The sequence below is a fragment of the Candidatus Macondimonas diazotrophica genome (assembly GCF_004684205.1).
Lineage (GTDB): Bacteria > Pseudomonadota > Gammaproteobacteria > UBA5335 > UBA5335 > Macondimonas > Macondimonas diazotrophica.
The window spans coordinates 1-56735 of the sequence record NZ_SRIO01000009.1; the positions used below are offsets into that span (position 1 = coordinate 1).

56 protein-coding genes and 1 tRNA gene (1 of these 57 running past the window's edge) are annotated in these 56735 nt (G+C 64.4%); 21 read left to right on the forward strand and 36 right to left on the reverse strand.

Translation table 11 applies throughout. The features are described from left to right. On the forward strand, positions 1-388 hold a 388-nt coding region (locus E4680_RS07885), incomplete at its 5' end, for a hypothetical protein (protein WP_205688822.1). Further along, entirely contained in the window at positions 385-807 is a 423-nt protein-coding gene (locus E4680_RS07890) for an Imm39 family immunity protein (RefSeq protein WP_135281869.1), read from the forward strand. The genes E4680_RS07885 and E4680_RS07890, both read left to right, overlap by 4 nt. Positions 808-1015: 208 nt before the next feature. Here the strand turns inward: E4680_RS07890 and E4680_RS07895 are convergent. From E4680_RS07895 to E4680_RS07945, 11 genes are all read right to left on the reverse strand, one after another. After that, positions 1016-2112 (reverse strand): IS3 family transposase gene (locus E4680_RS07895; protein ID WP_135281870.1). Its coding sequence is split into 2 segments (ribosomal slippage): positions 1016-1851 and positions 1851-2112, totalling 1098 coding nucleotides; the frame shifts between segments, so codons are not numbered across the junction. A gap of 131 nt (positions 2113-2243) precedes the next feature. Next, on the reverse strand, positions 2244-2621 hold the full coding sequence (locus E4680_RS07900) for a hypothetical protein (protein ID WP_135281871.1): 378 nt from the start codon (positions 2619-2621) through the stop codon (positions 2244-2246). Positions 2622-2691: 70 nt separating this feature from the next. Continuing rightward, positions 2692-3204 carry a HEPN domain-containing protein gene (locus E4680_RS07905; protein WP_135281872.1) on the reverse strand — a complete coding sequence of 171 codons (513 nt, stop codon included), beginning with the start codon at positions 3202-3204 and terminating at the stop codon, positions 2692-2694. Between the two features lie 552 nt (positions 3205-3756). Beyond that, positions 3757-5262: a glycerol kinase GlpK gene (gene glpK / locus E4680_RS07910; protein WP_135281873.1), complete on the reverse strand. Its 1506-nt coding sequence runs from the start codon at positions 5260-5262 to the stop codon at positions 3757-3759. Between the two features lie 24 nt (positions 5263-5286). Next, a complete protein-coding gene (glpD, locus tag E4680_RS07915; protein ID WP_135281874.1) occupies positions 5287-6792 on the reverse strand; it encodes a glycerol-3-phosphate dehydrogenase in 1506 nt (501 codons plus the stop codon). Between the two features lie 49 nt (positions 6793-6841). Next, positions 6842-7693: a symmetrical bis(5'-nucleosyl)-tetraphosphatase gene (locus E4680_RS07920; RefSeq protein ID WP_135281875.1), complete on the reverse strand. Its 852-nt coding sequence runs from the start codon at positions 7691-7693 to the stop codon at positions 6842-6844. A 7-nt stretch (positions 7694-7700) separates the two neighbouring features. Continuing rightward, positions 7701-8087, reverse strand: coding sequence for a Co2+/Mg2+ efflux protein ApaG (gene apaG / locus E4680_RS07925; RefSeq protein WP_135281876.1), 387 nt, complete (start codon positions 8085-8087; stop codon positions 7701-7703). Between the two features lie 79 nt (positions 8088-8166). Then, positions 8167-8964 carry a 16S rRNA (adenine(1518)-N(6)/adenine(1519)-N(6))-dimethyltransferase RsmA gene (gene rsmA / locus E4680_RS07930; RefSeq protein ID WP_135281877.1) on the reverse strand — a complete coding sequence of 266 codons (798 nt, stop codon included), beginning with the start codon at positions 8962-8964 and terminating at the stop codon, positions 8167-8169. Continuing rightward, on the reverse strand, positions 8961-9944 hold the full coding sequence (pdxA, locus tag E4680_RS07935; protein WP_135281878.1) for a 4-hydroxythreonine-4-phosphate dehydrogenase PdxA: 984 nt from the start codon (positions 9942-9944) through the stop codon (positions 8961-8963). The genes rsmA and pdxA overlap by 4 nt, the downstream gene beginning before the upstream one ends. Positions 9945-9950: 6 nt before the next feature. Then, the gene (locus tag E4680_RS07940) at positions 9951-10967 is read right to left on the reverse strand and encodes a peptidylprolyl isomerase (RefSeq protein ID WP_135281879.1); all 1017 of its coding nucleotides are present in this window, start codon (positions 10965-10967) and stop codon (positions 9951-9953) included. Next, entirely contained in the window at positions 10951-13203 is a 2253-nt protein-coding gene (locus tag E4680_RS07945; protein ID WP_135281880.1) for an LPS-assembly protein LptD, read from the reverse strand. The genes E4680_RS07940 and E4680_RS07945 overlap by 17 nt, the downstream gene beginning before the upstream one ends. Positions 13204-13305: 102 nt before the next feature. On the opposite strand from E4680_RS07945, the gene E4680_RS07950 reads away from it, so the two are divergent. Together E4680_RS07950 and murU are read left to right on the forward strand one after the other, a co-directional pair. Further along, positions 13306-14301, forward strand: coding sequence for an aminoglycoside phosphotransferase family protein (locus E4680_RS07950; RefSeq protein ID WP_135281881.1), 996 nt, complete (start codon positions 13306-13308; stop codon positions 14299-14301). Beyond that, the gene (murU, locus tag E4680_RS07955; protein WP_135281882.1) at positions 14298-14975 is read left to right on the forward strand and encodes an N-acetylmuramate alpha-1-phosphate uridylyltransferase MurU; all 678 of its coding nucleotides are present in this window, start codon (positions 14298-14300) and stop codon (positions 14973-14975) included. Before E4680_RS07950 ends, murU begins: the two co-directional genes overlap by 4 nt. On the opposite strand, the gene E4680_RS07960 is transcribed toward murU, so the two are convergent. Further along, positions 14953-15798 (reverse strand): S1/P1 nuclease, encoded by an 846-nt coding sequence (locus tag E4680_RS07960; protein WP_167792442.1) that lies wholly within the window; start codon positions 15796-15798, stop codon positions 14953-14955. The genes murU and E4680_RS07960 overlap by 23 nt on opposite strands. A gap of 46 nt (positions 15799-15844) precedes the next feature. Between E4680_RS07960 and E4680_RS07965 the strand changes: the two genes are divergently transcribed. From E4680_RS07965 to chrA, 5 genes are all read left to right on the forward strand, one after another. After that, entirely contained in the window at positions 15845-17371 is a 1527-nt protein-coding gene (locus tag E4680_RS07965; RefSeq protein WP_135281884.1) for a PepSY-associated TM helix domain-containing protein, read from the forward strand. Positions 17372-17421: 50 nt separating this feature from the next. Then, the gene (locus E4680_RS07970; protein ID WP_205688823.1) at positions 17422-18177 is read left to right on the forward strand and encodes an energy transducer TonB; all 756 of its coding nucleotides are present in this window, start codon (positions 17422-17424) and stop codon (positions 18175-18177) included. A gap of 66 nt (positions 18178-18243) precedes the next feature. Beyond that, on the forward strand, positions 18244-18885 hold the full coding sequence (locus E4680_RS07975) for a MotA/TolQ/ExbB proton channel family protein (protein WP_135281886.1): 642 nt from the start codon (positions 18244-18246) through the stop codon (positions 18883-18885). Positions 18886-19044: 159 nt separating this feature from the next. After that, entirely contained in the window at positions 19045-20850 is a 1806-nt protein-coding gene (locus E4680_RS07980; protein WP_135281887.1) for a DEAD/DEAH box helicase, read from the forward strand. A gap of 151 nt (positions 20851-21001) precedes the next feature. Next, positions 21002-22237 (forward strand): chromate efflux transporter, encoded by a 1236-nt coding sequence (gene chrA, locus E4680_RS07985; protein ID WP_135281888.1) that lies wholly within the window; start codon positions 21002-21004, stop codon positions 22235-22237. Positions 22238-22293: 56 nt separating this feature from the next. Here chrA and E4680_RS07990 read toward each other — a convergent pair whose 3' ends face one another. The 14 genes from E4680_RS07990 to E4680_RS08055 all read right to left on the reverse strand — a co-directional run bounded on the left by E4680_RS07990 (position 22294) and on the right by E4680_RS08055 (position 39072). Then, a complete protein-coding gene (locus tag E4680_RS07990) occupies positions 22294-23199 on the reverse strand; it encodes an alpha/beta hydrolase (RefSeq protein WP_135281889.1) in 906 nt (301 codons plus the stop codon). Between the two features lie 250 nt (positions 23200-23449). Beyond that, positions 23450-24502 (reverse strand): DMT family transporter, encoded by a 1053-nt coding sequence (locus E4680_RS07995; protein ID WP_135281890.1) that lies wholly within the window; start codon positions 24500-24502, stop codon positions 23450-23452. Continuing rightward, positions 24499-27663 (reverse strand): efflux RND transporter permease subunit, encoded by a 3165-nt coding sequence (locus E4680_RS08000; protein WP_135281891.1) that lies wholly within the window; start codon positions 27661-27663, stop codon positions 24499-24501. The genes E4680_RS07995 and E4680_RS08000 overlap by 4 nt, the downstream gene beginning before the upstream one ends. Positions 27664-27673: 10 nt before the next feature. Further along, positions 27674-29188, reverse strand: coding sequence for an efflux RND transporter periplasmic adaptor subunit (locus E4680_RS08005; RefSeq protein ID WP_135281892.1), 1515 nt, complete (start codon positions 29186-29188; stop codon positions 27674-27676). 10 nt (positions 29189-29198) lie between these two features. Further along, complete coding sequence (locus E4680_RS08010; protein WP_135281893.1) at positions 29199-30515, reverse strand: TolC family protein; 1317 nt, start codon at positions 30513-30515, stop codon at positions 29199-29201. Between the two features lie 93 nt (positions 30516-30608). After that, on the reverse strand, positions 30609-30953 hold the full coding sequence (locus E4680_RS08015; RefSeq protein WP_135281894.1) for a hypothetical protein: 345 nt from the start codon (positions 30951-30953) through the stop codon (positions 30609-30611). A gap of 34 nt (positions 30954-30987) precedes the next feature. After that, positions 30988-31647 (reverse strand): cation efflux transmembrane domain-containing protein, encoded by a 660-nt coding sequence (locus tag E4680_RS08020; RefSeq protein ID WP_135281895.1) that lies wholly within the window; start codon positions 31645-31647, stop codon positions 30988-30990. A 161-nt stretch (positions 31648-31808) separates the two neighbouring features. Next, positions 31809-31884, reverse strand: a tRNA-Phe gene (locus tag E4680_RS08025). A 97-nt stretch (positions 31885-31981) separates the two neighbouring features. Continuing rightward, the gene (locus tag E4680_RS08030) at positions 31982-32260 is read right to left on the reverse strand and encodes an oxidative damage protection protein (RefSeq protein WP_135281896.1); all 279 of its coding nucleotides are present in this window, start codon (positions 32258-32260) and stop codon (positions 31982-31984) included. Between the two features lie 190 nt (positions 32261-32450). Then, positions 32451-33212 (reverse strand): ABC transporter permease, encoded by a 762-nt coding sequence (locus E4680_RS08035; protein WP_135281897.1) that lies wholly within the window; start codon positions 33210-33212, stop codon positions 32451-32453. Then, positions 33209-34135, reverse strand: coding sequence for an ABC transporter ATP-binding protein (locus E4680_RS08040; RefSeq protein WP_135281898.1), 927 nt, complete (start codon positions 34133-34135; stop codon positions 33209-33211). Before E4680_RS08040 ends, E4680_RS08035 begins: the two co-directional genes overlap by 4 nt. A gap of 50 nt (positions 34136-34185) precedes the next feature. Next, positions 34186-35262 carry an A/G-specific adenine glycosylase gene (gene mutY, locus E4680_RS08045; protein WP_240696153.1) on the reverse strand — a complete coding sequence of 359 codons (1077 nt, stop codon included), beginning with the start codon at positions 35260-35262 and terminating at the stop codon, positions 34186-34188. After that, entirely contained in the window at positions 35259-37982 is a 2724-nt protein-coding gene (locus E4680_RS08050; RefSeq protein WP_167792443.1) for an AsmA family protein, read from the reverse strand. The genes mutY and E4680_RS08050 overlap by 4 nt, the downstream gene beginning before the upstream one ends. A gap of 139 nt (positions 37983-38121) precedes the next feature. Continuing rightward, positions 38122-39072: a homoserine kinase gene (locus E4680_RS08055; RefSeq protein WP_135281900.1), complete on the reverse strand. Its 951-nt coding sequence runs from the start codon at positions 39070-39072 to the stop codon at positions 38122-38124. Between the two features lie 140 nt (positions 39073-39212). On the opposite strand from E4680_RS08055, the gene E4680_RS08060 reads away from it, so the two are divergent. Both E4680_RS08060 and E4680_RS08065 read left to right on the forward strand, forming a co-directional pair. Next, positions 39213-39998, forward strand: a complete 786-nt coding sequence (locus E4680_RS08060) for a dienelactone hydrolase family protein (protein ID WP_135281901.1) — start codon at positions 39213-39215, stop codon at positions 39996-39998. Continuing rightward, on the forward strand, positions 39995-40390 hold the full coding sequence (locus tag E4680_RS08065; protein ID WP_135281902.1) for a cupin domain-containing protein: 396 nt from the start codon (positions 39995-39997) through the stop codon (positions 40388-40390). The genes E4680_RS08060 and E4680_RS08065 overlap by 4 nt, the downstream gene beginning before the upstream one ends. A gap of 21 nt (positions 40391-40411) precedes the next feature. On the opposite strand, the gene ettA is transcribed toward E4680_RS08065, so the two are convergent. Beyond that, complete coding sequence (gene ettA, locus E4680_RS08070; RefSeq protein WP_135281903.1) at positions 40412-42079, reverse strand: energy-dependent translational throttle protein EttA; 1668 nt, start codon at positions 42077-42079, stop codon at positions 40412-40414. A gap of 124 nt (positions 42080-42203) precedes the next feature. On the opposite strand from ettA, the gene glyA reads away from it, so the two are divergent. The 9 genes from glyA to E4680_RS08115 are packed head-to-tail and all read left to right on the forward strand — an operon-like array spanning position 42204 to position 49367. Beyond that, a complete protein-coding gene (glyA, locus tag E4680_RS08075; RefSeq protein WP_135281904.1) occupies positions 42204-43460 on the forward strand; it encodes a serine hydroxymethyltransferase in 1257 nt (418 codons plus the stop codon). Between the two features lie 18 nt (positions 43461-43478). Further along, positions 43479-44006, forward strand: coding sequence for a transcriptional regulator NrdR (nrdR, locus tag E4680_RS08080; RefSeq protein ID WP_135281905.1), 528 nt, complete (start codon positions 43479-43481; stop codon positions 44004-44006). Next, positions 44006-45139, forward strand: coding sequence for a bifunctional diaminohydroxyphosphoribosylaminopyrimidine deaminase/5-amino-6-(5-phosphoribosylamino)uracil reductase RibD (ribD, locus tag E4680_RS08085; protein WP_240696154.1), 1134 nt, complete (start codon positions 44006-44008; stop codon positions 45137-45139). The genes nrdR and ribD overlap by 1 nt, the downstream gene beginning before the upstream one ends. Position 45140: 1 nt before the next feature. Next, positions 45141-45803, forward strand: a complete 663-nt coding sequence (locus E4680_RS08090) for a riboflavin synthase (RefSeq protein WP_135281906.1) — start codon at positions 45141-45143, stop codon at positions 45801-45803. A gap of 4 nt (positions 45804-45807) precedes the next feature. Further along, complete coding sequence (gene ribBA / locus E4680_RS08095) at positions 45808-46917, forward strand: bifunctional 3,4-dihydroxy-2-butanone-4-phosphate synthase/GTP cyclohydrolase II (protein WP_135281907.1); 1110 nt, start codon at positions 45808-45810, stop codon at positions 46915-46917. Positions 46918-46964: 47 nt separating this feature from the next. Beyond that, positions 46965-47441: a 6,7-dimethyl-8-ribityllumazine synthase gene (ribH, locus tag E4680_RS08100; protein WP_135281908.1), complete on the forward strand. Its 477-nt coding sequence runs from the start codon at positions 46965-46967 to the stop codon at positions 47439-47441. Between the two features lie 2 nt (positions 47442-47443). After that, positions 47444-47899 (forward strand): transcription antitermination factor NusB, encoded by a 456-nt coding sequence (gene nusB, locus E4680_RS08105; protein WP_167792444.1) that lies wholly within the window; start codon positions 47444-47446, stop codon positions 47897-47899. Beyond that, positions 47896-48867, forward strand: coding sequence for a thiamine-phosphate kinase (gene thiL, locus E4680_RS08110; RefSeq protein ID WP_135281910.1), 972 nt, complete (start codon positions 47896-47898; stop codon positions 48865-48867). Before nusB ends, thiL begins: the two co-directional genes overlap by 4 nt. Continuing rightward, entirely contained in the window at positions 48864-49367 is a 504-nt protein-coding gene (locus E4680_RS08115; protein ID WP_135281911.1) for a phosphatidylglycerophosphatase A family protein, read from the forward strand. The genes thiL and E4680_RS08115 overlap by 4 nt, the downstream gene beginning before the upstream one ends. A 15-nt stretch (positions 49368-49382) precedes the next feature. Here the strand turns inward: E4680_RS08115 and folE2 are convergent, their stop codons facing one another. From folE2 to groES, 9 genes are all read right to left on the reverse strand, one after another. Beyond that, positions 49383-50213 carry a GTP cyclohydrolase FolE2 gene (folE2, locus tag E4680_RS08120; RefSeq protein ID WP_135281912.1) on the reverse strand — a complete coding sequence of 277 codons (831 nt, stop codon included), beginning with the start codon at positions 50211-50213 and terminating at the stop codon, positions 49383-49385. A gap of 157 nt (positions 50214-50370) precedes the next feature. Beyond that, positions 50371-50751, reverse strand: coding sequence for a 6-carboxytetrahydropterin synthase QueD (queD, locus tag E4680_RS08125; protein WP_135281913.1), 381 nt, complete (start codon positions 50749-50751; stop codon positions 50371-50373). Between the two features lie 180 nt (positions 50752-50931). Then, positions 50932-51327 (reverse strand): hypothetical protein, encoded by a 396-nt coding sequence (locus E4680_RS08130; RefSeq protein WP_135281914.1) that lies wholly within the window; start codon positions 51325-51327, stop codon positions 50932-50934. Positions 51328-51614: 287 nt separating this feature from the next. Next, on the reverse strand, positions 51615-51869 hold the full coding sequence (locus tag E4680_RS08135; RefSeq protein ID WP_135281915.1) for a hypothetical protein: 255 nt from the start codon (positions 51867-51869) through the stop codon (positions 51615-51617). A 180-nt stretch (positions 51870-52049) separates the two neighbouring features. After that, positions 52050-52445 carry a hypothetical protein gene (locus E4680_RS08140; protein WP_135281916.1) on the reverse strand — a complete coding sequence of 132 codons (396 nt, stop codon included), beginning with the start codon at positions 52443-52445 and terminating at the stop codon, positions 52050-52052. Positions 52446-52798: 353 nt separating this feature from the next. Then, the gene (locus E4680_RS08145; protein ID WP_135281917.1) at positions 52799-53152 is read right to left on the reverse strand and encodes a DUF6160 family protein; all 354 of its coding nucleotides are present in this window, start codon (positions 53150-53152) and stop codon (positions 52799-52801) included. A gap of 174 nt (positions 53153-53326) precedes the next feature. Further along, the gene (locus E4680_RS08150; RefSeq protein WP_135281918.1) at positions 53327-53662 is read right to left on the reverse strand and encodes a DUF6160 family protein; all 336 of its coding nucleotides are present in this window, start codon (positions 53660-53662) and stop codon (positions 53327-53329) included. 212 nt (positions 53663-53874) lie between these two features. Beyond that, on the reverse strand, positions 53875-55536 hold the full coding sequence (groL, locus tag E4680_RS08155; RefSeq protein WP_135281919.1) for a chaperonin GroEL: 1662 nt from the start codon (positions 55534-55536) through the stop codon (positions 53875-53877). A 44-nt stretch (positions 55537-55580) separates the two neighbouring features. After that, the gene (gene groES, locus E4680_RS08160) at positions 55581-55868 is read right to left on the reverse strand and encodes a co-chaperone GroES (protein WP_135281920.1); all 288 of its coding nucleotides are present in this window, start codon (positions 55866-55868) and stop codon (positions 55581-55583) included. 277 nt (positions 55869-56145) lie between these two features. Here groES and E4680_RS08165 point away from each other — a divergent pair, with 277 nt between their 5' ends. Continuing rightward, positions 56146-56735, forward strand: partial view of a cation-translocating P-type ATPase gene (locus E4680_RS08165; protein WP_135281921.1) — the start only. It continues 2161 nt past the right edge of the window; 590 of the gene's 2751 nt are visible here — the first part of the coding sequence; it begins with the start codon at positions 56146-56148; its stop codon lies off the right edge, out of view.

Here is a 56735-nt window from a genome sequence, read left to right on the forward strand (position 1 = left end):
GGCAACACGGGCCGTCGAGCGAGGGGTGGAGGCGGCCAGAGCCGCCGAGCGCGCGGCAGATGGGGCGAGAGGTGCAAAGAGTGGAGTACATAAAAACTCTTTGGATTATGTCGGCGATACACACGTCTACCGGGTTAAAGGTCCTGATGGTTCGACGTACAAAATCGGCGAAAGCGCACAAGGGACTCGTGTCGGTGATGGGACATCGATCAGAGCAGAACAGCAAGTTAGAAGGTTAACCAGAGAAACTGGCGATACCTATACATCAGAAATTCGAAGGACGCTCCCTGATAAGGTGTCTGCACGTGATTACGAAACAAGGGTAATAGAACGTTTCCGTCGGATGTATGGGGATGATGCGTTACCAGGGAACAAAACAAACCGATGATTGCAAAACCTCCACACAATCGAAGGTTAGGGCTCGTTGGCGTTTCGCTTACTAAGACAAGACTTCACAAGCAAAGCGGGCTGGCATTAGATTGGGTTCGAGATGCCGTTGAAAAGGTAATGATCGAATCCGGTTACCTTGAAGGCGCGCCGTTTTTCTGGGTGACTATTGCTGTTCGCTACGGGCTGAAAAATGACGACAAGCCTAGCTACCAAGCGATCAACAAAAAGTACGGAGACCTCCCTCTTGCTATTGAGGTTGACACGCATGAGTTGATAGGTGCTTCGCTTGACGATCTGAAATCAATTTTCGGGAAAGCAGTGCTGAAGGCTTTGATTCATGCCGGCGGAAAATTTAAAAGACCCGTCGGATCACTGGAAAGAACGCTGTCTTCACTCCCTGGTTCGCTCAGTGCTTGAGATACGAAATTAGGGATTAGCTTTTTAGCTGAGAACACCCCACCCAAGCCCCGCACTGCGGGGCTTCTGGTCTCGGACTTTAGCCGCCGTATCTGCTTGAATCCTTACCGGGTGCCTGCCTGGGGCTCGACCCACCGGCGGGCCTGGTGCTTCAAAATCAGGCCATCCAATACCGACTGAAGTTTTGAAGCGTCCTCGTTTTTCCGAGTCAGCCGGAAGTAGAGTTGGTTGATGATGCCATGGCGTAGGCGACGGGCGGGAGCCCGCCGAGTGCGCGATGGGGTCGTTGGTGGTTGTAGCGGTGGCGCCAGTCCTCGGTCATGCGCCGGACCTCGTGCAGGCTGGTGAAGACGTAGCGGTCCAGGATCTCGGTGCGGTAGGTCCGGTTGAAGCGTTCGATGTAGGCGTTCTGGGTCGGCTTGCCCGGCTGGATGTGCAGCAGCTCGACATCGTGCCGCTGGGCCCATTGCCGCAGCGCAGCGCTGATGAACTCCGGACCGTTGTCCAGGCGCAGGCGTTGGGGCGCACCGCGCAGTTCCACCCGTTCGTCCAGCGCCCGGATCACCCGTTGCGACGGCAGACTGGTGTCGATCTCGATGCGCAGCGATTCGCGGTTGAAATCGTCGTTGACGTTGAAGGTGCGGAAACGCCGCCCGGACCACAGGGCATCGGCCATGAAGTCGGCCGACCAGGTGTGGTTGGCCTGGCCGGGAATCGCCAAGGGCTCGCGGATGCGATCCGGCAGGCGCCGCTTGCCACGGCGCGGCAGATTCAGCTTCATGGTCACGTAAACCCGCCAACTGCGGGTCTTGCCGAAGCCCTGCGGCCGCAGCGCCTGATCGAACAGCAGACCGAAACCATGGCCGGGGTTGTCCTTCAGGTGGGCCTCCATCGCCTCGATCAGCGCCGTGTCGTCCCGCAGGCGCGGGGCGTAGTGCCGCGCCGAACGCGACAGGCCCAGCGCGCGGTCGGCACGCCGGGCACTCAGACCGTGATGGGTTTGCATCGCCAGGCTCAGCTCCAGTCGCCGTGCCTGGCTCAGCCTTTTCGCGACAGGACGTCCTTCAGCGCGTGGTGCTCCAGCGCCAGGTCGGCATACATCCGCTTGAGCCGGGCCAGTTCGGCCTCGACGTCCTTCAGGTGCCGCAATTGCGACACCTCCATCCCGGCGTACCTGTTCTTCCACACGTAGTACGTCGGTTCGCTGATGCCGTGCTTGCGGCACGTCTCGGCCACCTTCGCGCCGGCCTCCATCTCCTTGAGGATCCGGACGATCTGTTCCTCACTGAACTTCGACTTCTTCATGCAGAGCTCCTTCGGTGCGGAAACTCTACTTCCGACTGGCTCGAATCAACGAGGACGCTTCAGAGTGCCGAGATGGATTGGTTTGAACGTAACATGTCCCCGACGGTCCGGTTGAGCACATAGTTGGCTGGCTACTCCTCATTAGAATAGCGATCATCGGAGTTCTTGAGGTGATAGCCTTGAGTGAATGCCTCCTTCATTCCGGCGAGGCGATTTTTTGACGGAAGCGTGAGACGCGCGCTGATATTGAAGTGAGGATACTTGCCGCATATTTCCGGGTGCATGTGCGCTGCCACCTCAACGTCAGACGTTGAAATGTATCGGCCACACCAGCGCTCTATCATATGCTTCAGAGCATATGTTCTCGCAGTCTTGCCCTTGGTTTTCGTTTGGGCGTCAAGCCATTCATAGGCCATTCGAATGCCGTCGTTGTGCTCATGCAGAATGTCATTGTCGTAAGTGTACGGCGTCGTCTTCTTTGCTTCTTCGATTTGCTTGTTAGTAAGCATAGAACTCTCCATGGCCAGCTAACGCTGGAGTTAAGCTGCCGCGCGTAGCGCGGTCAGCTTGAACGACTTGTTAGCCAAACACGCTGCTGGACACTTTTAAAAAATCTGATTGTATTTTTGTAAGAAACTGCAGAAAAGTACCGGGTTCTATAATCATAACTCCTGACCAAACACTCCCCGATTTATTTGTAGGATAACGAAGCACTTGGTCAATAGGATAATCTTTTAGGAAGCGATCCTGTGCTTTTTGCAAATCATAAAACCCTAGAAATTCGGTACAAAAAGGAATATCCCAAATATCGGTCAGTTCTGGATATAGGATAAGAACTCTATCACGAAGCTTTTCAATATGATGGCTTACATCTACAGATCCCTGTTGTTTGTGGATTAATGCCTTAAGAAATAGCTCTACTGATAACCTTGCATTGAAATAACAAGCAGAGCATCGTGAATATGTAACCTGCGATGGATCAGCAACAAGAATTTCGCATGCCTTAATCGCAACAAATAGATATCCATCCGCAAGTGATCTATATTGATCGACCACTTCGAGATTTCGAAGACCATCAGAATGATGATTCATTTTTTTTAGCTAACTAGAATTAGATGACTCTTGGCCGTATACCACTTATTCGCCCAAATTGACGGCACTTCACAAAAAAATAAATCTGTTATACAGTTCTGTCTAACTTAGATGACCTAAAATTTCCCGGGTGGCTGATCTTGCTTCTCCAGAGCTGCCAGCCCTTCGCGAACGCATGCGTGATGCGCTGCGAGCAGCGCGTACTCCAACTGAAGGTCAAAGTACATCCTTCACTGTTCACCGAAAATGTCGGTCCGCAGAGTTGTTTCGGCGGCTTTTGGTTATTCTTTAACCATTTCGACAGGCAGGCGGACGGAGAACCGGGCGGAGGCAGTACATCCGCTTCTGTATCAAGAAGCTGAACGCCGGATTCACTCAGACCGGAAATGGATTGGAAAACTCACAGCGGAAATTGGCGAGGAAACCGGCCGCGAGGAGTTCATACCCTTCTAGTGAAACGGTAAAACTGTAACACTTACCGCCTTCCGTTCAGCCACGAGTCGCGCGGAAACGACCCTTGGCCAGACCGGCCATTCGCACGACAACGATAGCTCAACTGTCCGGCGCCATCGCCGACACCCATCCGCGCGTGCGTGAGACCGCCTCGCGCCAGCGGGCCAGACGCACAGCCGCCTCATCGCGGGAGATTACGGGCTCGAAGGTGCGCGCGGACTGCCAATAGGCACCGACATCCGCCGCCGAGCGCCACACGCCGGCTTGGATGCCGGCTAGATAGGCGGCGCCCAAGGCGGTGGTTTCCTGCACCGCCGCGACGACCACCGGGATGCCGATCAGGTCGGCCTGAATCTGCATCAGCAGCGCATTGGCGGTGGCGCCGCCGTCCACACGCAGCATCTCGATGGGCTGGGCCGCGTCGGCCTGCATGGCCTGGAGCATCTCGGCGGACTGAAAGGCGATGGCCTCCAGCGCGGCGCGCGCGATGTGGGCGCGATTGGCGCCGCGCGTGAGGCCGAACAGGGCGCCGCGCGCATCGGCGTCCCAATACGGCGAGCCGAGCCCGGCGAAAGCCGGGACCAGGTACACCCCGGCGGTGTCCGGCACCGACGCGGCGAGCGCCTCGACCTCGTTCGCGCTGCGGATGAGGCCCAGTTCGTCGCGCAGCCACTGCACCACGGCGCCGGCGACGAAGATGCTGCCTTCCAGGGCGTAGCCCGGCTCCGGGCCGGCCTGGGCGACGGGCGTGGTGAGCAAGCCGTGGCGCGAGGCGACCGGCGTCGATCCCGTATGCAGCAGCATGAAGCAGCCGGTGCCGTAGGTGTTCTTGACCATGCCGGGCGCGGTGCAGGCCTGCCCGAACAGTGCCGCCTGCTGGTCCCCCGCCACGCCGCCGATGCGCACCGGCGCGCCCAGAAGATCGGCCTGCGTAGTGCCGAAATCGCCCGCCGAGGCTCGCACCTCAGGCAGCAGGGCGCGCGGCACGCCCAGATGGCCGAGCAACTCCTCGTCCCAGCTGCGGCGGTGAATGTCGAACAGCAGCGTACGCGCGGCGTTGGTCACATCCGTGACGTGCGCGCGCCCGCCGGTCAGGCGCCAGATGAGGTAGCTGTCCACGGTGCCGAAGGCCAGCTCGCCGCGCTCGGCTCGCGCCCGCACGCCGGGCACGTGGTCCAGCAGCCAGGCGAGCTTGGTGCCGGAAAAATAGGGATCGAGCATGAGACCCGTGCGCTCACGGAACAGCGACTCCAATCCCCGCGCCTTGAGCGCCGCGCAGGCGGCGGCCGTGCGCCGATCCTGCCAGACGATGGCGTTGGCGACCGGCCGACCGCTGGCGCGTTCCCACAGCAGCGTCGTCTCGCGCTGGTTGGTGATGCCCAACGCGAGCACCGCATCGGCGTGGATGCCGGCCTGGGCGAGCGCCGCGCGTGCGGTCGCGATCTGGGTCTGCCAGATCTCTTCGGGATCGTGTTCCACCCAGCCCGGCTGCGGATAGTGCTGGGTGAATTCGCGCTGCGCGACGGTGATCAGCCGACCGTCCGTATCGAACACCAGTGCCCGGGAGCTGGTCGTGCCCTGATCCAGCGCCAAGAGATAACCCATGATTTTGCCTCCTTGCCTCTCGCCTCAGACGGTCTTCTGCAGACCTTCGACTGATGATAGCCACGCCTCGAGCCGCGCTGCGGCATCCGGCGACGCGGTGAGACCCAGATGGGTGCGTCGCCACAGGATGTCTTGCGCCGTGTGGGCGAATTCGTGCTGCACGAGGTAGCACAGCTCGCACGGGTACAGATCCGCCACCACCGGCTCGCCCAGCGCCGCGGCGCTGTCGATGCCGTTCAGGAGTCGCAGCGCCCGGGTGCCATAGCTGGCGGCCAGGCGCCGCGCCAGCGCCGGCGCGAGAAACGGGTATTGCCGACGCAGCCGCGCCTCGAACGCCGGTAGATCGCCGCCCTCGATGTCGCCGCCCGGCAGCACCGCGCCGGCCGTCCATGCCGCCCCGCCGCCCAGCCGTGGCACGATGCGATCCACCGCCTGCTCGGCCAGCTTGCGGTAGGTGGTGAGCTTGCCGCCGAACACGGACAGCACCGGCGCGCCGGTCTCATCGAGTTCCAGCCGGTAATCGCGCGTCACGCGGGCGGCGTTGTTGGCGGCGTCGTCCAGCAGCGGGCGCACACCGGCAAAGGTCCAGACCACCTGCGCCGGCGTCACCGGGCGGGCCAGGTAGCGGTTCACCGCCGCGCACAGGTAATCGACTTCCTCGGCCGAGATGGCCGCCTGCGCCGGGTCACCGTCGTAGTCCACGTCCGTCGTGCCGATCAGGGTGAAGCGCTCCTCGAACGGCAGCGCGAACACCACCCGCCCGTCCGGGTTCTGGAACAGATAGCCGAAATCGTGATCGAACAGCCGCGGCACCACGATGTGGCTGCCCTTGACCAGGCGCAGCGCATGCCGGGTGGCAACACCCAGCGGACCGCCCAACAGCGTGCCGACCCACGGCCCGGCGGCATTGACCACCAGGCGCGCCTGCACGCTGTGCACGGCGCCATCCGCGGCGCGCAGGTCCAGCAACCAGGCGTCCGCCCGGCGCCGGGCGCTGACCAGTGCCGTGCGGGTGACGATGTCCGCCCCGCGCTCACATGCGTCGACGGCGTTCAGCACCACCAGCCGCGCATCCTGCACCCAGGCGTCGGAATAGACGAAACCGCGCGGAAAATCCGGCTTGAGTCCGGTGCCGGCCGGATGACGGTGAAAAGCCACGCCGCCCGAACCGGGCAGACGCTCGCGCCGCGCCAGGTGGTCGTACAGGAACAGCCCCAGGCGGATCATCCAGGCCGGCCGCTGACCGGCGTCGTGCGGCATGACCAGCCGCAGCGGGCGGATGATGTGCGGCGCTGACGCCAGCAGGACCTCGCGCTCCTGCAGGGCCTTGCGCACCAGGCCGAACTCGTAGTGTTCCAGGTAGCGCAGCCCGCCATGGATCATCTTGCTGCTGGCGCTCGAGGTATGCGCGGCCAGGTCATGCTGCTCCACCAGCAGCACCGACAGACCGCGCCCGGCGGCATCACGGGCAATGCCGGCGCCGTTCACGCCGCCGCCAATCACCGCCAGGTCGTAGTGCGATGCGAGCATCGACAACCTCCACGCGTACTGCGATCCGATGGGCCTTTGCGGCCGGTCCTCAGTCCCCACCCGGGGCGCGGAACATCGGACAGGGTTCACTGATCCAGGATTCGGGGTCTTCCGCAGCGGCATCGAGCCGCAGGGCGGTCAAGCTGCCGCCCCAGACGCAACCGGTGTCCAGACCGTAGGCGCCGCGCTGCGCCACCCGCCCCAGGGTGGACCAGTGCCCGAACACTACGTTCAGCCCCTGGTCGGCCGGCGGATGCACCTCGAACCAAGGCTTCAGCGGCGCGGCCACCTGGTCGGGCGTCCCCTTGGCGCGCAGATCGAGCCGCCCGTCCGGCGTACAGTACCGCATGCGGGTCAACGCATTGACGATGAACCGCGCGCGCGCCAGGCCGGTCAATCCAGACGACCAGCGATCAGGTTTGTCGCCGTACATGTGGCGCAGGAAGTCCGCGCCCCCGTCGCCAGCCAGCATGGCCTCGACTTCGGCGGCGCAGCGGCGCGCCGTGGCCAGATTCCAGCGCGGTGGCAGGCCGGCATGAACCAGGGTGTAGCCCAGGGATGCATCGTGGTGCAGCAGCGGGCGGCGCGTCAGCCAATCCAACAGCTCATCCCGGTCCGACGCGCGCAGCACGGGCACCAGGGTGGGATCGACCTTGTCGGTCCCGGCCACGCCGCGCGCATGGAGCGACAGCAAATGCAGATCGTGATTGCCCAGTACCGTCACCGCGGACGCGCCGAGATCCCGCACGAAACGCAGGCTTTCCAGGCTTTGCGGACCGCGATTGACCAGATCTCCGGTCAGCCACAGACAATCCGACGCCGGATCGAAGCGCAACCGGTCCAGCAGGCGTTGCAGTGGATCGAGACAGCCCTGTAGATCGCCGACCGCGTAACAGGCCATGGGACGCTCAATGCAGCTGGCTGGGGACGGCCAATGTGAACACCGGAATTTCGGCCTCGAAGTGGGTCCCGTCCTCGGCGACCATCTGGTAGCTGCCTCGCATCGAGCCGACCGGCGTCTCGAGCATCGCGCCGCTGCTGTAGGTATAGGTGGCGCCCGGCTCCAGAGTCGGCTGTTCGCCCACCACGCCTTCGCCGCGCACTTCCTGCACATGGCCTTCGCCATCGGTGATGACCCAATGCCGGGAGAGCAGGCGTGCGGTCACGGTGCCGAGATTGCGCAAGGTCACGGTGTAGGAGAACACGAAGCGGGCTGTCGCGGAATCCGATTCCAACGGCAAGTATTCGCTGAGGACCGAGACATCGATCCGATATGTGCTGGATTCTTCAGTCATGTGCGTCATCTGGGGAGAGAGGGAAGACGATTGGATTTCAATCCGGCCGGTGTCCGCGCAGCGGGGCGCCGCATCGGCATCATGGTATCACTGCCCCAAGCGACAACAGATGACTGGCGAGCGCGGCGTATTGAGGCGGCGCGATCTGTTCCGCCCGAGCCGTTGGATCGAGCCCGACCGCGCGGATGTCTGCTTCGCCGGCCAAACCCTTGAGTGCGTTGCGCAGCGTCTTGCGCCGCTGACCGAAGGCGGCGCTCACGAGCCGGGCGTAAAGCGCCTTGTCCGGCAGCGGAAACGGCGGCCGCGCATGCGGCACCAGACGCACGAAGGCCGATTCCACCTGGGGCGCCGGCGTGAAGCAGCCCGGCGCGATGTGAAACAGCGGGAACACCTCGACCTGCGCCGCCAGCATCACCGTCAGACGGCCGTAATCGCCGCCGCCGGGCGCCGCCGCCATGCGCTCGACCACCTCGCGCTGCAGCATGAAATGCATGTCCTGGATGACCTCGATCTGGTCCAGCAGATGGAAGATCAAGGGCGTCGAAATGTTGTAGGGCAGATTGCCGACCACCCGCAGGGATTGCTTCCGTTCGCGCGCCAGCGGGCGAAAATCGAAGCGCAGCACGTCGGCTTCGTGCACAGTGAGTCCGTCCAGACCGGTGTCCGGATCGCGCAGCAGCGCAATGAGATCGCGATCGATCTCGACCGCATCGAGTTGGCCGCACGCCGCCAGCAGGGGTCGGGTGATCGCAGCGCGGCCCGGGCCGATTTCCACCACCGCCTCGCCCGGCCGCGGCGCAACGGTCTGGACGATGCGGCGGATGATGCCCTGATCGTGCAGGAAATTCTGGCCGAAGCGCTTGCGGGCGACGATCACGAGGCGGCCACCAGGCGCAGCGCTTCATGCACTGCGGCGCGAAAGCTGCCGACATCGGCGCCGCCGCGACCGGCCAAATCGAAGGCCGTCCCATGATCCACCGAAGTACGCACGATGGGCAGGCCCAGGGTGACGTTCACGGCTTGTCCGAAGCCTTGCGCCTTGAGCACCGGCAGGCCTTGATCGTGATACATCGCCAGCACCACGTCGGCCTGCGCCAGTCGCTCCGGTGTGAAGGCCGTATCGGCCGGCAGCGGACCGATCACACAGAGCCCCTCGGCGTGCAGGGATGCCACCACCGGCTCGATGATGCGCTGTTCCTCGTCCCCCAGATGCCCGCCTTCGCCGGCATGGGGATTGAGTCCGCACACCAGAATGCGCGGCGTGGACAGGCCGTAGCGGCGGCGCAAATCCCGATCCAGCACGGTCATCACACGGCGCAGGTGCTCGGCGTTCAGCGCATCGGGAACGGCCCGCAACGGCAGATGGGTGGTTGCCAACGCGACGCGCAGCCCGGGCGCCACCAGCATCATCACCGGCAAGGCGCCGCCGGTGCGTTCGGAAAGCCACTCGGTGTGGCCGCTGAAGGCGATGCCGGCTTCGTTGATCAATCCCTTGTGAACCGGACCGGTGACCAAGGCCTGGAAACGGCCCGCCAGAGCGCCATCGGTGGCGCGTTCCAAGGTCGTGAGCACGTGGTGCGCCTGAGCCGGGTCGCCCTGGCCACAGCGGACTGGGGCGCTGAGGGGCACCGCATCGACCGTGACCCATCCCGCCACCTGAGGGGCGGGCGGCGCGTCGGCATCGAACCGGCGCACCGCCACGGGCAGGCCGAGCCGGCGCGCACGCGCCTCGAGCAGATCGGGATCGCTCACCACCACGAGCTCGGCCGGAAACGGCTCCTGAACCAGCTGCACCACGAGATCCGGGCCGATGCCGGCCGGTTCACCGGGCGTCAGGGCCAGACGGGGCACGGACATGACCGGTCAGCTCGCGGGATCGAGGCGAATCTCCACATAGGCTTCTTCGCGCAGCCGGCGCACCCAGGCGGCAGTCGCTTCCTCCAGCTTGCGCTGGAAGACCAGCTGCCGCGCCTGCTCACGCAGCGCCTCGTCGGTGGCGTCGCGCTGGCGTCGTTCCAGGACCTGCACCAGATGCCAGCCGAATCGCGAACGGAACGGTTCGCTGACCTGGCCCGGCTCCAATGCATCCATCACCTGCTGGAACTCCGGTACCGTCGCGCCACGTGGCAACCACCCCAGCTCGCCGCCCTGATCGGCGGTCGGATCTTCGGAATACTGCTTGGCGAGTTCGGCGAAATCAGCCCCGGCAACCAGCTGGCTCCGCACGTCCGCAAGCGTGGTTCGGATCTTGGCTTCGTCCATCACCACACTGGGTCGCATCAGGATGTGGCGCGCACGGGTCTCGCTCACCATCATCTTTTTGTCCTCGGCGCCATTCTCGGTGTCATCAAGACCCTCGAGCGTTTCGAGTTGGTTGGCGATTTCACGGTCGGTCACCACGATCTTGCGCGCGATCTCGCGTTGGCGTAGCTGATCGATGCTGATGTCGTCCCGAATGTCTTCGCGCAGCGCCTGATAGCTCAGCCCCTGGGCTTCGACGGCCGCGATGAAATCTTCCAGCCGCATGTTGTTGCGCCGCGCGATGCCGGCGATCGCCTGATTGACCGCATCATCCGAGACCTTGATGCCGGTGCGGGTGGCCAGCTGGATCTGGATTTCCTTCTGGATCATCTGCTCCAGAACCTGGCGCTCGAGTACATCGTCGGGCGGCAGTCGGCCGTTGGCCTGGCCAGCGGCACGGGCGCGGATTTCGCGAATCTGATTGTCGAGTTCGCTGCGCAGAACCACACCGTCGTTGACCACAGCCACCACACGGTCCAACTCAGCCGCCATCAGCGGCAGGGACCACGCCAGCAGCAGCATGCCGAATATCCAGATCGCCGACCCTTGGTTCCGGGTCCTGTCATGGCATTGTTTCATCACCCACCATCGCTCGGTTCAAAAAACTTTGGATCCCATCACCGAGCCGCCCCAATCCGGTCAGCTCCAGCTGCAAATAGATCCCCTGGTCAACTTCGTCGAGATTGCGCACATACCGCCGACCAGCGACCTGCACCGCCCAGCAACAGCTGCGATATTCGATTCCCAGCAGCGATTCCAGATCCTGATCGTCGCGCAGGGAATAATTCCAACGTCCGACGGCAGCCAGCTCGGGCGTCACCGGCCAGCTGCCCATCAGATCGACTTGTTCGAGTGGCTCCCCCAGATCACGGCGCAACCGATAGGCCACGCCAATCAGTTTGCGGGGTTCCGGCTGGTAACGCACTTCGGCAACTTGCTGAATCGCCGTCTGTTCATCGTCGTCCCATTCTATCTGAAAGCGGGCGCGGGTGTCGGCGCCCAAATAGGCCGCGGCCTCGGCCAGATTGGTGGAATCGCCGATTTCTGCGCCCTCCTCGTCGGGCAGGAGCGGGTCCGAAGGGGTGAAGCGGTTGATGCGCCCGAGCGTGGCCTCGACGACCGGAGCGCCGGTCTCGCCATCCCGCAAGGCGGAACTGACGGCCGTTGTCACCTGGTTGGCGCTCCCCTGACGATCGGCGCCGACATAGCGATTGGTGTCGAACAGGCGCAGGAAGTCGAATTCCGGCAGGCGCGTATCGAACACCGGGAGCTCGCTCTGATCCCGTTCGGGCACATAGAGATAGAACAGCCGCGGCTCCAGCGTCTGCAGGAACGGCCGAGTCGCCCAATCCACGTCCCGTTCGAAGCGAAGACCGGTGTCGAGCGACACGATCGGCTGGCCGCGTGAGGGGTTCTGCTCGCCATCGATGGCCACCGGGTCGATCAGGCTGTACTGGGTCTGGCGGTAAGCGAGGCGCGGCCTGGCAAAATATCCACCCCGATCCCAAGCGGCGCCCACGCCGAGCTCGGCATCCAGACGCTCACCCTGGCGATTGCCATCGCGGCCGAATCGCACCGCTTCGGCGCGCAGGTCGTAGACCAGCGGTCCGGCCAGGGCCTGCGGATTCCGGGTCCGGGCCATGACCTGCGGCAAGCGCTGGTAGGGTTCGGGTTCGCCGCGGCGACGCGGATCGACCAGCTGAAAATCCTGGGCGCGGAAAAACAGATCCCACTGCGGCCCGCCATAGCCCAGGGCCGCCTGCCGCTGCAAATAGCGCGAGCTGGAACGGTTCAGGGTGGTGCTGAGATCTTCGAAGTAATCGATGTCGCTGACCGAGCTGTAGTCAATCTTTGCCTGCCAGTCCGGCGCTGGCTTGGCCTGGTGCCGATAGGACCATAGCGTCCGGTCCTCGCCCAGAATCTGATCATTGGGAAGATATTCGTTGTAGAGCACGCCCTGACCCAGCGCACCGAGATAGCGATACTCGCTTTGCAGCTGCAAGCCGCGCTTGCTCATGAGCCGCGGCGTGAAGGTGGCATCGCGTTCCGGCGCGATATTCCAGTAATACGGCACCGACAAATCCAGACCGCGGTCGTTGGAACTCCCCATCCGGGGCGCCAGAAAACCACTCATACGCTCATCCGTGATCGGAAAGGCGAGCCATGGCGTGTAGATCAGCGGTATGCCCTTGAACACCACCTGAGCATTGCGGGCAGTGCCCTGACCGGAATCGAAATCCAGCTGGACATCCTGGGCTCGCAGGTACCAGTCGCCATCGCCCTGATCGGCCGGACAGGTGGTGAAGCGGACCTCGCGCAGCCGCGACGGTCCATCCTCGGCCGTCTGGACGGTGCTGGCGGTACCTCGGCCGACGCGCTTGCGCAGATAGAACCGCGCGTCTTCGAAACGGCCTTCGCCCCGTTCGGCGGCCACTCGACCCACCTGCGCCTGCAGATCCAGAGCATCACTCAGCACGGTCAGCCCGGACTCACCCGCCAGAACCGATCGCGATCCGTCGTAGCGCAGTTCCGGCGCCAGCAGCGTCGTGCTCCCGCGCCGCACCACCACGCTGCCCCGCATCATACTCAGCCCTTCCTCAGCCACCGAGGCCCGGTCCGCGTCGATGAAGACGCGCGAATCCCTGGGATTCCCGCCAGGATACTGCTGACGCAACGACTCCAGGGGATTGACCGGACCGCAGGCGGTCTGGACGTCGGCAGCCTCGCCGAACGCCGGTTGCGCGGCCACGCCGAGCAGCGCTGTCAATGATCCAGCCGCCCGCCACTGACGAGCCCTGTTTTTTTTCGCTACCATCGTCGGATCCGCAATTTAAGAGCCCCAAGGGCCTTCCCTGGGAAGGGCGCCCGTCGAACGGCGCCCAGCATATCAATTCTCGGCTTTCACGGAGAACCGACGATGCCCGCCCCCTCTGGCGCGCACGATGTTGAGCTGTACCAATGGGCTTGCCACCACGCGGGCGCAGAGCCGACGCGCTGGCAGACCGTTCCCGGCGATGCCGGCATGCGCCGCTATCATCGACTGCACTTCGATACCCAGACCCGCGTGCTGATGGACGCGCGCGCCGAACCGGGGAGTTGCGCGCCTTTCGCGCATGTCGCCGCCTTGCTGCGCGCATCAGGTGTCCGGGTACCGGCGGTGCTGGCCTGGGAATCCGCACGCGGCTGGATGCTGCTCGAGGATCTGGGTGAACAGTCCTATCTCGATGCGCTGCGCACCGAATCGGCCGATCCGCTGATCCGCGCTGCTCTGGATACCCTGATCCGCTGGCAGGCGGATAGCCGTCCCGGCGTGCTGCCGACATATGACCGCGCCCGGCTGACCGCTGAACTGGCGCTGTTTCCGGACTGGTATGTGACGCACCATCTCGGCCGGACGCTGACCCCCGGGCAACAAAAGCAGTGGGACGACTTGGCCTGCATGCTGGTCGAGGCCGCACTGGCACAGCCCCGGGTATTCGTTCATCGGGACTTCATGGTCCGCAATCTTTTGGTCACCAGACCCGGGCCGGGCGTAATCGATTTTCAGGATGCCGTGGAAGGTCCGGTGACCTACGATGTGGCGTCGTTGCTGCGTGATGCCTTCGTCAGTTGGCCGGAATCGCAAACGCAGGAATGGGCGCTGTCGTACTGGGCGCAGGCCCGGAAGGCTGGCGTCCCGGTCCCCGCCGACCCTGCCGAATTTCTGCGCGATTTGGACTGGATGGGCACGCAGCGTCATTTGAAGGTGCTGGGCATCTTCGCGCGCCTTTGCCATCGCGACGGCAAGCCGCGCTATCTGGCCGAAGCGCCGCGTTTTCTGGCCTACCTCGATGCCGCCGTCGCCCGCCAGCCCGCGCTGTCGCCCCTGGGTGAACTGCTGACCGAACTGCACATGGACGGTGGCCCGGCGTGAAACTCATGATCCTGGCGGCCGGCCGCGGCACGCGCATGCGTCACCTAACCGATCAGCTGCCCAAGCCCATGCTGCCGGTGGGAGGCAAGCCGCTCTTGTTCCACCATCTGGAGCGCGCGGCGCAGGCAGGGCTGAGCGAGGTGGTGATCAATCTGGCCTATCGTGGCGAGGCGATCCGCGCCGCCGTCGGCGATGGCAGGGCATTCGGCCTTGAAGTGCGCTATTCCGACGAAGGTCTCCACGCGCTGGAAACCGGTGGCGGCATTGCCCGGGCGCTGCCCTTGCTGGGCCCTGGTCCTTTCACGGTGATCAACGGCGATGTCTGGACCGACTATCCGCTCGGGCAAGACCGGCTGCCCGATGGCGATCTGGCACACCTTGTCCTGGTCGATAATCCGGCGCACCACCCGGAAGGGGATTTTCAGCTCGACGCGTCGGGCCGTGTGCAGAACGAAGGCGCCGACCGGCTCACCTTCGCGGGAATCGGGATCTACCATCCCGATCTGTTCGAGGGCGCGCCCAGCGGGGCCTTTGCACTGGCGAGTCTGCTGCGGCCGGCAATGGCAGCGGGGCACGTCAGCGGCACCCGCCACACCGGGGCCTGGGTCGATGTGGGAACACCCGAACGACTCGCCGCGCTGGACCGGGCGCTCAAGGATCCAAAGCGCTGTTGAGCAACCCTGCCAGACGCCAGCCGGCCTGGCGCAACCGGGTCTCGACAAGCCGCTGGGCGGCCGCAATCTCCGAGGCATCGATGACGTCATCGAGCGCTTGGGGATACACCTGATCCTCGGTCAGCCGGAAACTCTCCATCGCCCAATCCGCCGCATCGCCTTTCGACCACAGCCGGCGCTCATCCATCGCCAGTGCACGCGCCATCCGGAGACTGACGGGCCGCCAGTCGGCGTCCCAGTGATCGAGCAGCCGATCATCCCAGACCTTGTGCAGACTGATCGGTGCCGGATCGTCACCGTAACGCACCGTCCGCAACGTCCCGCCGCGATCGCGGGCATGGCTCACATGGAGCGGTTGGTGGACATCCCCGACGAAGTGCCCCAACAGTCTGAGCGCGTCGAGCCGCTCGCGGCGCGAGTGGCGCGAATCGGCCAGAATGGCCCGTGTCTCTTCGATCGCCCGCACCACGCAGCCCTGACGCGGACAATGGCGATCACGATACCGCGTCGTCCCCGGGGGCAAATTCAGGTAGTGCCAGGGGGCGAGAAAGTCGTAGCGAGAATCCCCGCGGATGCGATCCGCCCACGTACAGCTTTCATTGAAGCGCGATGATCCCCGTTCCACGCGCAGCAAGCCCTGAACTTCCCGGCGCGCAGCGGGGGTCAGATGCTGCCAGGCGATCTCGCAGATCATCCGGTGGCCCGTGCCGCCCCAGCCCCAGGCCGGCGACGCGATCAGGCTCAGTCCCAGCCAGAACAAGGCCAAACGCACCCGCCTGCGACAATTTGCCGCATTCGGGTCGCCCAGCCCATTGATTACCATCACCCGTTTGCACACGCCCCGAATCCATTCCAAAGGCACACCCAACATGGCCCTCATTGAACCGGGCAAGATCCCAGCGGTCAATCGCCCCACCCGACTGAGCCGGATCGACATCGGCCGCCTCCACCGATGGCACATGCGCGCCGGTTTGTGGATCGGCCTGGCGGTGATCCTATGGGCGCTGAGCGGCTTGGGCCACCCCATTCTTTCACGCCTCAATCCCAAGCCGGCGACGTTCGCCCCGCCGCTCAGTGCCGTGGATGGGTCGAATCTGCAATCGCCGCAACAGGTTCTGCAAGCGGCCGGCCTGACCCGTTTCGAGGCGCTGCGCCTGTGGCAGCCGGCGGGAGCCACCCCCGCCTATCGGGTGCAATCCGAAGGGCGGATCTACTGGATCGACGCGCGCAGTGGCGCGGTGCAACCCGATGCCGAAAGGCGCTGGGCGGAGCGCCTGGCACGCCACTACACGGGCGATCAGACCAGCGCGGTCACACGGCTCACACTTCTCGATTCATTCAATAATGATTATCATTACATCGACCGGCTGCTGCCGGTCTGGGAAGTCGCGCTGAATCGCCCGGACGGTCTGCGCGCCTACGTCGACCCGGCGTCGGGACGACTCGCCACCCTCACCGATACCCGTAAGGACTGGACCGGAAAGTTGTTTCGCTGGATGCACTCCTGGAGCCCCATTCAGTCCTCGCGATGGACTCAGGGGATCATGCTGACTCTGCTGCTCGTCACCGCCATGGTGTCGGCAGCCGGGCTCGCGATCTATGTCCGGCTCTGGCGCCGGGGCGCGCTGCGTCTGGCGCGGCCCGCGACGGTCCGCATCCACCAGCGCCTCGCCGTGCCGGTCGCCCCGATCGCGCTGATGCTCGCACTTTCGGGCGCACTGCATCTGGGTGTCAAAGCCTGGCAAGGAGATCCCACCGCCCCGGCGGCCCCTCGATCCTTCTCCACGACCGAATTGCAGGCGCCCTTCGCGGCACTGGTCGCCGGCTTTGTCGGGGGCGCGTCGATTCTTGCGCTGGACCTGACTCGCCTCGACGGCGAGCCGGCCTGGATCGCGATGCCTGCCTCACCCGTTGCAGCACCGGGACATCGACACGGCGATCGCCACGATGCGCCGCCCCCCGCCGATCGTTATGTGAACGCCGCCACCGGCGCCGTCATCCCGGACGGCAACCAACGACATGCCACCGCGCTGGCCTATCAACACGCCGGCTTGCCGATCGGCACGGCAACCGATGTAAAGCCCGTGCACCGCTTCGGGGACGGCTATGGGTTCGTGTTCAAGCGCCTGCCGGTCATGGCCGTGACGTTGCCGGAACGCCCCGGCGAGACCTGGTATGTGGAGACTCGAACCGGTGCCCTGGCGGCCCATCTAACCCCCCTCAACCGGATCGAAGGCTGGGTGTTCGGGGCGATCCACAAATGGAGCTTTCTCGATGCCGGAATTGGCAAGCCGGGCCGCGAGCTCCTGCAATCACTTGCCGCCCTGGCGCTGGCCCTCACCGTCGGACTGGGCTTGGCACGCCAAGTGAGCCGATGGAGGCAAAGCCGCGCATGAGCGCCGGATCGCTGCGTCAGCTTGGGCCAATCGCCCCATCAGAGCCTCGCATGCCAGCGCCGGCGAAGCTCGGGGCGGCGCTGCGCGTTCTCCCTCCCGGCGACCGTGTTCCCCACGCATTTACGAAACTTGCACTGCTCTCGCTGGGCCTGCATGGCCTGCTGCTGACCGGCGCCGGGCTGTGGCCCACGCCGGCGGCCGAAACGCCTGCACGTCCCGAGCCCGTCACGCTGGTCACGCTTGCCGCGCCGCCGGTACCGGCCGCCCCGGCCCCACAACCTGAGCCGGCGCCATCACCGCCCGAGCCGACACCCGCGCCACCCAAACCGGCGGCCGCACCGCCGCCCAAGCCTGTGCCCAAGCCGACCGCACCCCCGAAACCGAGCCCCAGGCGGGCCCCACCGTCAACCATGGCACCGGCGGTTGAATCCGCGCCCGTCGCGCCCACCCCGGCAGCGCCTAGCGAGCCGGCGATCGCCCGGCCTGCTGCGCCGCAAGCACCCAGTGCCATGGAACAGGCACCGATCGCCATCGATCTGAACGCCGCCTATCGGCTCAATCCGGCACCGAACTATCCACCGCTCGCCCTGCGGCGGCGTTGGGAAGGCACCACGCGGCTGCGCGTTGAACTCGACCCCGAAGGGCACCCGATCCGTGTTGCACTGGCCGACAGTTCCGGCCATGCGATCCTGGACGACGCCGCGCTGGACGCCGTGCGGCGCTGGCGCTTCCGGCCGGCCACGCGCGCGGGAAGACCGGTTCCGGCCACGGTCGAGGTCCCGATTGTCTTCCGGATCAGCCGCTGAGTGCCGCGCTGGTCGGAACGCACGCACGACGAACCATCCACGCCAACAACTGAGGAGCATATTTTCATGGAACCATCTTCCGCCTTGTGGCTGGGCTGGTGGGAACACGCCGATCCGGTGATCCAGAGCGTCTTTATCACGTTGGTGGTGATGTCGATCCTGAGCTGGACGGTCATTCTCGAGAAACTCTGGCAACTACGCCGCTGGCACCGTCTGGAACGCCGAGCCACCGACCTCATCGAACAAGGCGACCTTCGCGCCCTGGAACAGCTCCCGGCCGATTGCCCGACGGCCCGACTTCGCCAGGCGGCCGCACAGTTGCTGGCACGACGGGATGTGGCCGCGCCGGAGCTGGAAGCCCGTTTGGCCGACGCGCAGATGCCCATCCGAAGCGATCAGGAGCGCCATCTCATCGTCCTGGCGACGGTGGGTAGTACCGCGCCGTTCGTGGGCCTGCTCGGTACGGTCTGGGGTATCATGCACGCGCTGCAGACGCTCACCGGCAAGGCGCTCACGCTGGACGCCGTCGCCGGCCCGGTCGGCGAAGCACTGATCGCCACCGCCGTGGGCCTGTTTGCCGCTATTCCGGCACTGATCGGTTACAATGTGACGGTTCGCGCCTTGAGCCGACTGACCACGCTGACCGCCGACAATGGCCGCCAGTTGGTCGACCTGCTCTACGCGCGCACCGATTCGCGCGTTTCCTGAGCCCGAATCCAAGCTTTCCCGAAACCATCTTGCCTGCGCCGCGGTCGTTCCTGCGGCGCGGCCGGGCATTTCGGGCCCAGCCCGACCTCTCACCGCATGGATTCGCGCGGTCGGTTTTCCCGCGTACACGCGCCTTCTCCTTTGCCGGTGGATTTTCCAATGACAAGCAGCGACTCCGAAACCCCAGTGCTCTTCAGCGATCTCGGCCTCGCCGAACCCGTGCTGCGGGCCGTTAGCGAGCTGGGCTACGAAACCCCCTCGCCCATCCAGGCCCGCATCATCCCGCACGTGCTCGCTGGTCAGGACGTCCTGGGCCAGGCACAGACCGGCACCGGCAAGACTGCGGCCTTCGCGCTGCCGCTGTTGTCGCAACTGGCGCCGGAGGCATCCGGCGTCCAGACCCTGGTGCTGACGCCGACCCGCGAGCTGGCCTTGCAAGTCGCCGCCGCCTTCCAGCGCTACGCCGCGCATGTGCAAGGTTTCCGGGCACTGGCCGTGTACGGCGGACAAGGCTATGGCGAGCAGCTGCGCGGTCTGCGCCAAGGCGCCCAGGTGGTGGTCGGCACCCCCGGCCGCATCATGGACCACATGCGCCGTGGCAGTCTCGACCTTGCGAACCTGCGCTGTCTGGTGCTGGACGAGGCCGATGAAATGCTGCGCATGGGTTTCATCGACGATGTGGAGTGGATCCTGGAGCAGACCCCCGAGAGCCGCCAGATCGCGCTGTTCTCCGCCACCATGCCGACCGCCGTCAAGCGCATCGCCCAGCGGCATCTCAAAAACGCCGCCGAGGTTTCCATCGCGGTACGCACCACCACTGCGCCCACCATCCGACAGCGCTACTGGCGCGTCGGCGGTCTCCCCAAGCTGGAGGCGCTGACCCGCATCCTGGAAACGGAGGACAGCGACGGCATCATCATCTTCGTGCGCACCAAGGTCGAAACCGAACAGCTTGCCGATGCTCTCGCCGCGCGAGGTTATGCCGCCGCCGCGCTCAATGGCGACATCCCCCAGAACCTGCGCGAACAGACCGTGGCCAAACTCAAGACCGGCCGAATCGACATCCTGGTCGCCACCGATGTCGCCGCCCGTGGCCTTGATGTGGAACGCATCAGCCACGTCGTCAACTACGACATCCCGTATGACACCGAAGCCTACGTGCACCGCATCGGCCGCACCGGCCGCGCTGGCCGCAGCGGCGAGGCCATTCTGTTCGTCGCGCCGCGCGAAACGCGCATGCTTCAGGCCATCGAGCGTGCCACCGGCCAGCGCATCGAGTCCATGGAGCTGCCCGGCGTCGCGCGCATCAACGAACGGCGGGTCACACGCTTCAAGGCCGCCATCAATCAGGCACTTACCCACAGCCAGCAGCAATTTTACCGGCAATTGCTCGGCGAATTCTGTGCCGAAGATGGCCTGGATCCCCTCGACGCCGCGGCCGCCCTGGCGGCTCTGCTGAATGGCGGAACGCCGTTGCTGCTCGACCCCGCGAAGGAACCACTCCCCACGCGCAGCCGCGCGCCCAATCCAAAGCGCGAACGCGGCGACATCCCGCCTGGCGCACGGGGCGAGGGACCGTCCAAGGGGCGCCCCAGCGCGCGTCATCCGTCAGCGGAGCTGGAAACCTTCCGGGTGGACGTGGGACGCGCGCACGGTGTCCAGCCCGCCAACCTGGTTGGCGCCATCGCCAACGAAGGCGGGATCGACAGCCGCTCCATCGGCCGCATCAAGATCCACGATACCTACAGCACCGTAGACCTGCCGGGCAATCTGCCGCCCGCCGTGGTCGCCACGCTGAAAAAGGCCTGGGTGGCCGGGCGGCCCCTGGCCATCTCGCGCTTCAACGAAACAGCGGCGGCGCCCAAGCGCCCCGGCAAGCCTGCCCGCATCACACTGCCCAAGGATGGCAAGCCCAAGCGGTCAGCCAAGCCCCGCGTGAGCAAAGGCCGCCCCAAATCGAAATGAGTCGCTGTCAGAATCGGATGGCGCTGGCGAACTTCGCTATGATCGGAGCTCCGTCGGGTACATGAGGAATCCACGCCGTGGCGATCATCCAGCCCACCTCCAGGAGCGCGGCCCACCGACACGTCCGCACGATTGAGCGGCGGACCCGCTGATGATCACCGGTTCGAAGCAGTCCCCGTCTCTCCACGCATCCGCCGCCGAACGCGAGCGGATCCGGGATGTATTCCTGATCTTTCTGCGGCTGGGACTGACCTCCTTCGGCGGCCCGATCGCCCATCTGGGCTATTTCCGCGACGAATTCGTCGTGCGCCGACGCTGGCTCAGCGAGCGCGATTATGCGGATCTGGTGGCTTTGTGCCAGTTCCTGCCGGGGCCGGCCAGCAGCCAGGTGGGCATGGGGCTCGGACTGATGCGACGGGGCTACGCCGGTGTACTGGCGGCATGGGCCGGATTCACGCTGCCGTCGGCGCTGCTGATGATCCTGTTCGCACTCGGCCTTTCGCACAGCACGGAACTGCTGCCAGCGGGTGTCGTGCATGGCTTGAAGATCGTCGCGGTCGCCGTCGTCGCCCAGGCGGTATGGGGGATGGCGCGGTCGCTGTGCACCGATGCAACCCGCGTGACGCTGATGACCGCGGCAACCTGTGTTGCGCTGGCACTGCCCGGCGCCTCCACCCAGGTGGGCGTCATCGCCGCCGCCGGGCTGATCGGGCTGGCACTGTTCCGGCCCGAGCAGGCGGCGGATCAGCACCCACTACCCATCCGCGTCCGTCGGCGCATCGGCAGCATCTGGTTGGGATTGTTCCTGGCGCTGCTGCTCGGCCTGCCGGTTCTCGCTGGGCTCTTTCCCGCACCGATCATCGCGGTGACCGATGCGTTCTATCGTGCCGGCGCACTGGTTTTCGGTGGTGGCCATGTGGTCCTGCCGCTCTTGCAGGCCGCCGTGGTTCCCACAGGCTGGGTCGACGGGCAGACGTTTCTGGCAGGCTACGGCGCCGCGCAGGCGGTACCGGGTCCCCTGTTCACCTTCGCCGCCTTTCTGGGCGCTTCCCTGCAGGCCGGTCCCTCGGGCTGGGTGGGTGGCGCGGTCTGTCTGCTGGCGATCTTCGCCCCGTCGTTTCTGCTGGTTGCCGGCGCACTGCCGTTCTGGGCGCACCTGCGCAGCAACCGGCGCATGCGCGCCTCGCTGGCCGGCATCAACGCCGCAGTGGTCGGTGTCCTGCTCGCCGCCCTCTACGATCCGGTTTGGACCAGTGCCATCGGTACACCACTCGATTTCGCCTTCGGACTGATCGCCTTCGTCGCGCTGATGTTCTGGCGATTGCCGCCGTGGCTGGTGGTCCTGGGCTGCGGCTTGGGCGGCGGACTGCTGGGCATTACCGGCTGACCGCTTCGCTGCGCCGGGTTTAACCGGTCGGCCCGCCCAGCAGCGCGTGACACCGGCTACTTGGCGAAGATCTTGCGCAACCAGGCATCCATTACTGCCGTCGCGGCATGGTCCGGGTCGCCGAGCTTGCGGTTGATCTCGATGTGGCCAAGCAGTCCCTTGCCGGAGAAGCGGCCGTACTCGACGGCAGTGCCCGCCGCGGCAAGGGCACGACCCAGCGCGTCGGCTTGCCGTACACCATCCGGCCGCTCGACATGCAGCAGCAGGAAAGCGCGTGCATTGGGCGCAGCAGCGTTGTAAGTCGGCGAAAGCGCCCGCTGGCGCGCGGGATCGTTGCCGAACACGGTTGCATAGGTTCGCTGCATTATCCGCCCATGCTCCCGCATTTGCGCCGGCACATCGTAAGCCGCGCCGTCGTTGGCGATCACACCACTGAGGTCAGCGAAACTCAACCCGGCCGCCTTCAAATAGCGCTCATCCGTCCCGACCAGCGCGGCCAGGTGTGCGCCGGCACTATGCCCCATCAGGACGACCCGACCACGATCGATTCCAAGTTCCGTCGCGCGATCGAGCAGCGCCTCGAGCGCCTGAACGACATCCTCGACCTGCGCCTCGACCGTGACGTCGGGCACCAGCCGATAGTCGATCGAGGCGTAGGCATAGCCCTGTCGCGTCAAATGCGCCGGCAACCACCGGCTCGCTGCTGCAGTCCGGTTGCCGTACATCCACGCACCGCCATGGACAAACATCACCAACGGCGCGGGACGGTCGCCCGCCGGAACCGTCCAGATGTCCAATTGCTGCGTGGGAAGGCTGCCATAGGCAAGTGTCTGGCGGACGGCCGCGCTGCTCGCCGCCGTCTCCGAGAGCGGCGCGCGCAGCCATCCGCCGCCGAACGAGGCCACCGGAAGAACGAGGAGCGCCGCCAGAACGAGACCCGAAACTTGCCACTTCCTGTCCATGCCCACCCATTCGTCGCGTACGTCAGGAACCACCAGGCCAGCAAGCGACTCGCCATTGCGGCCGCGCCGCTCAACCCGATCGATGGCGGTTGCTGAAGCGCACGCATGCCGGTGACCGGTGACCCATTTGAACCCGACCGGCAGGGGGGCCGCAACGCGTACGTCGATCAGTCCGGCCCGGATTCCGACCGGCGCGCGTGCCGGTCACCAGCGCCTGGCCGCGCCGCATGCCGGGGCGCCGCTCAGCGCCTCAATGGCCATGGCGGTGATGCAAGTCGGGGTAATGCGGGTGGCGATGGGTGATCAGCCCGTGCAAATGTTCGTGGGTATGCGGCTCGCGGCCATCCCAGGGAAAATCATGTGCGTGCCGATGATGAGCGTCGTGGACGTGGCGATGGGTGTGGCGCAACGCCTCGTGGGTATGCAGATGGCTGTGCCGTTCGGTGAGGTGCAACCACAGGCCCGCTCCCATCAGCACGGCGGCGATCCAGAATGCCGGCCCCGGCCGCTCGCCGAACAGAAGCAGGGCAACCAGTACACCGGCGAATGGCGCTACCGAGAAGTACGCACTGGTTCGCGCCGCCCCCAGTTGGGCGAGCGCGCGGACGAAGAGCACCAGACTGACGCCGTAGCCGACCAGACCCAGCACCAGCGCGCCACCGATCTGGAGCGCTGGTGGCCAGGTGCCGGCGAACGATACCCCCAGGATCAGATTGGTCGCACCCGCCACCAGTCCCTTGAGCGCGGCGATGGTCAGCGCATCGGCACCGGCTATCCGGCGCGTGAGATTGTTGTCGATCGCCCAGAACAGGCAGGCCCCGATGACCGCAAGCGCGCCCCACGGCAAGGCATGGCCGGCGCCCGCCTGCCAGGACAGCAGTACACCCGCTGTGATGATGAGTCCCATGCCGAGCGCGATGCGTGCATCGACGTTCTCGCGGAACACGAACCAGGCGATCAGCGCCGTGAACACACCCTCGAAATTGAGCAGCAGCGCGGCGCTCGCACCGGACACGCTGGCGAGGCCCCACAGCAGGAGCGCCGGGCCGATCACGCCGCCCGCGATCACCGCACCAGCGAGCCACGGCCAATCGGTGCGGGTCACCGGCGCAGCGGCGCTGCCGTGCCGCGCCGCCCGCCAGGCGAACAGTCCCAACCCGCTGCCGAAGTAGAGCAGGCCGGCGAGTATGAGTGGCGAGGCCACCCCCGTGAGGGCCTTGGCCAGCGGCGTGCTCATCCCGAACAGAACGGCGGCAAGCAAGGCCTGGGACACGCCGCTGCGTGGCGAGGGAGCGCCGATCATACCGGCGCGGTCACCGGGTCTGAACCCGCACGCGACCCACCCTCACGACCATGGGCCAAACGATACAGTACAGGCAGCACCAGCAGAGTGAGGACCGTCGACGACAGGATCCCGCCGATCACCACCGTCGCCAGCGGGCGTTGCACCTCGGCTCCGGTACCGGTCGCAATGGCCATCGGAATGAAGCCGAGCGAGGCCACCAGCGCGGTCATCAACACCGGACGCAGTCGGGTCAGCGCACCCTCGCGGATGGCCGCATCGATTGGCCTGCCGCCCTCGCGCAGGGCGCGGATGAAGGCGATCATCACCAGGCCGTTCAGCACAGCCACGCCCGAGAGCGCGATGAAACCCACCCCCGCCGAGATCGACAGTGGAATGCCCCGCAGCCACAGTGCCAGGATGCCCCCCGTCAGCGCGAAGGGCACGCCGGTGAACACCAGCACGCCATCTTTCACATTGCCGAACATGGCGAACAACAGCATGAAGATCAACAGCAGCGCGACCGGCACCACGATCAGGAGCCGTTGGGTCGCCGAGGCAAGCTGCTCGAAGGTCCCTCCCCACTCGACCCAGTAGCCGGGAGGAATTACGACACGCTTGTCCATGACGGAACGGGCCTCGCGCACGAAGGAGCCGATGTCGCGCCCGCGCACATTGGCAGTCACCACCACCCGCCGCTTGCCGTTTTCGCGGCTGATCTGGTTGGGACCCGGCGCGATCGACAGGCTGGCCACATCGTCCAGCCGCACAAAGGCAGCGCCCGGGTTCGCTGATGACCCGGGCAGGCGGATCGGAATCTGGCGGATTGCCTGAAGATCGGTCCGCAACGCTTCGGGAAGCCGAACGAGAATATCAAAGCGCCGATCACCCTCGAACAGCTGACCGGCCTCGCGCCCGCCAACGGCGATTGCCAGGGCGTCCTGGACATCGCTGACGTTGAGGCCATGGCGGGCAATCCGCCCCCGGTCGATCTCCAGCGTCAGCATCGGCAACCCGGTGGTCTGTTCCACCTGGACATCCGCCGCGCCCGGCACCTGCGCGAGCACGTCGGCAATCTGGTGCGCCGCATGTTCCATCACCGCCATGTCGTCGCCAAAGACCTTCACCGCCACATCGCTGCGGACCCCCGAGAGCAACTCGTTGAACCGCATCTGGATCGGCTGGGTGAACTCGTAGTTGTTGCCGGGCACCTGGGCTGCCGCCGCCTGCATGGCCGCGACCAGATCGGCCTTGGAGCGCTTCGGATCGGGCCACTCGGCGCGCGGCTTGAGCATCACGAAATTGTCGGCGACGTTGGGCGGCATGGGATCGGTGGCGATCTCGGCCGTACCGATCTTGGCAAACACCTTGTCGACCTCCGGGAACTGCTTGAGCGTGCGCTCGAGTTCCGCCTGCATGCGCACCGCCTGGCTCAGACTGGTGCCGGGAATGCGCAGCGCATGCAGCGCGATGTCGCCTTCATCGAGGCTGGGCACGAACTCGGCGCCCATGCGCGTGGCGAGCAGCAGCGACAGCGCCACCGCCACGGCGGCGATGCTCAGGACGACGGGCGGGTGGGCCATCACGCGGTCGAACAAGGGGCCATAGATCCTCTTGGCCCAGATCATCGGGCGGTTTTCCCGCTCCGCCACCTTGTCGCCGATGAGCAGTGCCACCGCGGCCGGGATGAAGGTGATCGAGAGGATCATGGCGCCGATCAGCGCCACCACCACCGTGAAGGCCATGGGATGGAACATCTTGCCCTCAACACCGGTGAGGGCAAAGATCGGCAGGTACACCACCATGATGATGAGTTGGCCGTAGAGGAGCGGCCGACGCGCCTCGCGAGCGGCCGCGAACACCGCGTCCAGTCGTTCGCGGCGGGTCAGCGGTCGGCCGGCGGCGACTTGAGCCCGCGCCAGCCACCGCACGCAGTTCTCCACGATCACCACGGCGCCGTCGATGATGATGCCGAAGTCCAGCGCCCCCAGGCTCATCAGGTTGGCGCTGACTCGATTACTCACCATGCCGCTGAAGGTGAACAGCATGGACAGTGGAATCACCAGCGCGGTGATGAGCGCAGCGCGGAGGTTGCCGAGGAACAGGAACAAGATCGCGATCACCAGCGCCGCGCCCTCGACCAGGTTTTTCCGGACCGTCGCGATTGCCTTGTCCACCAGCTCGGTGCGGTCGTAGACCGTCCGGGCCACCACGCCCGGCGGCAGGGTACGGTGGATGTCCTGCATCTTCGCGGCGACGGCCTGGGAGACGGCGCGGCTATTTTCGCCCATGAGCATGAACACCGTCCCGAGCACGACTTCGCGGCCGTTTTCGGTGGCGGCGCCGGTGCGCAGTTCATGGCCCAGGCTGACCTCGGCCACATCGCGAATCCGGATCGGTACGCCTGCGGGCGCGGCAATGACGATGTCGCCGATGTCCGCAAGACCGGCAACCTGACCCGGCGCGCGGATCAGCACCTGCTCCCCGCGCCGTTCGATGTAGCCGGCGCCAACGTTAGCGTTGTTGCGCGCTAGCGCCGCGACCAGATCGGACAGCGCGAGGCCATGGGCGACGAGGCGATCCGGCCAGGGGGCGACCTGGTACGCCTTGGCATGGCCGCCGATGGTGTTGATTTCGGTGACCCCCGGCACGTTGCGCAGCTGTGGCTTGATGATCCAGTCCTGGATTTCGCGCAGATCCATGGAGGTGTAGGGCGTGCCGTCGGGCTTGACCGCGCCTTCCTCGACTTCCAGCGTCCACATATAGATCTCGCCCAGTCCGGTCGCGATCGGCCCCATGGCCGGCGTCACACCCGGTGGGAGGCTCTCCCGGACCTGCTGGATGCGCTCGTTAACGAGCTGGCGCGCGAAGTAGATGTCGGTGCCGTCCTCGAAGATCACCGTCACCTGCGACAGGCCATAGCGCGACAGCGACCGGGTCTCCTTGAGGGCCGGCAGCCCGGCCATGACGGTCTCGATGGGAAAGGTGACACGCTGCTCCGCCTCGAGTGGCGAATAGCCGGGCGCTGCAGTATTGATCTGCACCTGGACATTGGTGATATCGGGCACGGCGTCGATCGGCAGCTGCCGATAGCTGTACATGCCGACCGCGGCCATGCCCAGGACCATGATCAGGACCAGGGCGCGCTGCTCGACCGCGAAACGCAGGATTCTCTCGAACATGGCGCGCCTCTCAGTGATCGTGGCTGGCGCCGGCCTTGCCCAGCTCGGCCTTGATCAGATAACTGTTTTCCGCGGCGTAGCGCTCGCCGCGGTTCAAGCCGGCGACGACCTCGACCAGCCGGCCATCGCTGCGCCCCAACACCACCGGACGCGCCTCGAACAGATCACCATAGCGGCCGAAAACCACGGTTGAATCGCCCAGAGTCTGGATCGCCTCGGTGGATACGGCGACCTGAACCGCTACCTCGTCCGCCACCAGCTCGCCCGTGACCGGCAGCCCCGGCCGCCAGATTCCCTCGGGATTGGGCAACACGATCCGCGCCGTGGCGGTGCGCGTCTGCGCCCCAACCAGTTCGCTGACATACGCAACGCGACCCTGGCTTTGCGCCGTGAACCCTTCGGCACGCACTGTCGCGGCCAGACCGGCCTGCACGACCGCCAGATCCTTGGCATAGACCGTCATCTCGGCCCAGACCGTGGACAGATCGGCCAGCACGAAGACAGTCGCATCATGCCCGACCGCTTCGCCCCGTGCGATGTGCTTGCGCACGATGACCCCGTCGATCGGGGCCCGCAGCTCATAGCGCGCCAGATCACCCCCGGTCGGCAGGCTGCCAAGCGCAGCGAGCTTCTGTCGCGCGCTTTGCTCGACGACCTCGGCTTCCTGCAGCGCAGCGCGGGCCGCCAGGTAGTCCTGCTCGGCAGCGATGCGTGCTTCCCACAGCGCGCGTTCCCGTGCATAAACAGTGCGCGCCAGCGCCAGGCGTTTCTGGACGGCGAGCAGCTCGGCGCGCTGCTCGGCCAGATCCCGGCTGGCAATCACCGCCAGAACCTGACCCGCCTGCACACGGTCGCCGGCATTGACCCTGACCGACTGGACGATGCCGCCCAGCACCGGGACCACATGCACGGTGCGATCTTCATTGAGGCGGATCTCACCGATGAGCGGCACGAGGCTGCGGATCCGCCCCGGTTCGGCACGGCGCAGGGTGACCCCGCTGGCTTCGAGCTGCGCATCGGGTATCGTCACCCGTGCCTCGACCTGTTCGAAGCCAAAACGGTAGGTCTGCGCCTCGTGTTGTGCCGTAAGCGTGGCCTTGAACGAGTGCGGTTCTTCCACCACGGCATCGCCCACGAGGTATTCACCCTGGGGTGTGAAGCTGAACACCTGCGGCGGACGCCCCAGGCGTTCGAGCGTCAAACTGACATCGCTGGTCCGGGGATCAAGCAAGCGGTCATCACGGTAGGCATAGATGCGGAACTGAGGGGGAACGCCGCGCTCGAAAATGGTCAGCTCGAGCGCGTAGGAATCCTGCTTGAACAGCCGCCCTCCGTGGGGCCCCTCATCGCTGCCGGAAGCCGCTGTGGGATCGCGCTCGTGGGCATGCGCCGCTGTGCCGCGTCCTTCACCTTCATGGGTTGGAGACGGCAGGTCGCGGCTCAGGATCAACGCGGCCAGCACCGCGCCGATCACCAGGATTGCGGCGACTGCCATCGCCTGTTTGGGGTTCGATCTGCGTTTCATTGGTCCGTTCCTACCGTAGATCTGCAACAGACGACAGGGACGCGTCATCGGCGCCGTCCCCGAGCAGCGCGCCGAGGGCCGCGGCGGCGTGATGCGCCTCACGCAGCGCATCGAGCTGCTGAGACCTGGCCGAGAACAGGGTGCGCTGCGCGTCCAGCACGTCCAGGAAACTGAATTTGCCGAGCTCGAAACCCTTGAGCACGGCGTCATAGGCACCTTGCGCGCCGGGCAGAATGTCGCGTTCGAGGAAAGTCAGCTCGCTGCGGGCCGTGGCGAAACGGCCAAGGGCCTGATCGAGCCGAGTCGCGATCCGAAGCTTCGTTGCCATCAGTTCATCCCGCGCCTGATCGCTCTGGCGCAGCGCTGCCTCCAGATTCCCCTGATTGCGATCGAACAGCGGAATCGGGACCGAAACGCCGATAATGGCCTGATCGAGGTCGCGTTCGCTGTCGTGTTGCGCGCCCACGCTCACAGAGAGGTCCGGAATACGCCGACTGCGCTCGACCTGGATCCGGGCCCGGCTATGCTCCAGCGCGATCCGGGCCTGCCGGACTGCGGGTGCGGCATCGATGTGCTGTGCCAGCTCGGCGCGCGTCAACCACTCCGGCAGGCTGGCGACATCGCCCTGGAGCCGGTCGACCGGCAGGGTTTCGTCGCCAACGGCGCCAGCCAGCTGGCTGCGTGCGGTCGTGAGCGCTTTTTCCGCAGCGTGCAGCGCCACGCGCACCGCAGCCTCATTCACCTGTGCCCGCGTTTGCTCGATCGGAGAGACTTTGCCCGCAAGCACCCGGCGCTCGGCCACCTGCGTCGCCCGCTGCGCCAACTCGGCACTGGCCTGGGCCAGTTCGAGGGTTTCCTGGGCAATCAGGGCATCGAAGAAGGCGACGCGTACCGCCGCACAGATCCGCATCTGGCTGGCGATGAGCTTGGCTTCGGCTGCCGCCCGCCCGTAGTCGGCTGCGTCGATCCGCGCGGCGCGCTTGCCGCCCAGTTCGATGGGCTGGCTCAACGCCAGCCGTGTGGTGCGGGTTTCGGGGCGGGTGTCTTCGAGTTCGGCCGACAGTTCAGGATTGGGCCTGCTCCGGGCCTGCCTGATGGCGGCCTCGAAGACCTGAACTTCCCGCCGCGCCGCCGCAAGGTCGGGATTGACGCGGCCAGTGATGGCGAGCGCGCCAGGCAGGGTCAGGGGACCTTCGGGCCGGGTTTCAGTTGCTCGCCCGGCGTCACTCGCGATCCGGATCGGGCCACAATCGGCCGCAGGCGACCCGGCAAAGGATGGGTTGCAGATCAGCGCCGCCAACCCCAACGGCCAAAGCAGTCTTCGCATCGAACGCTCCACGCATAGAACGAATTCGCGGTAACGCGGCAAGAGCGAATGAGGAAACGTGCTTGATCGCGAACTGGCCGTCGTCCCGCCGTATCAGGCGGACACGACCCATTGGGGACGTTCGGGTGGACGAACGGTTTGCGAGCGGTAGCGGCTGTCCGTCTCAGGTGGACTCATCCGCGAAGAGACGACGGCGATAGGCGTGAAGCCACTCGGAACGGCCACGAACCCGGCGAGATGGCAGTGATCGTGTGTCGGAAACGTGCGCTGATGCCCATGGGTGTCTTTTGCCGCAGCACGCTCGCCAGCCTCGGCCGCATGCGCCGCTTTACCCATCACTTGATAGAGACTGCCGTGCTCCCAGTAGTGCGCCACCGCGGCCCAGGAACTTTGGAGCGGAAACAGGCAGATCAGCAGGATGAGAACCAGACGGCGCATAACGCCGCACCATAATGAGCCCTACGGTGCCGTGTCAATCACCCGACGACCGGGCGGGCCGCACGGCCGGCGTCCGGATGCTGGCCATCTCGGTGCGCGCATGGCGCAGAACGGCCCATGCCGCCGTGATTCCAAGGGTGCCCATGATCGCCGCGACGATCAGGTCGGGCCATGCGCGGCCGGTGCCGAATACACCCAGCGCCGCCAGCATGACGGCGATGTTGCCGATGGCATCGTTACGACTGCACAGCCAGACCGACCGCATATTGGCATCGCCGCTACGGAAGGCATACAACATCAGCGCCACGCCGACGTTGGCGGCCAGCGCGAGCACGGCGATAAAACCCATGGTCAGCGGCTCCGGCGGTGCGCCACCGGCCACGCTGAATGCCGCCTTGCCCAGCACGAACGCACCGAAGGCAGCCATGGTCAGTCCCTTGAGGAAGGCCGCCCGCGCGCGCCAGATCAGGCCCATCGACAACACGGCAAGCGAAAGCGCGTAATTGGCGGCATCGCCTAGAAAATCCGCGGCATCGGCGAGCAAGGAAACCGAACCGGCAACCTGCGCGCCGGCGAGCTCGACACCGAACATGAGGGCGTTGACGATGAGTGCGGCCCATAGCGCCCGCCGGTAGCCGGGACGGACCACCGCTGCTGCTGAACATGCGCCATTGGCGCAGCTGTCACCGCCCATCGCCCTGCTCCCCGAACGAGCCTGCCACATCGATCATTGGGGCCCACGCGCGCGCCGCCGTCAAGCAGGCCCGGCACAAATGCCGGGAGATACTTTGCGCGATATTGCGCCAACAGCAACACGACCGATGCACGGCACCGACGAATGATTAAGGGAGAAGATGGTGGCCAGGGACGGAATCGAACCGCCGACACGGGGATTTTCAGTCCCCTGCTCTACCGACTGAGCTACCTGGCCCGATCGAGACGGGTGCAGCGAATCAGCCGCATCCCGATGCAAGAAAGAGGCGCGAAATGTACCGCCTGCCCGTCCGCGCGTCAAGCCGCCGGCGCGCTCAGCCCGCCGGCGCCGGCGGAACGAATTCGGGCGGCGCGGCGCTGTCTCCACCGAAAAAGAATTTTTCCATTTCCTGTTCCAGGAACTTGCGCGCCTTGGGATCGATGGGCGTGAGGCGATATTCGTTAATCAACATGGTCTGGTGGCGCAGCCATTCCTGCCAGGCCGGTTTGGAAACCGATTCATAAATGCGCTTGCCGAGATCGCCCGGGTAGGGTGGAAAATCCAACCCTTCCGCTTGCTGGCCAAGCTTGATGCACTGCACCATCCGCGTCATATCCTCATTCCTCCACTGCGAAATCCCAATCGTGGCTGGTATTCTCCCCTGCGCTGACCCGTCTGGCTCATGCGTTCGGGGCCGGTACCCGACGCTCGCCTGTTTCTTTCTTTATTGAGGTTCCGATTCTATACCAAAGCCCACCCCTCGGCAGAAAAGGTCCGGCGAACGGAAATTGCACTGGCATCCTTCATTGCTTGAGCTTGTAGCCGGTCCGAAAAATCCAGGTGATGACCAGGAGACACGATCCCAGAAACAGGGCGATCATGGTCAGGCTGATGCCGATGTGCACTTCGGCGACCCCGTAGAAACTCCAGCGGAATCCACTGATGAGATAGACCACCGGATTGATCAGCGCGATCTTCTGCCACAGGGGCGGCAGCATGTCGATGGAATAGAAGCTACCCCCCAGAAACGCGAGCGGCGTGACGATCATGAGCGGGATGATCTGCAGCTTTTCCCAGTTGTCGGCCCAAACGCCGAGGATGAAGCCGAACAGACTGAAGCTGATCGCCGTGAGCAACAAGAACAGCACCATCCACAGCGGGTGATCGATGCTGTAGGGAACGAACAGACGGGCCGTTGCCAGAATCAGCAAGCCAAGCAACACGGACTTGGTCACTGCCGCGCCGACATAGCCGGCCAGCACTTCGATTGCCGAAACCGGGGCAGACAGCACCTCGTAAATCGTCCCGGACCATTTCGGCATGTAGATCCCGAATGAGGCATTGGAAATGCTTTCGGACAACAGGGACAGCATCAGCAGGCCCGGGATGATGAAGGCGCCATAGGACACACCGTTGATGTCCCCCATGCGCGTGCCGATCGCCGCGCCGAACACCACGAAATACAGCGAAGTCGACAGGATCGGCGACGCGACGCTCTGCAGCAGCGTGCGGAACCAACGGGCCATTTCGAAATGGTAGATCGCGCGGATGGCATAGAGATTCATGAATGCGCCTTCAGCAGATTGACGAAGATGTCCTCCAACGAACTCTCACGCGACTGCAGCCCCTTGAAATCGATGCCATGCGCCGAAAGATCCCGCAGCATATGGGCAATCCCGGCCTGATCCCCGGCAGCGTCATAGGTATAGATCAGCTCGCTGCCATCGGTAGACAATGCCAGGGGATAGCTGCTCAGACCCGCCGGCAGCACGGACAACGGCTGCTGCAACTGCAGGCGCAGCTGGCGTTCGCCCATCCGGTGCATCAAGACCTGCTTCTCTTCGACCAGGATCAGCCGGCCACCCCGGATCACGCCGATGCGATCAGCCATCTCCTCGGCTTCCTCGATGTAATGGGTGGTCAGGATGATGGTGACGCCCTGAGCACGCAGCGTGCGCACCAATTGCCACATGTCGCGTCGCAGCTCGACGTCGACCCCGGCGGTGGGCTCATCGAGGAACAGGATTTCGGGTTCGTGGGACAGCGCCTTGGCGATCATCACGCGCCGTTTCATGCCGCCGGACAGCGTCATGATGCGATCGTTGCGCTTGTCCCAGAGCGACAGGTCGCGCAGCACCCGCTCCAGATAGACCGGATCGGGCGGCTTGCCGAACAGGCCGCGGCTGAAGGCGACCGTCGCCCAGACCGTCTCGAAGGCATCGGTAAAGAGCTCCTGGGGCACCAGACCGACCCGTGAACGTGCAGCCCGATACTGGGCGCGACTGTCGTAGCCGGCGATCGTCACGGTGCCGGCGCTGGGCATGGCGATGCCGCAGATGATGCTGATCAGCGTGGTCTTGCCCGCGCCGTTCGGGCCGAGCAGGGCAAAGATTTCCCCGCGCCGGATCTCGAGATGAATGTCATGCAGGGCCTGAAATCCCGATGGATACCGCTTGTCCAATGCCCGAACAGAAATGATGGATGACATCAACGCACCGCCCGATTCTGCACGTTTCACCTCACAATGTTGAAAGGCCATCACCCCTGGACGCCCCCGATCGGCCCTGCCAGAAGATCCAGTACCGGCTTGACCATGCCGCCGGGCGGCATCGTACCAGACTGGTACCACACGCCTTCGCGCAGGCCCGGATCGGCCCAACCCGAAGACAGCTGAAGCTGCCAAGGCTGCACGCGCAACCGGCGATGGGTCAGGACATGACGGATCTCGGGCAGCGCCGCACACGAAGCGGGCACCTCTCCGAACCACCGAGCGCACCAGTCCGCCGGCACAGTCTCAGGTGGGCACTCGGGCAGACACCACATGCCACCCCAGATGCCGCGCGGCGGTCGTCGCTCCAGCCAGATCCGCCCGTCCGGATCGCCGATCGCCAACAAGGTGACTGCCACTTCCGGGGCCGCGCGGCGAACCGCCCGGCGGGGAAACGACTCGACCTGGTTCAGCGCGACCGCGCGGCAATCCGGCCGGAGTGGGCAGCGCGCGCACTGGGGTCGCCGCGGCGTGCAACAGGTGGCACCGAGATCCATCATCGCCTGGGTATAGGCGTCGACCCGGCTGGTGGGGGTCAGCGCCTCGGCCGCCGCCCACAGCCGCCGATCGCGCGCCGTTCCCGGAGGCAGGTCGAGCGCCAGAAAACGACACAGTACCCGCTTCACGTTCCCGTCCAGGATCGGTTCGCGCGCGCCCGTGGACAGCGCTGCGATGGCCGCCGCCGTGGAACGTCCGATGCCAGGCAGCTCCCGCAGGGATTCCGGGTCGGTGGGAAAGCAGCCTTTGTGGTGCGCCAAGACCCACTGCGCGGCACGATGGAGGTTCCGGCCACGCGCGTAGTAACCCAGCCCGGTCCAGAACCCCAGCACCGTGTCGAGATCGGCTGCGGCCAGACTCGCCACGTCCGGAAAGCGGGTCATGAATCGCTGGTAATAAGGGATGACCGTGGCCACCTGAGTCTGCTGCAGCATGATCTCGGAAACCCAGATCCGGTAGGGATCCCGATCCGCCTGCCACGGCAAACCGTGGCGCCCATGGACATCGAACCAGGCCAGCACCCGCTCGGCGAAAGCCGCCGGTGGCAAGGGAAGCGCGGCCCAAGTCACCGCAGGAATTTCCCCAGCCCCTCCTGAATCTTCTCGGCCGCTTTCTCGCGCAGTTCGTCTTCCCGGTCCTTGAGCTTCTCCTGGATCTTCTGTTTTTCCTGTTCCAGCCGCTCGCGCGCCTTGGCCTCGGCCAGCGCCTTGACGTCTGGACGCACACTCGGCCGAGCCCACGGACCTTTGATGGCGATGGGTATGGGCTTGTCGATCAGATCCTCGAGCCAGCGGTCACCGCGAATCATTCCGGTGCCCAGCAAGGTAGCCAATACGTCGAAGTCGAGCTGCTGACGATCAACATCAATCTGCCCCTTGCCATCCATGCGCAGGAGCGGTGAGGTCAGCGACAGAGCCTCGTTGCGCCAGATCGGCCCTTTCATCGACACCTTCCCCTTGAGCTCTGTGAATTCGGTGCCACCTTCGGGTGCGGGCCCCGGATCCAGCGACCGCACCTGGGCATAACCGCGCCGCAGCTGATTGAGGATATCGATCCGCTCGATGCGGCCATCGCGCAGATCCACCGAAAGCAGTCCGTCGAGATTGCGCAGCCATTGCCCGGTATCCGCGCCGCGTGTGGCGGCGTTGAGATCCAGTGTCCCGGTTCCGGTGAGATAAGCTTCGCCGGCGAAACGCTGCATCAGGGGCGCCAGTTGAATGCCCTTGAATACCGGCTTGATCGTCACCGTCGGCACCTCGGGGGCGGCGTCGATCTGCATCGTCGTGGTCATCTGGCCGCCGAACAACCCCGCCTGCAAGGGGTCCACGACCAGCCGGCCATCCTTGAGCACGGCCCGGATCTCGGCGTTCTGCATGGCGATCCGGCTCAGGGTCAGCGCCCCGACTCGCAGCCGGGTGTCGAGATCGAACTGTCGCAACAGGGCCACCGGAATGGGCTGGGGCCCCGGATCACCGGCCGGGGCGGTTCCTGTCGCGGGCTTGGGCTCGGGTGCGCTGCCGGAAGTGGGCGGCAGGTAGCGGTCCACATTCAACCGATCCACCGTCAGATCGGTCTTCACCTGCATGCGCTCGTCCCAGGCGATCGCCGCACTGCCCTGCATGCGGCCGCCATCCAGATCGACGCGCAAGTCATCCAGCGCGACCCGTTCGGCCGTTCCTTTGAAGGCGGTGTTTACCGCCAGGGTGCGCAAGGTATCGGACGCAGTGGTCGGTGGCAACTCGATCTTCAGCGCCGTGAACAGCGGCCGGGGTGCGAAGGGCGGCGCGTCGATGCGACCCTGATACCCGAAGCCTCGCGCCGCGGTGATGTCGATATTGCCCTGGGCCCTGAACAGATCGCCCACACGCAGGTTCAACGGCTTCAGCGACCAGCGCTGATCGGACAGTGCACCGGCGACATCGGTGGTGATTTCAGGCCTGGCCAGGACCCGACCATCGCCCAGATCGAGGGACTCGGCCAACAGACGCATATCGTTCAGGCGCGCCCGGCCGGCACCCCAGTCGTAATCGAGCTTCCCGCTCAGCGACGGATCGAGCAGCCCCTGCCCGCCGGCAACTGCCAGCTTTCCATCCAGCGTGACGCCCAGATCCGGTGCTTCCAGTCGTTGGCGTTTCCAGTCGACCGAGACCGGCGTCCTCGCGTCCAGCGCGACGGGGGCCATGTCTGCCGTCGGACGCAGCGCCTTGGCTTGCAACCGGACGCTGGCCAACTCGACCCGCCCGCTGCCCCAGTTCACCTCGCCGCCGGTTTGCAGATCCAAGCTGTCCAAGGCGCTGCCCGCCCACCGGATGTTCTCGCCCGACAGCTTTACCTGGGCCAATCGGGCAATGGACCGGGCGACATCGACGACACCCTCGTCCACCGTCAGAACCAGCTTGTCGATCTGCTGGCCAGCTGTCTTGTAGGGACCGACTTCGAGCCTGATGGGACCCAGCGTTCCCGGCGCATCCTGCTGCCAGACCCCGGCGCCGGAGAGCGCCACCGGCAGGACCGCCTCGCCGAACAGCTCCGGACTGCGCAGGCGGGTCTCGAGCATCAAATCCTCGACCACATAGCGGCCCGCCTCCGGCGCGACCTGCACGCCGGCCTCGAAATCGACCTCCGCATCGAGATCCGGCGCACCCACCGACAGATTGAAGCTCGAGGTCACCGGAACCTTGCCGCCGAAGCGCACCTGCCCCGTCTTCAGGTCCCAGTCGGTCAGCGCATAGCGTGTGCCGTTCTGACGGTCATCCCACAGCAGACGTCCTTCCTGCACCCGCACACCCGTGATGTTGAACTCGCTCAGCGAAAACCGACCATCGGTTTGCGATGGCGATTCGGCTTCGGGCGTGGTTTCGGAGGTTTCCTCCGAACGGGCCAGCCGTTCCTGGATGTCCTGCCAGTTGCTGCGGCCATCGGCCGCTCGCGCCAGACTCAGCTGCAGACCATCGAGGGCGATGGTGCCGAATTCGAGCCGCCCGGCCAACAAAGGCAACAGCCGGATGCGCGCCGCGGCATGGCGCACCGCGAGCATGGGCTCCTCACCGAATCCCGGTGCATTGGCCAGCGAGGCGCCGTTGACTTCAAGACCCAGCCACGGAAAGACGCTGACACCCAGATCCCCCTCCAGGGTGAGCGTCCGCCCGGTCTGTTCGGAAACGAGGCGGGTCAGATCATCGCGATAGGCGTTCGGATCAAGCAGCCGAGGCAGCGCAAGCGTCAGCACCAGAGCCAACACGATGAGGACGGCGAGCGCGATTCCGCTGATCTTGATCCATCGATTCATAAGGCACCTCGTAGAAGCTGGGCGTTCCATGCCGGTGCCGGCCCTGCCGAGGAGCGGCACCCGCTGGCGATGTCATAGACCAGTACGCAGCATCTGCGTTCACGTCCATGAGCCCCGTTGTCGCGTTACGGGGCTGGCGTCACCAACCCACCGGCGGCAGACGGGCCGGCGTCTCGATCTGATGCTCGAGGATACGCCGAAACACATCCGGATCCTTGATGTGGGTGAGTTCGCCCGGACGTGGAAAATGCAGGTCGTGCAGGCGCGAGAGCCAGAACCGAAGCGCGGCGGCGCGCAGCAGCGACGACCAGGCTTCCGCTTCGGCAGGCACGAATGCACGCTCGCGGGCATAGGACTGGACCGCCGCCGCGGTCCGCTCCTCGTCCAAGCTACCGTCCTCGGTGGCACACCAGTCATTGACCGCAATGGCCAGGTCGAACAGAAGCACATCGTTGCAAGCGTAGTAGAAGTCGATGACACCCGATATGCGATCGCCATGGAACAGCACATTGTCCCGGAACAGATCGCCGTGGATGATGCCGCGCGGAAGCACGGCATCGCGCAAGCGCATCTGGTGATCGAGCTCGTTGGTCAGCAAACGCTGCCCGGCAGCATCCAGATACGGCAGCAGCACCTCGGCCATGCGCTGCCACCACTGCGGGCCGCGGCTGTTCGGCCGTTGCCGGCCGTAGCTCTGGCCGACCAGATGTAGCCGGGCAAGCATTTCCCCCATGGCCGCACACTGCGGGATAGTGGGTGTCAGCGCGCTGCGCCCCGGCAACCGCTGCACCAACGCCGCCGGCTTGCCTTTGAGCACGGAAAGAATGTGTTCGTTACGATCGGCAACCGGCGCGGGGCTCGGAATGCCGTGCGCATCGAGATGATCCATCAGGTACAGGCAAAACGGCAGTTCGCTGACCGGCAGGGTTTCGAACAAGGTCAACACCCAACGCCCGCCGCTGGTATTGACGAAATAGTTGGTGTTCTCGATGCCAGCCCGAATGCCTTGAAAATGCTGCAGATCACCGACGGTATAGGCGTCCAGAAACGCGATCAGCTCGTTGCGTTCGACCTTGGTGAAAACCGACATGAAACACCGAAAACGGGAGCGGGAAAGGCCAAAGCTTAGCGCAAGGCATCGCTGCAGGTGAAGCCGAGGCCCGGGGACTCGACGCCGGGGATGGCATCCGGTCTATGCTTGGCGCAGTAATCCCGCACAGGAGTGTTGCGATGGCCTTGTCCGGCTTCGAGCAGACTCAGTTCACGGATGGTGCGACCACCTTTCCGGTCTACCGCGCCGGGACAGGTCCCGGGGTGGTCGTCATCCACGAGATCCCCGGTATCACCCCGCAGGTCGAGCGTTTCGCGCGCCGTGTCACCGAGGCCGGCTTCAGTGTGGCGCTGCCCGAACTCTTCGGCACCGCCGGGCGCCCACTCTCGGGAAGCTATCTCGCAGCGTCGATGATGCGGGCATGCGTGCGGCGCGAGTTCCATGTCCTGGCCCGCCACGGCACGAGCCCAATCGTCGAGCCGCTGAAAGCACTCTGCCGCGCGCTGCACGCCGAACTCGGCGGGCCGGGCGTGGGCGTGTTGGGGATGTGCCTGACCGGCAACTTCGCTCTGGCCATGATGGTCGATCCGGTCGTCGCCGCACCCGTTCTGAGTCAGCCGTCACTGCCGTTCGGCATCACCGCCTCGCACCGCGCCGCCCTGCACATCAGTCCCGAGGATCTGCGATGCGTGAAAGGACGGGTGGCCGACGGCGCACGTGTGCTGGGGCTGCGCTTCACGCACGATATGGCCTGTCCCCGAGCGCGCTTCGATCATCTGCGTCGGGAACTGGGCGAGGGCTTCGAGGCCATCGAGATCGATTCGGGCCCCGGCAATCCGCACCGCATCCCGCGCTATGCCCACTCGGTGCTGACCAATGACCTGGTGGACCGGGAGGGACACCCGACCCGCGCGGCGCTGGATCGCGTGCTGCATTTTTTCAACGAACGTCTGAACGTCGCATGATCGCCCGGGCGGACGACCCTTCACACCCGTCTCCCGAGCCCGGCGCACCGCCGGCTCGAGGCAATCTCTGGCGCGACCTGCCGGCGCCGGGCAGCGCGGAGGAGATCCGGATCCTGGCCAGCCGGCCGGGCGCACGCATCGAGCGCATCGTAAGTCGGGCGCACGCCAGTCCACCGGATTTCTGGTACGACCAGGACGAGGATGAGTTCGTGCTCCTGGTGAGCGGGTCAGCCACGCTGACGCTGCTCGGCCCGGGAGACGAAACGCAAACCATGCACCTCGCCCCGGGCGACTGGCTGCACTTACCGGCGCACTGCCGGCATCGGGTCGACGCCACCGACCCCGACGAACCGACCCTATGGCTGGCGATCTTCTATCCGCCGGTCACCTGACATCCGGCAAACTCGGCCGACTCAGGCCTTGAGCGGCCGATACTTGATGCGATGGGGCGTATCGGCGGCAACGCCGAGGCGGCGCTTGCGATCCACCTCGTAGTCGGCGTAGTTACCTTCGAACCACACCACCTGACTGTCCCCCTCGAAGGCGAGGATGTGCGTGGCCACCCGGTCCAGAAACCAGCGATCATGCGAAATCACCACCGCGCAACCGGGGAAGGTGAGCAGCGCTTCTTCCAGTGCACGCAGGGTTTCCACATCCAGGTCGTTGGTCGGCTCGTCGAGCAGCAGGACGTTGCCGCCCGAGCGCAGCACCTTGGCCAGATGAACCCGGTTGCGCTCCCCACCCGAGAGCTCGCCGATCCGTTTTTGCTGGTCGGTGCCCTTGAAATTGAAGCGGCCGACATAGGCGCGAGAGACCGTCTCGTAGGTCCCGACGCGCAGAATGTCCTGGCCATCGGAAATTTCTTCCCACACGGTCTTGTCGTCATCCAGGCTCTGCCGACTCTGGTCGACATAGGCCAGCTCGACGGTCGGACCCTGGCGCAATTCTCCGGCATCAGGCTGTTCCTTGCCGGCGAGGATCCGGAACAGCGTGGTCTTGCCTGCCCCGTTGGGACCGATGATCCCGACGATACCGCCGGGCGGCAGGCGGAATCCGAGGTTCTCGAACAGTAGCCGCTCACCAAACGACTTGCGCAGGCCCTCGGCCTCGATCACCAGATTGCCCAGACGCGGCCCCGGCGGAATGTAGAGTTCCTGGGTCTCGTTGCGCTTCTGGAACTCTTGCGAAGCCAGTTCATCGAAGCGCGCCAGACGCGCCTTGCTCTTGGCCGTGCGGCCCTTGGGATTGCTGCGGACCCATTCGAGCTCAGCCTGCATGGCCTTGCGATGCGCCGATTCGGCCTTCTCCTCTTGGGCGAGACGCTTTTCCTTCTGCAGCAGCCAGCTGGAATAGTTGCCTTCCCAAGGGATACCGTGTCCGCGGTCGAGCTCGAGAATCCAGCCCGCAACGTTGTCGAGGAAGTAGCGATCGTGGGTCACCGCGATCACCGTGCCCTTGTAGTCGTGCAGAAAGCGTTCGAGCCAGGCAACCGATTCGGCGTCCAGGTGGTTGGTGGGCTCATCGAGCAGCAGCATGTCGGGCTTGGAAAGCAACAGGCGACACAGCGCGACGCGCCGTTTTTCGCCCCCGGACAAGGTCTTCACATCGGCATCCCACGGCGGCAGGCGCAGGGCGTCCGCCGCGATTTCCAGGGTGCGATCCAGTTCCCAGGCGCCGGCAGCATCGATCTTGTCCTGCAGCTCGGCCTGCTCAGCAAGCAAGGTATCAAAGTCGGCATCCGGCTCCGCGAAGGCGTTGCTGATGGCGTTGAAGCGGTCTAGCAGATTCTTGAGCTCCCGGATCCCATCCTCGACGTTGCCTCGCACATCCTTGCTCTCATCGAGCTCGGGCTCCTGGGCCAGATAGCCGATCTTGATCCCCGCCTGCGGACGGGCCTCCCCCTCGAATTCCCGATCGACGCCCGCCATGATGCGCAGCAAGGTGGATTTTCCCGAACCATTGAGGCCCAGCACGCCGATCTTGGCGCCGGGAAAGAAAGACAGCGAGATGTCACGCAGGATTTCCCGCTTGGGCGGGACGACCTTGCTGACACGGTGCATGGTGTAGATGTATTGGGACATGATCGGATTCCTGAAGGATTGCCGGTGCATCGCGCATGGCGATGGAGGGCCAGTGTACCGCGAGGATCGGGTACAATACGCCGTTTCGTCGCTCTCGCCCATCTTGCCAAGGAGTCGCCCCGCCATGTTCAGCCCCAGCATGCGGATCGCCGGGTTCGATGATGAACTGCAGGCCGCCCTGACCGCCGAAGCCCAGCGTCAGGAGGAACATCTCGAACTCATCGCCTCGGAAAATTATGCCAGCCCGCGTGTTCTGGAAGCGCAAGGGTCGGTGCTGACCAACAAGTACGCCGAAGGCTATCCCGGCAAGCGCTATTACGGCGGCTGTGAATATGTCGATGTGGCCGAAGATCTGGCCATCAAGCGGGCCTGCGAACTGTTTGGCGCCAGCTACGCCAATGTCCAGCCGCATTCGGGTTCCCAAGCCAACCAGGCCGTCTACATGGCGCTGCTGCAGCCCGGCGACACCGTGCTTGGCATGTCGCTGGCCCATGGCGGCCACCTGACCCATGGCGCCTCGGTGAATTTCTCCGGCAAGATCTACAACGCCGTCCAATACGGCGTGGACAGCGAAGGGCTCATCGATTACGTCCAGGTGGAAACGCTCGCACGCGAACATCGTCCCCGCCTGATCGTGGCCGGCTTCTCCGCCTATTCGCGCGTCGTGGACTGGGCTCGCTTCCGGACCATCGCCGACGAGGTGGGTGCCTATCTGCTGGTCGATATGGCGCATGTGGCCGGCCTGGTCGCCGCGGGCGTCTACCCCAGCCCCGTCCCACTGGCGGACGTGACCACGACCACCACGCACAAGACCCTGCGCGGCCCGCGCGGCGGCCTCATTCTGGCGCGCCCCAACCCGGAAATCGAAAAGAAGCTGAACAGCATCGTGTTCCCGGGCATCCAGGGCGGTCCCCTGATGCACGTCATTGCCGCCAAGGCCGTGGCATTCAAGGAAGCGCTCCAGCCGGAATTCGCGACCTATCAGCAACAGGTCGTCGACAATGCACGCGTGCTGGCGGCGGCCCTGGTCGAGTGTGGATACAAGATCGTTTCCGGAGGAACCGACAACCACCTGATGTTGGTGGATCTAATCGGCCGCGAGCTGACCGGCAAGGATGCGGAAGCCGCCTTGGGCGCAGCGAATATCACCATCAACAAGAATGCGGTACCGGGCGATCCGCGCTCGCCCTTCGTCACCAGCGGCATCCGCCTGGGCACCCCGGCCATCACCACACGCGGCTTTGGCGTCGAGGAGACCCGAACCCTCGGTCGCTGGATCGCCGAAGTGCTGGACCACCCGAACGATGACGCCGTGCTGAACCGGATCAAGGGCGAGGTTCTTGCCATCTGCCGGCGCTTCCCCGTCTACGGCGCGGATTGACCTGGGACCGGCGCAGCGATGCATTGCCCGTTTTGCGGGGCGGCCGATACCCGCGTCGTGGATTCCCGGCTGGCCGAAGACGGTACCCAGGTCCGACGCCGACGCGAATGTCCAACCTGCGGGGAACGCTTCACCACGTTCGAGCGCGCCGAGCTGGTGCTGCCGCGCGTGGTCAAGCGGGATGGGACACGTGAGCCGTTCAATGAAGACAAGTTGCGCAGCGGTCTGTTACGGGCGCTCGAAAAGCGCCCGGTCGGAGCCGAAGCGGTCGAAGCCGCTGTGAGCCGGATCCTGCGTCGTATCCGCGCCACCGGAGACCGCGAGGTCGCCACCGGTCGCATCGGTGAATGGGTGATGGACGAGCTGCGGGAACTGGATCAGGTCGCCTATGTGCGGTTCGCCTCGGTCTACCGCAGTTTCCAGGACGTGAACGCGTTTCGGGAGGAAGTGGAGCGGCTGCAGGAAGCGGCGGCGCCCACCCCGGCCGGAACGCGGCGGCAATTGTCGCTGCTGCCCGGGGGAACGGCCGACGAGGAAGCCTCCTGATGCAGCAGGCCGATGATGCCCGCTACATGGCCCGCGCCATTCGCCTCGCCGAGCGCGGCATGGCCACCACCCAACCCAACCCGCGCGTCGGCTGTGTGCTGGTGTCCGATGGACAGATCGTCGGGGAAGGCTGGCATATGCAGGCCGGTGCACCTCATGCCGAAATCTATGCCCTGCAGCAGGCGGGCGCGCGGGCGCGCGGCGCAACGGCCTATGTGACGCTCGAACCCTGCAGCCATCACGGCCGCACGGCACCCTGCAGCGCGGCCCTGATTGCCGCCGGGGTGACGCGGGTCGTCACGGCCATGGAAGATCCCAATCCGCTGGTGCGAGGAGAAGGTCATGCCCAGCTGCGCGCAGCGGGCATCGCGGTCACCGAGCAGGTCGGCAATCCGGCCGCGCGGCAACTGAACCCCGGCTATATTCAGCGCATGACACAGGGGCGGCCAAGGGTCACGCTGAAACTCGGTGCAACCCTGGACGGACGCACTGCCGCCGCGAACGGGAAAAGCCAATGGATTACCGGTCCGGCGGCGCGGCTGGATGTCCAGCACCTGCGCGCCAGAAGCGGCGCCGTACTGACGGGCAGCGGTACGGCGCTGGCCGACGATCCGGCGCTGACCGTGCGGCTGCCCGGGCATGGCGTCGCCCCGGATGGCCGGGTCGTCCCTTGGCATCAGCCGCTGCGGGCGGTGTTGGACCGGCGTCTGAGGCTGATGCCCGGCGGTCGGCTGTTCGGCCCGGGTGGCCGTCTGGTCGTCTATACCGCAGCGCCGGTACCAGAAAGCCGCGCCGAGGCGCTGCAGGACGCCGGCGCCGAAGTGATCGGCCTGCCCGAGCCGACTGATCCGGCCGCCGTATTCACACATCTGGCGAGCCTTGGGGTGAACGATGTGCTGATCGAGGCCGGGCCCACTCTGGCGGGCGGGCTCATCGCAGCTCATCGGGTCGATGAGCTGATCATCTATCTGGCGCCGTCGCTGCTGGGCAGCCACGGACGCGGCATGTTCGATCTGCCGGACCTCGTGGGACTGGATGCCCGCATTCCCCTGCGCATCCGAGATGTGCGCGCAGTGGGCGCGGATTGGCGGATCCGGGCGACGCCCGAACAGCAGGAGAAGGAGACGCATTGAGATGTTCACGGGTTTGATTCGGGCCGTCGGAACGCTGGCGGAATGCGAAGCGCGCGGCGGCGACGTCCGGCTGCGTATCGGCCATGCGCCCGACATCATCGCCGGCCTGGTGCCCGGCGCCAGCATCGCCGTGAACGGCGCCTGCCTGACCGCCACCTCTTACACTGCAGACGGTTTCTGGGCCGATGTATCGCGCGAGACACTGGACTGCACGACGCTGGGCGATCTCAAGCCCGGCGATCCGGTCAACCTGGAACCGGCGCTACGGCCCATCGACCCATTGGGCGGGCATCTGGTCAGCGGGCACGTCGATGGCATCGGCTGGCTCGTCGATCAGCACCCCGACGGGCGATCCTGGCGTCTGCGCTTCGAGGCGCCGGCTGAGCTCGCGCGCTACATCGCCGCCAAGGGATCGATCTGCATCGATGGCATCAGCCTGACCGTCAACACCGTGGCCGGACAACACTTCGAGACGAACATCATTCCCCATACCCGCGAACGAACGACCCTGGGCCAGTATCAGCCGGGCCAACGGGTAAACCTCGAAGTCGACCTTCTGGCGCGTTATCTGGAACGGCTGATGCAGAATCCGAGCGGCGAAAGTCGGATCACCGAATCATGGCTGGCACAGCAGGGATTCGCATCCCCTGCAGGAGAGGGATAAACCCATGGCGCTGAACAGCACCGAGGAGATCATCGAAGACATCCGCCGCGGCCGCATGGTCGTCCTGATGGATGACGAGGATCGGGAAAACGAAGGCGATCTGTTGATGGCAGCCGCTCACTGCCGCGCCGATGACATCAACTTCATGGCCCGCTATGGCCGTGGCCTGATCTGCCTGACGCTCACCGCAGAGCGCTGCCAGCAACTGCGTCTCCCACTCATGGTCAGCGCCACCGACGAGAAGCATGCCACCAATTTCACGGTCTCGATCGAAGCCGCCGAGGGGGTCACGACTGGCATCTCCGCAGCCGACCGGGCCCGCACGATCCAGGCCGCCGTCCGTGCGGACGCCGCCCCGACCGATCTGGTCACCCCGGGTCACATCTTCCCGTTGATGGCCCAGAAGGGCGGCGTCCTGACCCGCGCGGGCCATACGGAGGCCGGCTGTGATCTGGCCCGTCTCGCCGGGCTGGAACCGGCCGCGGTGATCGTCGAGATCCTGAGCGAAGACGGGACCATGGCGCGGCGGCCGGAACTGGAGCGTTTCGCAGCCGAACACGACCTCAAAATCGGCACCGTTGCGGATCTGATCCGCTATCGCCTCGAAACCGAGAAAACCGTGACCCGCTGCGCCGAATCGCGCCTCACCACCCGGTACGGCGATTTCCGCCTGGTGGCCTACGAGGATGCTCTGGATCGCACGGTGCACTTCGCCCTGGTGCGCGGCCATCTGGACCCCGAAACCCCGGCCTTGGTTCGCGTACATGTCGAGAACACGCTGACCGATCTGCTCAGCCTGGACGATTCCGAAGCCGGCTGGCCGCTGGACGCGGCGCTCGCCTACATGGGTCGGCAGGAGCAGGGCGTGCTGGTCGTGCTGCGCAAACCCGAGCCGCCGTTCACCTTGCTGCAGCGGGTCCGCGAACTCGGTATCCCGGGCCGTCCACCCGCCCATCGTCCGGGCATCAGCGGCGTGCTGCGCACTCATGGAATCGGCGCCCAGATTCTCAAGGACCTGGGCGTGCATCGGATGCGTGTCTTGAGCTCCACGCGCCGCTTTCAGGCCATCTCGGGCTTCGGTCTCGAAGTGGTCGAAGTCGTCGCACCCGATTGACCCGACTCTCTCCTTTTTCAACCCGCTCCTGAATACGGAATCAAGCCATGCCCGCAACAACCCTGCTCGAAGGCAATCTGGTCGCCACCGATACCCGTTTCGCGCTGGTGGCCGCGCGCTTCAACGACTTCATCGTCGACGCGCTGGTGCGGGGCGCCGAAGACACCCTGCTGCGCCACGGTGCCCGCACCGACCAACTGACGCTGATTCGCGCACCCGGCGCGTTTGAACTGCCGCTGGTCGTCCAGCAAGCCGCCCGCAGCGGCCGCTTCGATGCGGTGGTGGCCCTCGGCGCCGTGATCCGCGGATCGACCCCGCATTTCGATCACGTCGCGGGCCTGTGTGCCAAAGGCTTGGCGCAGGTCTCGCTCGAGTCGGCCCTGCCCGTCGCCTTCGGTGTGCTCACGGTGGACAACCTGGAGCAGGCGATCGAGCGTGCCGGGACGAAAGCCGGGAACAAAGGCGCCGAAGCCGCACTCTCGGCGTTGGAAATGGTCAACCTGCTGCGCGCACTTGGGACTTGAACGTGGGTAAAGCCAACAAACCCCGCAGCGTCGCCCGGCGCCGGGCCTTTCAGGCGCTTTACCAGTGGCAGCTCGCCGGTGGGACGACGCACGAGGTGATGAGTGATTTCCTGGCCGATCCGGACGGACCGGCCTTCGATCAGGCCCATTTCTCGGCCCTCGTTGCCAAAGCCATCGCCGATCCCGCGCATTGGGAATCGTTGATGGAGCGGTGGGTCACGCGCTCAACCGGCCAGCTGGACCCCGTCGAAAAGGCGCTGTTGATAATCGGCCTGGTGGAACTCGCCGAGTTCCCGGAAATTCCCTACCGGGTCGTGCTCAACGAAGTGGTCGAGCTGGCCAAGTTGTTCGGGTCCAAGCAAAGCCACGCCTTCGTCAACAGCGTGTTGGACAAAGCCGCACGGGTCCTGCGTCCACTGGAAGCCACGAGCGGGTCGGCGCGAGGCAGGCACGGATGAATGGAGCCACGCCGGAATTCGATCTCATTGGCCGATACTTTACCCGGCGTTCGCGGCGCGCCGATACGGTACTGGGGATTGGCGACGATGCCGCGTTGATTCAGCCACCTCAAGGCAGCTGGCTGGTGGCCACTACCGACACCATGGTCTGCGGCACCCACTTCCTGCCGGATGCGGATCCCCGCGACCTCGGTCACAAGCTCCTGGCCGTCAATTTGAGCGATCTGGCGGCGATGGGCGCCGATCCGGCCTGGTTGACCTTGGCGCTCACCTTGCCCCATATCGATCACGAATGGCTCACCGCCTTTTCTGCGGGCCTGTTCACGCTGGCCGAAACCGTCGATGCCGAATTGATCGGCGGCGACATCACCCGGGGACCGCTGGCATGCACCCTGCAAGCGCTGGGAACGGTCCCTGCAGATCGGGCGCTGCGCCGTGCCGGCGCCAAGCCGGGTGATGGCATCTATGTTTCCGGAACGCTTGGCGATGCGGCACTGGCGCTGGCCCTGCGGCTCGAAGGATCGGGCGTGCCGGCAGCCCTGGCCGAACGCCTCGACCGTCCGACTCCGCGCATTGCGCTCGGTCGCGCCCTGCGTGAATGGGCCAGCGCAGCGATCGACCTCTCCGACGGCTTGCTGGCCGATCTCGGGCATCTGTGCGCCTCCAGTGGCGTCGGCGCCACGATCCTGCAAGCCGATGTCCCCCGCTCCACCGCATTCCGATCCGCCGCGCGGGGCGCGCTCGATGCCGACTTGCCGCTGAACGGCGGGGACGATTACGAGCTGTGTTTCACGATGCCCGAGCACCATGCTGCTCGCGTGGAAGCGTTGACCCACGCAACTGGCTGCCCGATCACCCGAATTGGCTGCATCACGACCGAACCCGGTGTCCGTTGTCACGACGCAGCGGGCGAACCGATGGCCGTAACGCGCTCCGGTTTCGATCATTTCAACCCTGCAGCGCCATGACACGCAGCGCCAAATCCCATCGCCCCCCGAAACTCCCGTCCTTATGGCGCCATCCCGACCTGCTCATCGCCACCGGTTTCGGCAGCGGCCTCAGTCCATGGGCGCCGGGGACCTGCGGGACACTCGTTGCCCTGGGGATTTATCTGGCAGGACTCCAGATGCTGCCGGTAGGACCTTACGCGGCCTTCGTGGCGGCTGCCTTCTGGGCCGGTGCGTGGTTCTGCGAGCGAGCCGAGCGGCTGACCGCACTCCATGACCCGGGCATGCTGGTGGTCGATGAATGGGTGGGCTACTGGCTGGCTCTGCTTCCAGCCGTGGCGCAAGGAGCATCGGGCTGGAAACCGGCGCTCGCTGGGTTCGTGCTGTTCCGGATATTCGATATCGCCAAACCATGGCCGGCCAATGTCGCCGACAAACGCCTGCCTGGCGGGCTCGGCACCATGACCGACGACGTGCTTGCCGGCGCTTATGCTGCGCTCATCATGTTGATGCTGTTCTAAGGCGAACCTGGCGATTCACGCCGGATCTTGGATGTCCTTGACCCGCTCCACCACTGCATAGGCTGAGTGGTTGTGGATGGATTCGAAATTCTCCGATTCCACGGTATAGGCCAGCACCCGCTCGTCGGCGTCCAGTCGCACGGCGACATCGCGCACCATGTCCTCGACGAACTTGGGATTGTCATAGGCGCGTTCGGTGACGAACTTCTCATCCGGGCGCTTGAGCAGCCCATAGAGCTGCGCCGAGGCCTCGGTTTCGACCAAGTCGACCAGATCTTCGATCCAGACGTCCCCCTGGCAGCGAACCTCGACCGTGACGTGCGAGCGCTGATTGTGCGCCCCGTAGTCCGAGATTTCCTTGGAGCAAGGACACAGACTGGTGACGGGCACCACCACGCGGACCAGGGTCTGTGCACCGCCGGCGGGGGTGGAAACACCGGTCAGCGTGACTTCGTAGTCCATCAGACTGCGCACACCGGAAACCGGGGCGGACTTGTCGACAAAGTAGGGAAAGGCGATTTCCAGGTGACCACTGTCCGCTTCGAGCCGGCTGGTCATGCGCTGCATGAGCATGTTCAGGCTGTGCACGGTCAGAACGTCGTCGTGCTCCCCCAGGATCGCGACGAAACGCGACATGTGGGTGCCCTTCTGGTGGTGCGGCAGACTGACGTACATGTTGAGCCGTGCGACGGTGTGTTGCACCCCGCCGGAACGATCGGCCACGCGCAGCGGATGGCGGATGCTGCGAATACCCACACGATCGATGGCAATGCGGCGATGATCGGCGCTGCCCTGAACGTCGGCAATATCGGTGATGATAGAGGCCACCTGGCCCGGAACTTTCATGATGGCGTTATCCTCGAAAAACCCTGGTCTCGATGCCGGCACAACATGCCCTTCCCGAACGGTGCGCCAGTGAAGACCGTGACCTTTCGATCGTATAGCCTCGAGGCGCAAAGGGGAAGGGCGTCATTGGCGCTTGGGCGCATGCGGTCACGCCGCGTCAGGTCTCACTGTAGCGCACCTTGGCGCGGTCGGTTTCCCAGATCGTGATCGCCGAGACGCACACCCCAGCGCCACCAAGCGCTGTCGCCAGGCGTTGGTGGATATGGCGCGCGATCTGCTCAGCCGTGGGATTGAGGCGATCAAAGGGGGGCAGATCGTTCAGATGACGGTGATCCAGTTGCTCGGTGATGGCCCGCAGTGCGGCCTTGATGTCCTGAAAGTCGATCGCCAGATCGATGTCATTCAGGGTGTTGGCAACGACCTCTGCCTCCACCTTCCAGTTGTGGCCGTGCAGCCGGGAACACGGCCCGGGATGCCCGCGCAGGATATGAGAGGCGGAAAATTCGGTCAGGACAGTGAGGGTATAGGTGCCGGGCATAAGGGTCCTCTGGGGACCGAAAAAAGGCCACGTATTATGCGTGATTCCGCGGAGGATAACCAGACGGCATCATTGTCTCGCCACCCGCCCGAGGCAAAGAAGGCCAAGGGCGCGAACGCCCCTGGCCTTGCGGTAGCGTAGCGCAGGACCGATGCACCATCGGCCTGCATATGGCGTCTCTTACCGCTGCGGGTTAAACCCCAGGAAGGTGCGAGTGCGGGAGTAGGCCACATCCACCACGTCGATATCGGCGCCGCTTTCGACAGTGCGATAGGCATTGCCCGTGTAGTTACCCGTCGAGGTGTAGGTGAAAAACGGGGATACCGTATATTTGGTCACGAAATTCGACTCTCGCTCCACACCGCCCGGGACGTCGGTATAAGTAGCATCATACGTCGGAGACGTGAACTGGGTGTTGACCCCGACGCCGACTGTACGGCTGACGAGAACACCGGGAATCGTGAAAGCCTGACCTTGAACGGTGGCCAGTTCGACGTTGTTCATTTCGACCAGCTCGGCCTGCGCAGCCAGAGGGGCCAAGGCAAAAAGTCCTACAGAGGCAAGTTTCAGCTTCATCCTTAAATAACTCCGACAGTATTTAGAAAGTTCTTGGATCGTGAGTCTTAATATGCCAAGCATCGATACCCAGCACCTGTATGTATACATCCTTGCCCACCCAGGTGTCAAAACAATCTTAAGTAAAGCAACCTGAAATTTTTCTCCTAGCAAGTTGTTTTTTATTTTGAAATCGATCGTTCATGTAACTTTTCTTACACGACAAGCCCATTAAACCAGCCGATCATCAGCGTCGTTTTATTGACCCCGTCCGCCGGTGCTGTGCCATGCAAGTGCCACCCAGGAGTTCACCGGATCAAATCGCAGCTCACCGATTTATCGCCATGCTTGCTTCCAACATCACTGTTGCAGTGACCCCGGCGCCGGGCAAGCTCCAGTTCGCGGATTACAGCGACCGGTCCCACTCCCGGCAGATCGGCTTGCTTGCAGCCTTCGCGATTCTCGTAGACCACCAGCCCGGCAATTGTCGGCCACATATAGCCCGGCGAACCGATCATGCTGGCCGATGGATGACTGCGCTGCGGCGTGTGGAGTCTGGTCATACATTCGAGCCGCTTTTCATGATCCCAGGCCGAGACGGCCTGCCCATGCGGGTATCATCCAACTCGCAGGAGATGCCGTGCTGATTGTGGATGAAATAACGCGACAGAAAGCCAAGGACGCGGGAACGTCCCTGGCTTTGAGATCATCACAATGGCGCTATCCGGGTTGTGAATCCAGAATCAGCGCTCAGGATTGAACCACAGGAAGGTACGGGTGCGGGTGTAGCCGACATCCCACAGGTCGATATCGACATCACTGTCGACAGTGCGATAGGAATTAGTCGTGAAGTTGCCTGTGGATTGGTATTTAAAATAAGGGGTAACCGTATAGTTCGTATCGAAACTGGACGTGCGTTCGACACCTCCAGCCACGTCCGTATAGGTTGCATCATAAGTCGGCGGCGTAAAAACGGTTGTCACCCCCACGTCAAATGTGCGGCTGAACACAATACCGGGAATGGTGACCGCCTGACCATTGACGTCGGCCAGTTCTGTGTCCTGCATCTCGACCAGTTCGGCCTGAACGGCCATGGGGGCGAGCGCCAAGAGGCCCAAGTAACCAAGTTTCAGCTTCATAGGTACAGACTCCGATATGGGAAAAACGTCGTGCATCCATGCTGGATGAAGCATCGCAGCACACTTATGTATAGTTGGCCTCAGGTGTCGGGTCAAAGCGACGCCACAGATTCTGGCGACAGCGCACGAGGTCGACGGTGAGACGGCACCCACATCGAAAATCAATCGGACAATTGTGAAGCGAAAACGTCTTTACGGAGGGAAGAAGCACGCCGATGGCGTTGGCGAGGCGGGAGGAATTCCGACACAGGATGTGTTTTCAGATGGCGCTCGTGCAACGGGGGCGATGACCCGCCCCCGCGCATTTGAGACCGAACAGGATCGATACGCACAGCACATCGATCTCAAGCAGCTCAGTCGCTGTAGGAGCGTCCCCAGGAGAAACGTGGGGCGATATACTTGGTGCCGGCATCGTTGCCGACGACGACCGACTTGCTGTACCAGCGACCCGAGTAGAGGCTCGTCACGTCCTTGCTGCCACCAACTTCCCAATCGGTGCCGGAAGTGCCGCCCGCATACACTTCCTTCTGGATAGCGTAGCCGGCGACGATACCGGACCAGGTGGCGCTAAAATCAACGTTGCCCGACCACGAAAATGCCTGACCGCTGACTGCGGCCATCTCGGCATCCTGCATTTCCGTCATCTCGGCCTGAGCAGCCAGCGGGGCCAGGGCCAGGAGGCCTAGGGAAGCCAGTTTCATTTTCATGTCAATTCACTCCGGAGTTCAAGGAACAGAATTTTCAAGGGCGCCGCCGGAATCGACCGCGGCGCCCCTTTATCATCCAGCAGGGGCTACCGCGTCAAAGTGTCTCCGATCGCCAACAGGCGATACGTAGACCGGCGAACCTTTCCCTGCACCGGATCACTCACCAGAGGATGATCAATTCCGTCCCCAAGCCGTATAGCGGTATACGAACTTATCTCCACTGTCGTTGCCAACGGAGATGGAGCGATTGAGATAACGTCCTCCGGAAACCGGATTGGATACTTCGCTGCCCTGACCCAGTTCCCAATCGGTGGAGCTGAGCTTGTATCCATACACGTTCTTGTAGACATCAACGCCAGCGATGACTTTGTCAAACGTGAAATTGAAATCGAACGTAATGCCTTGACCGGAAACGCCGGCCAGCTCGGCGTCCTGCATTTCGACAAGTTCGGCATGGGCAGCCATTGGTGCCAAGGTGAGCAGAGCCAGGGAAGCGAGTTTCTGTTTCATCGGATGCCTCTTTGAAATGAAGGGTACTGGGATTCCACAACGGAATCCCGTCCAAGCCTGAATGACTTCGATGACGGTTCGATGATCGCCTCGGTTACCGGTTGATTGCCTTTCGTCCCCTGTTCGCAGTGAGCAGCCCCTCCAAAAAAGACACCCCGCCGAAGCGGGGTGTCAGATGGGAACCCAACGGGTTCAGGGCGAGTAACGACTTCTCAGAAGTCCATGCCACCCATTCCGCCCATGCCACCCATGCCACCCATTCCGCCCATATCGGCGGGGGCACCGTCCTTCTCGTCCTTCGGTTCTTCGGCAACCATGCACTCGGTGGTCAGCATCAGGCCGGCAATGGACGCGGCGTTCTGCAGCGCCGAACGCGTGACCTTCGCCGGGTCGAGAATACCCATCTCGATCATGTCGCCGTATTCACCGGTGGCGGCGTTGTAGCCGTAAGTGCCGTCGCTCTCGGCGACCTTGTTCAGCACCACCGAGCCATCTTCACCGGCGTTGCCGACGATCTGGCGCAGCGGTTCTTCCATGGCGCGCAGGGCAATACCGATCCCCACGTCCTGATCATGGTTGTCACCCTTGAGGTCCTTGATGGACTGCTTGGCACGGATCAGGGCCACGCCACCGCCCGGCACCACGCCTTCTTCCACCGCCGCACGGGTCGCGTGCAGGGCGTCTTCGACGCGCGCCTTCTTTTCCTTCATTTCAACTTCGGTAGCCGCACCGACCTTGATCACTGCCACGCCGCCGGCCAGCTTGGCCATGCGTTCCTGCAGTTTTTCGCGGTCGTAATCGGAGGTGGATTCCTCGATCTGGCGACGGATCTGCTCGATCCGGCCTTCGATATCCTGCTTGCGACCAGCGCCGTCGACGATGGTGGTGTTTTCCTTATCGATCTGGACTTTCTTGGCGTGACCCATATCGTCCAGGGTCGCCTTTTCGAGGGTGAGGCCGAGTTCCTCGGAAATCACCTGGCCGCCGGTCAGCACAGCCATGTCTTGCAGCATGGCCTTGCGGCGATCGCCGAAGCCGGGGGCTTTGACAGCGCAGACCTTGACGATGCCGCGGATGGTGTTGACCACCAAGGTGGCCAGTGCTTCGCCTTCCACGTCTTCGGCGACGATCAAGAGCGGCTTGCCGGACTTGGCCACTGCTTCGAGCACCGGCAGCATTTCACGGATGTTGGAGATCTTCTTGTCGTAGAGCAGGATGTAGGGATCGTCCAGCTCGCAGGACATGCTCTGTTGGTTGTTGATGAAATAGGGCGACAGATAGCCCCGATCAAACTGCATGCCCTCGACCACGTCGAGTTCGTTTTCCAAGCCCGAACCGTCCTCGACGGTGATCACGCCTTCCTTGCCGACCTTTTCCATCGCCTTGGCGATCAGATCGCCGATAACGGTGTCGGAGTTGGCCGAGATGGAACCGACCTGGGCGATAGCCTTCTGGTCGTTGCAGGGCTTGGACAGCTTCCTGACTTCTTCGACGGCAGCAGCAACGGCCTTGTCGATGCCGCGCTTGAGATCCATCGGATTCATGCCGGCAGCAACGGCCTTCATGCCTTCGCGCATCAGGCCCTGGGTCAGCACGGTCGCGGTAGTGGTGCCGTCACCGGCCACATCGGAGGTCTTGGAAGCGACTTCCTTGACCATCTGCACGCCCATGTTCTCGAAGCGGTCCTTCAGTTCGATTTCCTTGGCGACGGACACACCGTCCTTGGTCACCGTGGGGGCACCGAAGCTCTTTTCCAGAACGACGTTGCGGCCTTTGGGGCCCAGCGTGACCTTGACCGCGTTGGCCAGTACGTTGACGCCCCGCAGCATGCGGGCACGGGCGTCTTCACCGAATTTCAGTTGTTTGGCAGCCATTGGGAATTAACCTCCAGAATTAACAATCAGCCGGAACGGACGTTTCAGTTCAGAATCGCCAGAATGTCGTCTTCGCGCATCACCAGCAGATCCTGGCCGTCCAGCTTGACTTCCGTGCCGGAATACTTGGCAAACAGCACCTTGTCGCCGACCTTCACGGTCAGCGCGCGCACTTCGCCGCTATCCAGCGGCTTGCCGGTGCCGACGGAAACGACTTCGCCCTTGGCGGGCTTTTCGGCGGCAGAATCCGGAATCACGATCCCGCCGGGGGAAGTGCGTTCTTCCTCCAGACGTTTGACGACCACACGATCATGCAAAGGGCGAATGTTCATCTGAGGATCTCCTCGTCAAGTTGAACGCCGGTCGGCGCAATGGTTGCTGTGATGGGGTGCGTCGCATGGCGTTGCTAGCACTCACCGATCTTGAGTGCCAATAATAGCGGTCGAATCGGGTGAGTCAAGCCTCTTTGCCAGCCTTGTGCCGTAGCGTCGTTTGATGCATTTCAGTAGCCTTACCGTCCATGAATCCGTGCATGCGCATGGAACAGGCCGGGGAAACCGATGCGGCGCCGTCCGCACTGCCATTCCCGTTCTACGGAGGAACCGGAAAATGCCCAAACATCGGGACCAGGCCACTCCTGTCGACGGAGACGCTCCGCCCGTTCCGTGGCATGCCCTCGATGCGAGGACCCTTTCGACCCGTCTCGATACCCCGGTCGACGGACTCAACGAGGCCGAAGTCCGCAAGCGCCTCGAACAATGGGGTCCCAATCAGTTACCCCATGCACGCTCGACGCCGGCCTGGCGCCGTTTCGCGCGCCAATTCAACAATCTCCTGATTTACGTTCTTTTGATCAGCGCTGCCACCACGCTGGCCCTGCAACACTTCATCGACACCTCGGTCATTCTGGCCGTGGTCCTGGCCAACGCCCTCATCGGCTTCATTCAGGAAGGTCGCGCCGAGCAGGCCATCGAAGCCATCCGTTCCCTGATCGCGCCGCGCACCACCGTTCTGCGCGAAGGCACCCGCCGCTCGATCGATGCCACAGCGATCGTGCCCGGGGATCTGGTGCTCCTGGAAGCCGGCGATCGCGTGCCGGCGGATTTGCGGCTGCTGCACGCCAGCCGGATGCGCATCGATGAATCCTTGCTGACCGGCGAATCGGTCGCCATCGACAAGCAGGTGGATGCGGTCCCTCA

Bases quoted from the DNA above. Each gene is read 5' to 3' on its own strand.
- E4680_RS07890 (WP_135281869.1), top strand. From the start codon at position 385: ATGATTGCAAAACCTCCACACAATCGAAGGTTAGGGCTCGTTGGCGTT.
- E4680_RS07900 (WP_135281871.1), bottom strand. From the start codon at position 2,621: ATGCTTACTAACAAGCAAATCGAAGAAGCAAAGAAGACGACGCCGTAC.
- E4680_RS07905 (WP_135281872.1), bottom strand. From the start codon at position 3,204: ATGAATCATCATTCTGATGGTCTTCGAAATCTCGAAGTGGTCGATCAA.
- glpK (WP_135281873.1), bottom strand. From the start codon at position 5,262: ATGGGTTATCTCTTGGCGCTGGATCAGGGCACGACCAGCTCCCGGGCA.
- glpD (WP_135281874.1), bottom strand. From the start codon at position 6,792: ATGCTCGCATCGCACTACGACCTGGCGGTGATTGGCGGCGGCGTGAAC.
- E4680_RS07920 (WP_135281875.1), bottom strand. From the start codon at position 7,693: ATGGCCTGTTACGCGGTCGGCGATCTACAGGGCTGTCTCGATCCACTG.
- apaG (WP_135281876.1), bottom strand. From the start codon at position 8,087: ATGACTGAAGAATCCAGCACATATCGGATCGATGTCTCGGTCCTCAGC.
- pdxA (WP_135281878.1), bottom strand. From the start codon at position 9,944: ATGTCCGTGCCCCGTCTGGCCCTGACGCCCGGTGAACCGGCCGGCATC.
- E4680_RS07940 (WP_135281879.1), bottom strand. From the start codon at position 10,967: ATGAAACAATGCCATGACAGGACCCGGAACCAAGGGTCGGCGATCTGG.
- E4680_RS07945 (WP_135281880.1), bottom strand. From the start codon at position 13,203: ATGGTAGCGAAAAAAAACAGGGCTCGTCAGTGGCGGGCGGCTGGATCA.
- E4680_RS07950 (WP_135281881.1), top strand. From the start codon at position 13,306: ATGCCCGCCCCCTCTGGCGCGCACGATGTTGAGCTGTACCAATGGGCT.
- E4680_RS07960 (WP_167792442.1), bottom strand. From the start codon at position 15,798: ATGGTAATCAATGGGCTGGGCGACCCGAATGCGGCAAATTGTCGCAGG.
- E4680_RS07965 (WP_135281884.1), top strand. From the start codon at position 15,845: ATGGCCCTCATTGAACCGGGCAAGATCCCAGCGGTCAATCGCCCCACC.
- E4680_RS07970 (WP_205688823.1), top strand. From the start codon at position 17,422: ATGCCAGCGCCGGCGAAGCTCGGGGCGGCGCTGCGCGTTCTCCCTCCC.
- E4680_RS07975 (WP_135281886.1), top strand. From the start codon at position 18,244: ATGGAACCATCTTCCGCCTTGTGGCTGGGCTGGTGGGAACACGCCGAT.
- E4680_RS07980 (WP_135281887.1), top strand. From the start codon at position 19,045: ATGACAAGCAGCGACTCCGAAACCCCAGTGCTCTTCAGCGATCTCGGC.
- chrA (WP_135281888.1), top strand. From the start codon at position 21,002: ATGATCACCGGTTCGAAGCAGTCCCCGTCTCTCCACGCATCCGCCGCC.
- E4680_RS07990 (WP_135281889.1), bottom strand. From the start codon at position 23,199: ATGGACAGGAAGTGGCAAGTTTCGGGTCTCGTTCTGGCGGCGCTCCTC.
- E4680_RS07995 (WP_135281890.1), bottom strand. From the start codon at position 24,502: ATGATCGGCGCTCCCTCGCCACGCAGCGGCGTGTCCCAGGCCTTGCTT.
- E4680_RS08000 (WP_135281891.1), bottom strand. From the start codon at position 27,663: ATGTTCGAGAGAATCCTGCGTTTCGCGGTCGAGCAGCGCGCCCTGGTC.
- E4680_RS08005 (WP_135281892.1), bottom strand. From the start codon at position 29,188: ATGAAACGCAGATCGAACCCCAAACAGGCGATGGCAGTCGCCGCAATC.
- E4680_RS08010 (WP_135281893.1), bottom strand. From the start codon at position 30,515: ATGCGAAGACTGCTTTGGCCGTTGGGGTTGGCGGCGCTGATCTGCAAC.
- E4680_RS08015 (WP_135281894.1), bottom strand. From the start codon at position 30,953: ATGCGCCGTCTGGTTCTCATCCTGCTGATCTGCCTGTTTCCGCTCCAA.
- E4680_RS08020 (WP_135281895.1), bottom strand. From the start codon at position 31,647: ATGGGCGGTGACAGCTGCGCCAATGGCGCATGTTCAGCAGCAGCGGTG.
- E4680_RS08030 (WP_135281896.1), bottom strand. From the start codon at position 32,260: ATGACGCGGATGGTGCAGTGCATCAAGCTTGGCCAGCAAGCGGAAGGG.
- E4680_RS08035 (WP_135281897.1), bottom strand. From the start codon at position 33,212: ATGAATCTCTATGCCATCCGCGCGATCTACCATTTCGAAATGGCCCGT.
- E4680_RS08040 (WP_135281898.1), bottom strand. From the start codon at position 34,135: ATGTCATCCATCATTTCTGTTCGGGCATTGGACAAGCGGTATCCATCG.
- E4680_RS08050 (WP_167792443.1), bottom strand. From the start codon at position 37,982: ATGAATCGATGGATCAAGATCAGCGGAATCGCGCTCGCCGTCCTCATC.
- E4680_RS08055 (WP_135281900.1), bottom strand. From the start codon at position 39,072: ATGTCGGTTTTCACCAAGGTCGAACGCAACGAGCTGATCGCGTTTCTG.
- E4680_RS08060 (WP_135281901.1), top strand. From the start codon at position 39,213: ATGGCCTTGTCCGGCTTCGAGCAGACTCAGTTCACGGATGGTGCGACC.
- E4680_RS08065 (WP_135281902.1), top strand. From the start codon at position 39,995: ATGATCGCCCGGGCGGACGACCCTTCACACCCGTCTCCCGAGCCCGGC.
- ettA (WP_135281903.1), bottom strand. From the start codon at position 42,079: ATGTCCCAATACATCTACACCATGCACCGTGTCAGCAAGGTCGTCCCG.
- glyA (WP_135281904.1), top strand. From the start codon at position 42,204: ATGTTCAGCCCCAGCATGCGGATCGCCGGGTTCGATGATGAACTGCAG.
- nrdR (WP_135281905.1), top strand. From the start codon at position 43,479: ATGCATTGCCCGTTTTGCGGGGCGGCCGATACCCGCGTCGTGGATTCC.
- ribD (WP_240696154.1), top strand. From the start codon at position 44,006: ATGCAGCAGGCCGATGATGCCCGCTACATGGCCCGCGCCATTCGCCTC.
- E4680_RS08090 (WP_135281906.1), top strand. From the start codon at position 45,141: ATGTTCACGGGTTTGATTCGGGCCGTCGGAACGCTGGCGGAATGCGAA.
- ribBA (WP_135281907.1), top strand. From the start codon at position 45,808: ATGGCGCTGAACAGCACCGAGGAGATCATCGAAGACATCCGCCGCGGC.
- ribH (WP_135281908.1), top strand. From the start codon at position 46,965: ATGCCCGCAACAACCCTGCTCGAAGGCAATCTGGTCGCCACCGATACC.
- thiL (WP_135281910.1), top strand. From the start codon at position 47,896: ATGAATGGAGCCACGCCGGAATTCGATCTCATTGGCCGATACTTTACC.
- E4680_RS08115 (WP_135281911.1), top strand. From the start codon at position 48,864: ATGACACGCAGCGCCAAATCCCATCGCCCCCCGAAACTCCCGTCCTTA.
- folE2 (WP_135281912.1), bottom strand. From the start codon at position 50,213: ATGAAAGTTCCGGGCCAGGTGGCCTCTATCATCACCGATATTGCCGAC.
- queD (WP_135281913.1), bottom strand. From the start codon at position 50,751: ATGCCCGGCACCTATACCCTCACTGTCCTGACCGAATTTTCCGCCTCT.
- E4680_RS08130 (WP_135281914.1), bottom strand. From the start codon at position 51,327: ATGAAGCTGAAACTTGCCTCTGTAGGACTTTTTGCCTTGGCCCCTCTG.
- E4680_RS08135 (WP_135281915.1), bottom strand. From the start codon at position 51,869: ATGACCAGACTCCACACGCCGCAGCGCAGTCATCCATCGGCCAGCATG.
- E4680_RS08140 (WP_135281916.1), bottom strand. From the start codon at position 52,445: ATGAAGCTGAAACTTGGTTACTTGGGCCTCTTGGCGCTCGCCCCCATG.
- E4680_RS08145 (WP_135281917.1), bottom strand. From the start codon at position 53,152: ATGAAAATGAAACTGGCTTCCCTAGGCCTCCTGGCCCTGGCCCCGCTG.
- E4680_RS08150 (WP_135281918.1), bottom strand. From the start codon at position 53,662: ATGAAACAGAAACTCGCTTCCCTGGCTCTGCTCACCTTGGCACCAATG.
- groL (WP_135281919.1), bottom strand. From the start codon at position 55,536: ATGGCTGCCAAACAACTGAAATTCGGTGAAGACGCCCGTGCCCGCATG.
- groES (WP_135281920.1), bottom strand. From the start codon at position 55,868: ATGAACATTCGCCCTTTGCATGATCGTGTGGTCGTCAAACGTCTGGAG.